This is a genomic window from Streptococcus sp. 27098_8_113 (genome assembly GCF_041432545.1).
GTDB lineage: Bacteria > Bacillota > Bacilli > Lactobacillales > Streptococcaceae > Streptococcus.
The window spans coordinates 1-57,671 of sequence record NZ_JAPVZU010000006.1; the positions used below are offsets into that span (position 1 = coordinate 1).

General features: G+C 41.9%; 60 protein-coding genes and 2 pseudogenes (1 of these 62 running past the window's edge). 48 read left to right on the forward strand and 14 right to left on the reverse strand.

All coding sequences use genetic code 11. From position 1 onward, the window contains the following. The 11 genes and pseudogenes from O3644_RS04660 to O3644_RS04710 form a co-directional block, all read left to right on the forward strand. Positions 1-1,592 (forward strand): annotated as a pseudogene (locus O3644_RS04660) (hypothetical protein); the annotation flags it as partial. Between the two features lie 11 nt (positions 1,593-1,603). After that, positions 1,604-1,966: a hypothetical protein gene (locus O3644_RS04665; RefSeq protein WP_371595177.1), complete on the forward strand. Its 363-nt coding sequence runs from the start codon at positions 1,604-1,606 to the stop codon at positions 1,964-1,966. A 115-nt stretch (positions 1,967-2,081) separates the two neighbouring features. Further along, positions 2,082-2,213 carry a hypothetical protein gene (locus O3644_RS04670; RefSeq protein WP_371595178.1) on the forward strand — a complete coding sequence of 44 codons (132 nt, stop codon included), beginning with the start codon at positions 2,082-2,084 and terminating at the stop codon, positions 2,211-2,213. Positions 2,214-2,317: 104 nt separating this feature from the next. Further along, entirely contained in the window at positions 2,318-2,644 is a 327-nt protein-coding gene (locus tag O3644_RS04675; protein ID WP_371595179.1) for a 50S ribosomal protein L7/L12, read from the forward strand. Further along, positions 2,641-2,841, forward strand: a complete 201-nt coding sequence (locus O3644_RS04680) for a hypothetical protein (RefSeq protein WP_371595229.1) — start codon at positions 2,641-2,643, stop codon at positions 2,839-2,841. Before O3644_RS04675 ends, O3644_RS04680 begins: the two co-directional genes overlap by 4 nt. A 151-nt stretch (positions 2,842-2,992) precedes the next feature. Beyond that, a complete protein-coding gene (locus O3644_RS04685; protein WP_371595180.1) occupies positions 2,993-3,688 on the forward strand; it encodes a hypothetical protein in 696 nt (231 codons plus the stop codon). Positions 3,689-3,793: 105 nt separating this feature from the next. Continuing rightward, a complete protein-coding gene (locus O3644_RS04690; protein ID WP_371595181.1) occupies positions 3,794-4,015 on the forward strand; it encodes a hypothetical protein in 222 nt (73 codons plus the stop codon). Between the two features lie 161 nt (positions 4,016-4,176). After that, positions 4,177-4,899, forward strand: a complete 723-nt coding sequence (locus O3644_RS04695; protein ID WP_371595182.1) for a hypothetical protein — start codon at positions 4,177-4,179, stop codon at positions 4,897-4,899. A gap of 231 nt (positions 4,900-5,130) precedes the next feature. Next, a complete protein-coding gene (locus O3644_RS04700; protein WP_371595183.1) occupies positions 5,131-5,343 on the forward strand; it encodes a hypothetical protein in 213 nt (70 codons plus the stop codon). Positions 5,344-5,510: 167 nt separating this feature from the next. After that, positions 5,511-7,265, forward strand: coding sequence for an aspartate--tRNA ligase (gene aspS, locus O3644_RS04705; RefSeq protein WP_371595184.1), 1,755 nt, complete (start codon positions 5,511-5,513; stop codon positions 7,263-7,265). After that, complete coding sequence (locus tag O3644_RS04710) at positions 7,252-8,187, forward strand: YitT family protein (protein WP_005591464.1); 936 nt, start codon at positions 7,252-7,254, stop codon at positions 8,185-8,187. Before aspS ends, O3644_RS04710 begins: the two co-directional genes overlap by 14 nt. 128 nt (positions 8,188-8,315) lie before the next feature. Here the strand turns inward: O3644_RS04710 and pulA are convergent, their stop codons facing one another. From pulA to O3644_RS04740, 6 genes are all read right to left on the reverse strand, one after another. Beyond that, complete coding sequence (gene pulA, locus O3644_RS04715) at positions 8,316-10,391, reverse strand: type I pullulanase (RefSeq protein ID WP_371595185.1); 2,076 nt, start codon at positions 10,389-10,391, stop codon at positions 8,316-8,318. A gap of 15 nt (positions 10,392-10,406) precedes the next feature. Further along, complete coding sequence (locus O3644_RS04720) at positions 10,407-11,390, reverse strand: LacI family DNA-binding transcriptional regulator (protein ID WP_045500145.1); 984 nt, start codon at positions 11,388-11,390, stop codon at positions 10,407-10,409. Positions 11,391-11,399: 9 nt separating this feature from the next. Next, positions 11,400-12,212 carry a DUF1189 family protein gene (locus tag O3644_RS04725; RefSeq protein WP_371595186.1) on the reverse strand — a complete coding sequence of 271 codons (813 nt, stop codon included), beginning with the start codon at positions 12,210-12,212 and terminating at the stop codon, positions 11,400-11,402. Positions 12,213-12,316: 104 nt separating this feature from the next. Continuing rightward, a complete protein-coding gene (locus O3644_RS04730) occupies positions 12,317-13,159 on the reverse strand; it encodes a sugar ABC transporter permease (RefSeq protein WP_005592080.1) in 843 nt (280 codons plus the stop codon). 1 nt (position 13,160) lies between these two features. Beyond that, positions 13,161-14,450 carry a carbohydrate ABC transporter permease gene (locus tag O3644_RS04735; RefSeq protein ID WP_048765602.1) on the reverse strand — a complete coding sequence of 430 codons (1,290 nt, stop codon included), beginning with the start codon at positions 14,448-14,450 and terminating at the stop codon, positions 13,161-13,163. A 145-nt stretch (positions 14,451-14,595) separates the two neighbouring features. Then, on the reverse strand, positions 14,596-15,855 hold the full coding sequence (locus O3644_RS04740) for an extracellular solute-binding protein (RefSeq protein WP_048765601.1): 1,260 nt from the start codon (positions 15,853-15,855) through the stop codon (positions 14,596-14,598). Between the two features lie 317 nt (positions 15,856-16,172). On the opposite strand from O3644_RS04740, the gene malQ reads away from it, so the two are divergent. The 4 genes from malQ to nrdI all read left to right on the forward strand — a co-directional run bounded on the left by malQ (position 16,173) and on the right by nrdI (position 21,243). Next, positions 16,173-17,690, forward strand: coding sequence for a 4-alpha-glucanotransferase (gene malQ, locus O3644_RS04745; protein WP_371595187.1), 1,518 nt, complete (start codon positions 16,173-16,175; stop codon positions 17,688-17,690). 39 nt (positions 17,691-17,729) lie between these two features. Then, positions 17,730-19,991, forward strand: coding sequence for a glycogen/starch/alpha-glucan family phosphorylase (gene glgP / locus O3644_RS04750; protein WP_371595188.1), 2,262 nt, complete (start codon positions 17,730-17,732; stop codon positions 19,989-19,991). A 193-nt stretch (positions 19,992-20,184) separates the two neighbouring features. After that, positions 20,185-20,703, forward strand: coding sequence for a lantibiotic ABC transporter permease (locus O3644_RS04755; RefSeq protein ID WP_371595189.1), 519 nt, complete (start codon positions 20,185-20,187; stop codon positions 20,701-20,703). A 63-nt stretch (positions 20,704-20,766) separates the two neighbouring features. Further along, positions 20,767-21,243, forward strand: coding sequence for a class Ib ribonucleoside-diphosphate reductase assembly flavoprotein NrdI (gene nrdI, locus O3644_RS04760; RefSeq protein WP_371595190.1), 477 nt, complete (start codon positions 20,767-20,769; stop codon positions 21,241-21,243). A 50-nt stretch (positions 21,244-21,293) separates the two neighbouring features. On the opposite strand, the gene O3644_RS04765 is transcribed toward nrdI, so the two are convergent. Both O3644_RS04765 and argS read right to left on the reverse strand, forming a co-directional pair. Then, complete coding sequence (locus O3644_RS04765) at positions 21,294-21,557, reverse strand: MarR family transcriptional regulator (RefSeq protein WP_371595191.1); 264 nt, start codon at positions 21,555-21,557, stop codon at positions 21,294-21,296. A gap of 51 nt (positions 21,558-21,608) precedes the next feature. Beyond that, positions 21,609-23,297, reverse strand: coding sequence for an arginine--tRNA ligase (gene argS, locus O3644_RS04770; protein ID WP_371595192.1), 1,689 nt, complete (start codon positions 23,295-23,297; stop codon positions 21,609-21,611). A 125-nt stretch (positions 23,298-23,422) separates the two neighbouring features. Between argS and argR the strand changes: the two genes are divergently transcribed. Continuing rightward, positions 23,423-23,863, forward strand: coding sequence for an arginine repressor (gene argR / locus O3644_RS04775; protein ID WP_371595193.1), 441 nt, complete (start codon positions 23,423-23,425; stop codon positions 23,861-23,863). A 72-nt stretch (positions 23,864-23,935) separates the two neighbouring features. Continuing rightward, positions 23,936-26,485, forward strand: a complete 2,550-nt coding sequence (gene mutS, locus O3644_RS04780; protein ID WP_371595194.1) for a DNA mismatch repair protein MutS — start codon at positions 23,936-23,938, stop codon at positions 26,483-26,485. A 191-nt stretch (positions 26,486-26,676) separates the two neighbouring features. Here the strand turns inward: mutS and O3644_RS04785 are convergent, their stop codons facing one another. Both O3644_RS04785 and O3644_RS04790 read right to left on the reverse strand, forming a co-directional pair. After that, positions 26,677-27,147: a DUF3021 family protein gene (locus O3644_RS04785; protein WP_371595195.1), complete on the reverse strand. Its 471-nt coding sequence runs from the start codon at positions 27,145-27,147 to the stop codon at positions 26,677-26,679. Continuing rightward, positions 27,144-27,584: a LytTR family DNA-binding domain-containing protein gene (locus O3644_RS04790; protein WP_371595196.1), complete on the reverse strand. Its 441-nt coding sequence runs from the start codon at positions 27,582-27,584 to the stop codon at positions 27,144-27,146. Before O3644_RS04790 ends, O3644_RS04785 begins: the two co-directional genes overlap by 4 nt. Positions 27,585-27,768: 184 nt before the next feature. Here O3644_RS04790 and mutL point away from each other — a divergent pair, with 184 nt between their 5' ends. Continuing rightward, positions 27,769-29,712, forward strand: coding sequence for a DNA mismatch repair endonuclease MutL (mutL, locus tag O3644_RS04795; protein ID WP_371595197.1), 1,944 nt, complete (start codon positions 27,769-27,771; stop codon positions 29,710-29,712). A 35-nt stretch (positions 29,713-29,747) separates the two neighbouring features. Here mutL and O3644_RS04800 read toward each other — a convergent pair whose 3' ends face one another. Together O3644_RS04800 and O3644_RS04805 are read right to left on the reverse strand one after the other, a co-directional pair. Continuing rightward, positions 29,748-30,269, reverse strand: a complete 522-nt coding sequence (locus tag O3644_RS04800) for an RDD family protein (protein WP_371595198.1) — start codon at positions 30,267-30,269, stop codon at positions 29,748-29,750. Further along, the gene (locus O3644_RS04805) at positions 30,253-30,759 is read right to left on the reverse strand and encodes a helix-turn-helix domain-containing protein (RefSeq protein ID WP_371595225.1); all 507 of its coding nucleotides are present in this window, start codon (positions 30,757-30,759) and stop codon (positions 30,253-30,255) included. The genes O3644_RS04800 and O3644_RS04805 overlap by 17 nt, the downstream gene beginning before the upstream one ends. Positions 30,760-30,928: 169 nt before the next feature. Here O3644_RS04805 and ruvA point away from each other — a divergent pair, with 169 nt between their 5' ends. From ruvA to O3644_RS04825, 4 genes and pseudogenes are all read left to right on the forward strand, one after another. Beyond that, positions 30,929-31,522, forward strand: coding sequence for a Holliday junction branch migration protein RuvA (gene ruvA, locus O3644_RS04810; RefSeq protein WP_371595199.1), 594 nt, complete (start codon positions 30,929-30,931; stop codon positions 31,520-31,522). A 9-nt stretch (positions 31,523-31,531) separates the two neighbouring features. Next, positions 31,532-32,086: a DNA-3-methyladenine glycosylase I gene (locus O3644_RS04815; protein WP_125373075.1), complete on the forward strand. Its 555-nt coding sequence runs from the start codon at positions 31,532-31,534 to the stop codon at positions 32,084-32,086. Between the two features lie 4 nt (positions 32,087-32,090). Continuing rightward, positions 32,091-32,744, forward strand: a complete 654-nt coding sequence (locus O3644_RS04820; protein ID WP_371595200.1) for a type II CAAX prenyl endopeptidase Rce1 family protein — start codon at positions 32,091-32,093, stop codon at positions 32,742-32,744. A gap of 121 nt (positions 32,745-32,865) precedes the next feature. Then, positions 32,866-32,967, forward strand: a pseudogene (locus O3644_RS04825) (DNA-3-methyladenine glycosylase I); the annotation flags it as partial. A 20-nt stretch (positions 32,968-32,987) separates the two neighbouring features. On the opposite strand, the gene O3644_RS04830 reads toward O3644_RS04825, so the two are convergent. Beyond that, the gene (locus O3644_RS04830; RefSeq protein WP_371595201.1) at positions 32,988-33,836 is read right to left on the reverse strand and encodes a helix-turn-helix domain-containing protein; all 849 of its coding nucleotides are present in this window, start codon (positions 33,834-33,836) and stop codon (positions 32,988-32,990) included. 230 nt (positions 33,837-34,066) lie between these two features. Here O3644_RS04830 and O3644_RS04835 point away from each other — a divergent pair, with 230 nt between their 5' ends. From O3644_RS04835 to O3644_RS04845, 3 genes are all read left to right on the forward strand, one after another. Further along, positions 34,067-34,441 (forward strand): hypothetical protein, encoded by a 375-nt coding sequence (locus tag O3644_RS04835; RefSeq protein WP_371595202.1) that lies wholly within the window; start codon positions 34,067-34,069, stop codon positions 34,439-34,441. Positions 34,442-34,868: 427 nt separating this feature from the next. Beyond that, positions 34,869-35,726, forward strand: a complete 858-nt coding sequence (locus O3644_RS04840) for a hypothetical protein (protein ID WP_371595203.1) — start codon at positions 34,869-34,871, stop codon at positions 35,724-35,726. Continuing rightward, complete coding sequence (locus O3644_RS04845; protein WP_371595204.1) at positions 35,719-36,378, forward strand: ABC transporter ATP-binding protein; 660 nt, start codon at positions 35,719-35,721, stop codon at positions 36,376-36,378. The genes O3644_RS04840 and O3644_RS04845 overlap by 8 nt, the downstream gene beginning before the upstream one ends. Before the next feature lie 223 nt (positions 36,379-36,601). Here the strand turns inward: O3644_RS04845 and O3644_RS04850 are convergent, their stop codons facing one another. Next, positions 36,602-37,012: a helix-turn-helix domain-containing protein gene (locus O3644_RS04850; RefSeq protein ID WP_371595205.1), complete on the reverse strand. Its 411-nt coding sequence runs from the start codon at positions 37,010-37,012 to the stop codon at positions 36,602-36,604. A 270-nt stretch (positions 37,013-37,282) separates the two neighbouring features. On the opposite strand from O3644_RS04850, the gene O3644_RS04855 reads away from it, so the two are divergent. The 23 genes from O3644_RS04855 to O3644_RS04965 all read left to right on the forward strand — a co-directional run. Next, a complete protein-coding gene (locus O3644_RS04855; protein ID WP_048763543.1) occupies positions 37,283-38,539 on the forward strand; it encodes a competence/damage-inducible protein A in 1,257 nt (418 codons plus the stop codon). Between the two features lie 57 nt (positions 38,540-38,596). Beyond that, positions 38,597-39,745: a recombinase RecA gene (recA, locus tag O3644_RS04860; protein ID WP_048763545.1), complete on the forward strand. Its 1,149-nt coding sequence runs from the start codon at positions 38,597-38,599 to the stop codon at positions 39,743-39,745. A gap of 85 nt (positions 39,746-39,830) precedes the next feature. Further along, positions 39,831-40,229, forward strand: a complete 399-nt coding sequence (gene spx / locus O3644_RS04865) for a transcriptional regulator Spx (RefSeq protein ID WP_015605950.1) — start codon at positions 39,831-39,833, stop codon at positions 40,227-40,229. Between the two features lie 108 nt (positions 40,230-40,337). Beyond that, positions 40,338-40,904, forward strand: a complete 567-nt coding sequence (locus tag O3644_RS04870; RefSeq protein ID WP_048763548.1) for an SP0191 family lipoprotein — start codon at positions 40,338-40,340, stop codon at positions 40,902-40,904. 43 nt (positions 40,905-40,947) lie between these two features. After that, positions 40,948-41,505 carry an SP0191 family lipoprotein gene (locus O3644_RS04875; RefSeq protein WP_048763550.1) on the forward strand — a complete coding sequence of 186 codons (558 nt, stop codon included), beginning with the start codon at positions 40,948-40,950 and terminating at the stop codon, positions 41,503-41,505. Positions 41,506-41,673: 168 nt separating this feature from the next. Further along, a complete protein-coding gene (locus tag O3644_RS04880) occupies positions 41,674-41,940 on the forward strand; it encodes an IreB family regulatory phosphoprotein (protein WP_005592119.1) in 267 nt (88 codons plus the stop codon). After that, positions 41,940-42,359 carry a Holliday junction resolvase RuvX gene (gene ruvX / locus O3644_RS04885; RefSeq protein ID WP_005591497.1) on the forward strand — a complete coding sequence of 140 codons (420 nt, stop codon included), beginning with the start codon at positions 41,940-41,942 and terminating at the stop codon, positions 42,357-42,359. Before O3644_RS04880 ends, ruvX begins: the two co-directional genes overlap by 1 nt. 20 nt (positions 42,360-42,379) lie before the next feature. After that, a complete protein-coding gene (locus O3644_RS04890) occupies positions 42,380-42,691 on the forward strand; it encodes a DUF1292 domain-containing protein (RefSeq protein WP_048763552.1) in 312 nt (103 codons plus the stop codon). A gap of 369 nt (positions 42,692-43,060) precedes the next feature. Further along, a complete protein-coding gene (locus O3644_RS04895) occupies positions 43,061-44,293 on the forward strand; it encodes a folylpolyglutamate synthase/dihydrofolate synthase family protein (protein WP_048765247.1) in 1,233 nt (410 codons plus the stop codon). A 60-nt stretch (positions 44,294-44,353) separates the two neighbouring features. Continuing rightward, entirely contained in the window at positions 44,354-44,851 is a 498-nt protein-coding gene (locus O3644_RS04900; protein ID WP_371595206.1) for an SP_0198 family lipoprotein, read from the forward strand. A gap of 181 nt (positions 44,852-45,032) precedes the next feature. Beyond that, entirely contained in the window at positions 45,033-46,568 is a 1,536-nt protein-coding gene (gene cls / locus O3644_RS04905) for a cardiolipin synthase (RefSeq protein ID WP_148887618.1), read from the forward strand. Positions 46,569-46,855: 287 nt separating this feature from the next. After that, entirely contained in the window at positions 46,856-47,002 is a 147-nt protein-coding gene (locus O3644_RS04910; protein WP_181951244.1) for a hypothetical protein, read from the forward strand. Between the two features lie 35 nt (positions 47,003-47,037). Continuing rightward, positions 47,038-48,594 (forward strand): heme transporter CcmD, encoded by a 1,557-nt coding sequence (locus O3644_RS04915; protein ID WP_371595207.1) that lies wholly within the window; start codon positions 47,038-47,040, stop codon positions 48,592-48,594. Positions 48,595-48,715: 121 nt separating this feature from the next. Further along, a complete protein-coding gene (gene nrdD, locus O3644_RS04920; RefSeq protein WP_371595226.1) occupies positions 48,716-50,911 on the forward strand; it encodes an anaerobic ribonucleoside-triphosphate reductase in 2,196 nt (731 codons plus the stop codon). Position 50,912: 1 nt separating this feature from the next. After that, positions 50,913-51,050 (forward strand): hypothetical protein, encoded by a 138-nt coding sequence (locus O3644_RS04925; RefSeq protein ID WP_005592063.1) that lies wholly within the window; start codon positions 50,913-50,915, stop codon positions 51,048-51,050. 55 nt (positions 51,051-51,105) lie between these two features. Next, positions 51,106-51,603, forward strand: a complete 498-nt coding sequence (locus tag O3644_RS04930) for a GNAT family N-acetyltransferase (RefSeq protein ID WP_371595208.1) — start codon at positions 51,106-51,108, stop codon at positions 51,601-51,603. Positions 51,604-51,612: 9 nt separating this feature from the next. Then, positions 51,613-52,158, forward strand: coding sequence for a GNAT family N-acetyltransferase (locus tag O3644_RS04935; RefSeq protein WP_371595209.1), 546 nt, complete (start codon positions 51,613-51,615; stop codon positions 52,156-52,158). Beyond that, positions 52,118-52,723, forward strand: a complete 606-nt coding sequence (gene nrdG / locus O3644_RS04940) for an anaerobic ribonucleoside-triphosphate reductase activating protein (protein ID WP_371595210.1) — start codon at positions 52,118-52,120, stop codon at positions 52,721-52,723. The genes O3644_RS04935 and nrdG overlap by 41 nt, the downstream gene beginning before the upstream one ends. Positions 52,724-53,054: 331 nt before the next feature. Beyond that, entirely contained in the window at positions 53,055-54,506 is a 1,452-nt protein-coding gene (locus O3644_RS04945) for an LCP family protein (protein WP_371595211.1), read from the forward strand. Positions 54,507-54,509: 3 nt separating this feature from the next. Further along, positions 54,510-55,241, forward strand: coding sequence for a capsular polysaccharide biosynthesis protein Cps4B (gene cps4B, locus O3644_RS04950; RefSeq protein ID WP_371595212.1), 732 nt, complete (start codon positions 54,510-54,512; stop codon positions 55,239-55,241). A 28-nt stretch (positions 55,242-55,269) separates the two neighbouring features. After that, the gene (locus O3644_RS04955; protein ID WP_371595213.1) at positions 55,270-55,965 is read left to right on the forward strand and encodes a Wzz/FepE/Etk N-terminal domain-containing protein; all 696 of its coding nucleotides are present in this window, start codon (positions 55,270-55,272) and stop codon (positions 55,963-55,965) included. 8 nt (positions 55,966-55,973) lie between these two features. Further along, positions 55,974-56,681 carry a tyrosine-protein kinase gene (locus tag O3644_RS04960; protein WP_371595214.1) on the forward strand — a complete coding sequence of 236 codons (708 nt, stop codon included), beginning with the start codon at positions 55,974-55,976 and terminating at the stop codon, positions 56,679-56,681. 9 nt (positions 56,682-56,690) lie between these two features. After that, positions 56,691-57,671 carry the 5' portion of a polysaccharide biosynthesis protein gene (locus O3644_RS04965; RefSeq protein WP_371595215.1) on the forward strand. It continues 828 nt past the right edge of the window, so only the first 981 of its 1,809 coding nucleotides appear in the window; the start codon lies at positions 56,691-56,693; its stop codon lies off the right edge, out of view.

Sequence of the window (57,671 nt, forward strand, 5' to 3'; positions counted from 1 at the left end):
CCTCCTTTGGAGGAGGTAGCTTTGCTTTGCCACAGGACTTATCGTGGGTAGGTGATATTGAACAAGGCTGGGCTGACCGAGAGATAGCAATGGAGAATAACTACCTGTCAGCGCTGGAGAAGGTGAATAATGGGGAATCTCTGACTGAAGCGGAGCTGACAGCGATAGAGCGATATGCGGCAGCCTATCCGGATCGTGTGGGTGATTCCGTTATACAGTATGTACAGCAAGCACGTCAGGTCAAGGCAGAGGAAATGAAAATCCGTAGCTTGATTGACAAGGTGGATAATGGAACTTTGTTAAATAATGAAGATAAAAATTTCATTGAGGATTTTAAAAAGAAGCATCCAGATGTTCAGTTACATATAAGTTTAGAGAAAGCAATTCAGGAAGAAAATCTATATGATAAACTCATAGTTAAGGATAAAAAAGGAGAGGAACTAAACAAAGAAGAATTAAATTTTTTAGAAGTTTTTTATAAAAACTATCCTTCCTTGTCTATTCCAAAGTCAATCTCCAAAAAATTAAAGGACAAGAAGTTCTATGATCAAATTGATAGGTATAATTTAGCTGAACTTGAAGAAAAGTATAAAGGTTTGATAAATGAATATTCAAGTTATAGGCAAACTGGTTACTTTTATCCTCAAAGGGAAGGTTTAACCCCTATTCAAATTGAATATATTTATTTTCGCCATCAATTTTTGACTAGCTTGGGGGATACTCCTCTTGATGAAAAACAGCGAAACAATAAGATGTTTGAGAACTTGAGGGACTCAGATAAGAAAGAGATAGATGAGTTATCGGCTGGAGAGTTGAGTTCTAGACATATAGAATTTATGAATAGCAGGATAGGGTTAGAATTGGATTATCTAATGATGTCTGATGCAGATAAGGCTAAGAAAGATTATAGTTACTATCGCTTTAACCAGTTGATGAAAGAACAGCCTATTGATTGGCGTGATCCAAATTATATAACAAAGCGCAATGCATATATTCTTGAAACAGGAAAAAATCCAAGTACTAATGAACCAGCTACAGAAGCTGAAATCATCACAGCAAAAAACTACGGATGGGTCAAAGCTATTCCAGATACGGTTGCTTGGACAGATATGATGGTTGGATCTTATGTGGGGCATCAAGTCTACAATGGGAAGCCGATTTATGGATTGGATACAGATTTATTAGGCAGAGCTAAAATTCCAAGTTCTGGAAATTCTTCAGTGGTGTCAAGGGTAGAATTCGAGAACAATTCAGTACCATCTGTAGGAAAAGCACAGAATGTAAATTTACAGTTTAATAGTGAGCAAAAATTAGTGAATCATTTTGATAAACACAGTGCAGAGGTTGCTCACGCATTGAAAAGAACGGATTACTCAATAGAACAATATTTAAAAGACGCAAATTTTGTAGTTGAAACGGGTACTTATGTACCAGAATTAAATGCATATGTAAAATTTATAGGATACGAAGGCAAAAATACTTTGTACGCCTTTGTCGGATTAGATCGAAATACTGGAAATATAACGACATATCATGTAAAAACTGTTGATTATCTTATCAAAAAGGCACCTAGTCTAGGATTTGAACGTTAAGGAGAAATTTAATGATTTTTGTAAAAAAAATAGAATGGATAGATATTGATACCAAAGAAGCGGATGTCACTTTATCGGATAATCAATATGAATTGGTTTGCTTTTCAGATGAATTTTTTGGAAAGGTTGGCGGAAAGTTTGATGACATGCTATATGCTATTGTTGATGGAGACATATATAAAAGCGAAGATAATCTATTTCTAGTAAAGCATCTGAATAATTTTGAATATTTTATAATTGCTAAAATATTTGATAAAACAAGAAATATCGCTCAGGTAGGAGAATTTTTGATTAATATAGGTGGAGGAATTCCAAATGATCTTGAGAATGGTGAATTTGTTGAATTTCATGTTAGAAGGATTGATATTTATTAATGCTCAGTGAAAGTCATACGAAAAATTGATTAACTCTATTGGAAAAGATTTCTGAAGACTAGCGAGAAACGCAGTAAACTATAAAAATTTAGGGTATCTGAGGGTATAGTTATTAATGAATAACACACAATTTAAAAAGATTGTTGGCGAAATTTTGAAATCGCAAGGTTTTGCTTATGAAAATAAATATTATACAAAGGTATTGCAGAATACGGATATGAGTTTGAAGATCGAATTGCCAGAATGATATGAAGAGAGCGAATTTTCGCTCTCTTTTTGGTCTCTTACAGTATGGTATAATTGAATTGGACAACACTTGGACTGTTATTATCAAAGAAAGGGATAGAGCTTATGTTAGATATTCGTATTGATGCCATTACTAACAAGTCTTTGACCTACCAGCTATTAAGAAAATATTCGACTTTGCCTTTTTCTCAACTAAAGTCAAGAATAGAAAATCATGATCCAGTGATGGAAGTCGATGATTTAAAGCTGGACGAACTTCGAAAGGCTAGGAAGTTAATTTATGATTTAAGCGACATAGGTACGGAGGTCACGATAAAGGACTCAACAGGCATCATCACCTTGGAAGTATTAGATAATATTATCTCTAGTTATGAAGGGATTACGGCTGATATAGAAGAGCTAGATACCCTTATGTTTGATGAAGAGGATTGATTGCTAAATTTCTATATTTTAACGAATTTATAACTTGGAAAATCAGTGCTTCCGAAGCTGGCAAGGTCAATTCTTTTAGCATGTTAGCTGATAAGGGATTTAAGATTCCTCCTGACAATGGCCTAGCCTTCCGAGCAGCTGTTCAGAAAGTCTTGCAACCTACAAATATGAGCTTGAAGATCGAATTACCAGAGTGATAAAGAAAGTGAATTTAGAGGAGACGAGCATCTTCTCTTTTTTGTTTGCGACAGACCTTATCCTCCCATCGGCGGTCAATGATCAATATTCAATATGGTATAATGGGACAAGGTAGATAGACGACTAGTCTGATGATAGGAGAATGGGTAATTGAAAGCTAAAAAAATTGGTGTTATCTTTCTAATTTTAATTGGTGTATGTAGCCTTGTTGTATTTGGTATTCGAGAGTTTGAAAAACAAGACTTATCTAAATATGAATATTGGATTGTAGATACAGAAATTACGGATTATGAATTTATTGAAAATGGGAAAATGATCACAGTTGATTGGCACAGTAAAAAGGAAGTCAATCAACAAGTAAGTGTTCTTGATAAAAAGCCTAAGTTTGGCTCTCCCGGGCGAATAGCTGGTAGTCGTTTCCTTGTTTCCTATGCGGCGCGATTCAAAGCAAAATCCGCTTGGAATGAAGTGCGAGATGATTTTCCTATTCTGGAACAAAATTATCCAGATAAGGGGGAATATTGGAAAATAAATGTCTACGACACTAAGGGTGAAAAGTTAGACAAGAAAGTGTTGGATGTATTTGAGATCACTAGAAATTATAATGAGAACTATTATCCTGCTTTTATATTAAATAAGTATTCGATAGACAGTATAGATGGTAAGGAATATCTAACGATTTCTTTACGGAAAAAAGAAGATACCATCACTGATGTCAGAGACGAATCCAAATTACTTAAGAGATTGATAGACTTAGAGACAGGAAAGATTGTAGATATTGACCCAAACAATCAAAAAAAGAGTTCGCCTAAAATTGGACTTGGTTCGATAGATTCCTTTTCATAGCTATTTGAAGATCATGATTTTTATGTTAGCGATAATGATATTCATTTTTGGAAGCTTGGAGATAATACAAAACACTGGCTCTTAAATAGAAAATACCCGAAATCTATGGAAATAATTTCTAAAAATCCTGAAACAAGCTATATATATAAACTTGCATCTGATGATGATTTGCAAACGTCCATAGATATGATAAAACTCGTTTTCCCAGAGGGTACGAATATCTTTAAGGATATCACCATTCCAGCGGCTAGTTCAAAAGATGGACAGGCGCATCTGGTTCAAAGCGAAGAAGAGTTTTTACAATATTATAAATCCAGTGCGGAATAACAATGGGACAAAAACGAATATTAGCAGAACATGTAAAAAATGTGAAGCATAGTTTTGGGGATATGGGTGGCAGAATAGAAGAGCTCTAGTCTGATAGGGTACTCTGAAACAGATACAGCTAAGGATGCCTTAATAAAAACAATAGGAAGGTGGTTTAGTTAGTGGCAAAGAAAAATAGAAAAAATAAAGCGAAGATTACTGATATAGAAAAAGAAAGATACCACGGCCCTTTGATTACAAATGGTGTCAGTTTAGGATACATTAAGATTTATCCATGGATTGCTTTGGCATTAACAGGTTTTCTGTATGTGGGTGGAACTTATGAAGACAATCTAGGCATCTTTAAAGGACTTTCTTTGTTTTGCGGTGTTGTGAATATATTAGGTATTATCATTTCTTTTATTCCCTATTTGGTAAACGCATGGAAGGCTTTAACATATTATTTGATAGCCCTTACAGTGTTAAGCTTAGTGATAAGTCTAAATTTTATTTGTTTACTAATGGTTATTTCAGACGGTAGTCCTATAGGAGCCAAGGAGATATATCAATCCCCTCTCACTCCATTTTATGTAATATTGATGATGTTCCTTTTTATCTTTGCCTGTGGCCTCTATGCTTGGTATTATCTCCCAAAGAATCAGGGGAAAGTCTGGGCTTTTAATCAAGTTAAAGAGGGAGATAGAAAGAAAACATGGTGGAATAATTTTGCTATAGCTTTTGCTGGGGCAACAATCATTCCCTCCCTCCTAACAGGCTATATTCAGATTGCTTTTGGTATTTTATTGGGAATTTTGTTGACTTTGAGCCTGCCAGCTGTCATGGTAGATGCGGTTTATGCAGCTCTTTATGTGAAAGAGCACCCTGATAGTGATGAATTAGATTAAAAATACAAATTTATTGACAACAGATTTGTGAGTCTTGGAATACACTATCCGACCTACGCATGGAGAATCATATTTTAAAAATGTACTCTCCTTGGAACATGAGAAAGAACCACCTTAGAACAAGATGTCGCAAGTGTTTTGTTTGACTATATTACTGCTTTTTATCTAATGAGACATTAAAAGTTGTTGTACTGTATAATATGCTATAATAGTCTATAGAAAGTCGAGGGAATGATGAAGAAAATATTATTAGTGGTTGTGGTGCAGGGAGTGGCCCTATTTGTGATAACGGGTCTGCTCTGTTATTTTATGCGAGGGGATTTTTTCTTCCGTGCTTTGGCGCCGATTTTTGGTCTGGCAGCTGGGGCCTTTCGCTTCTTGACAGCCATGGTGACAAAAACGCTGGCTCCCAGTCTTTATGAGGATGGGGAGAAAAAGGAATAGTCTATATAAAATTAGGAGGTCTGGGAATATTGATTCCAGACCTTTTTATAAAAGTGGGTACTTTAAATAAAGACTTTTAATTTTTTTCAGAAAAAGGACAGGTAGGGGGGCTTTCCTAGGCTCTTTGTGGTAAAATAGTAACAGAATTAAAATTTTGGAGAGTAAAGATGAAACGTTCAATGTATGCGGGACGTGTTCGGAGTGAGCATGTCGGTCAGGAAATTACTTTGAAAGGTTGGGTTGCCCGCCGTCGCGATTTGGGAGGCTTGATTTTTATTGATCTGCGTGACCGCGAAGGCATTATGCAGCTAGTTATTAATCCTGAGAGTGTTTCAGATGAGGTCATGAAGACAGCTGAGAGCCTGCGCAGCGAGTTTGTCATCGAAGTGACTGGTAAGGTAGCCGCGCGTGAGCAGGCCAATGACAAGCTGGCTACAGGAAGTGTAGAGCTTCACGTAGACAGTCTGACGATATTGAATACTGCTAAAACCACTCCTTTTGAGATTAAGGACGGGATTGAAGCCAATGACGATACGCGCTTGCGCTACCGTTATTTGGATTTGCGTCGCCCAGAAATGCTGGAAAATTTCAAGTTACGTGCCAAAGTGACTCATTCCATCCGCAATTATTTGGATGAGCTGGAGTTTATCGATGTAGAGACACCATTTTTGACCAAGTCAACGCCTGAAGGAGCGCGTGACTATTTGGTACCGAGCCGTGTCAACCAAGGTCATTTCTATGCCTTGCCTCAAAGCCCACAGATCACCAAGCAGCTGTTGATGAATGCTGGTTTTGACCGTTATTACCAGATTGTCAAGTGTTTCCGAGACGAGGACTTACGTGGAGACCGTCAACCAGAGTTTACACAGGTAGACTTGGAAACTTCTTTCCTATCTGAGCAAGAAATCCAAGGCATTACTGAAGGTTTGATTGCCCGTGTCATGAAGGAAACCAAGGGAATTGAAGTAACCTTGCCTTTCCCACGGATGAAATATGACGATGCCATGGCTCTTTATGGTAGCGACAAGCCAGATACTCGCTTTGACATGTTATTGCAGGACTTGACAGAGCTTGTCAAGGGTGTTGACTTCAAAGTCTTTTCTGAGGCACCAGCTGTCAAGGCAATTGTCGTTAAGAATGCGGCTGACAAATACTCGCGTAAAGATATTGATAAGCTGACAGAGCAAGCTAAGCAGCATGGAGCCAAGGGACTTGCGTGGGTTAAATTTACTGGTGGAGAACTAGCTGGTCCTATTGCTAAGTTCTTGACAGACCTGTCAAGTGAGTTGACAACTGCTTTACAATTAGAAGAAAACGACTTGGTGCTCTTTGTGGCAGATACCTTGGATGTTGCCAACGCAGCTCTGGGGGCTCTTCGTGTCCGTTTAGGCAAGGAATTAGGTTTGATTGACCCTGCTAAGTTTAACTACTTGTGGGTGGTAGATTGGCCAATGTTTGAGTGGTCTGAAGAAGAAGGCCGCTATATGAGTGCTCACCATCCGTTCACCCTGCCTCAAAAAGATTCTGAGCAGGAGCTGGAAGGAGATCTAAGCAAGGTTCGTGCGGTTGCCTATGATATCGTACTAAATGGCTATGAACTAGGTGGTGGTAGCCTACGGATCAACCAAAAAGATCTGCAGGAACGGATGTTTAAGGCTTTAGGCTTTTCAGCTGAAGAAGCGCAAGACCAGTTCGGTTTCCTTCTAGAAGCTATGGATTATGGTTTCCCACCACATGGAGGTCTGGCTTTGGGTCTGGATCGCTTCGTCATGCTCTTGGCCGGTGAAGAAAATATCCGTGAAGTCATTGCTTTTCCTAAGAATAATAAGGCTTCTGACCCAATGACGCAAGCACCAAGCTTGGTTGCTCCAGCACAATTAGAGGAATTAAGTTTACAAGTAGAATCACATGAAAAAGACTAGTTTGCGGAAACTTTTTCGCTATTATCTTCATCGCTTTGCCTATCATGTCAAGTTGCTAGAAGTTCTGAAAAGTATTTCGCGTGAAAAATATGATGAGAAATTTTCAGCCTCTCTGGTATATGGCTTTCTCTCAGCAGTAGCGGTCAATTTCTTCTTTCAGCCAGGCCATGTCTACTCAAGTGGTGCAACGGGCCTGGCGCAGATTGTCTCGGCTTTGAGTGGTCGCTTTATCGGCTTTACCATTCCAGTTTCCATTACTTTTTATGCGATCAATATTCCACTGATGATTTTGGCTTGGTATCAAATTGGGCATAAGTTTACTGTTTTTACTTTTATCACTGTTTCGATGAGCTCGCTTTTTATCCATTTTGTGCCAGAAGTGACATTGACGACCAATCCCATTATCAATGCCTTGTTCGGGGGAGTTGTCATGGGGACAGGGATCGGTTTTGCCCTCAAGTCAAGCATCTCGAGTGGAGGGACGGATATTGTTAGTCTGACCATTCGCAAGAAAACAGGTCGTAATGTAGGCAGTATCTCCCTGATTGTCAATGGGATTATTATGCTAATTGCTGGTCTGACCTTCGGTTGGGAATACGCTCTCTACTCAATGATTACCATCTTTGTATCCAGCCGTGTAACGGACGCTGTCTTTACCAAGCAAAAGCGGATGCAGGCCATGATTATCACCAGTCATCCTGAAGAAGTGATTAACAAGATTCACCACAAGCTCCACCGCGGTGCGACCATTATCAATGGGGCGGAGGGAACTTACAATCACGAGCAAAAGGCGGTGCTGATTACAGTCATTACGCGTGCTGAGTTTAGCGAATTTAAGTACATCATGAAGCAGACGGATCCGACCGCCTTTGTCTCCGTATCTGACAATGTACATATTTTAGGAAGATTTGTAGAAGAGTAGTCTCGATTATCGGCATCACTGTCGAATCTTACTCAAACTCAGTGCATACATTTATACATAAAAAAGGAACAGGTTCAGCTGGATGTTTTCCCATCCAAAATGAACCTGTTCCTTTTTATATTTTTACTTTATTTCAAAACCAAGACTTGCTTAGCAGGAACGGTATAAGAGTCTGCTAGCGGGGCGATTGGTTTTTTAGCGTTAATGTGCGGATACTGAAGGTGGATGCTTTGCTTCATTTTATTTTCATAAGTCGCTGCTTCAGTACCAAAGTTAATCAAAATGGTCAGCGCTTGTTTATCTTTTTGAATCTTATATTCAAGGAGGCTAGGGCTGAGCCATTTGACCTGACAAGCCTTTTGAATAGCAGAGCTAGTTGTCAGAGTCAAAAGCGGATGAACCTTTCTAAAGGCAATGAGTTGCTTCAAAAATTCAATGTCTTCGGTATAGTGAAGTGAGCGCAGCCAGTCTAGCTTGTTGACATCATCAGGCAGGTTGTAGGTGTTGTCAATCAGATTCTTGGTCCGATAAAATTCCTGCCCGCTGTGGAGGAAAGGAACTCCTTGCGCTAAGAGAACAATGTGCAGTGCTAGGCGAGAGTTAGCTAGGCGCTGACGGAGGTTGATATTTGGATTTTGAATATCAAAATAATCAAATACCGTTGCGTTGTCATGGCATTCTACATAGTTGATCGCCTGATGAGGCGCTAGGAAATGTTGCTCTCCTGTCAAGCCGACATTGGCTGTCAGGACATTTTCTAGCCAGCTGGTCGCATGCTCTTTGTCCAGTCGGCTACCTTGGACGATGGTTTGTTTGATCGTATCACGGAAATGATCGCTGAAGAATCCATACTCAGGTAGTTGTTCAGCGTTGAACTGATGAGCTAGAAGGTCGCTATCAAGACCAGTCGGCATCTGCCAACCTTCTCCGTAAAGGTAGATGTTGGGATGGATGGCTTTTAGTTCCTGAGCGATTTGCTTCATGGTGGTTATGTCGAGAATGCCCATCAGGTCAAAGCGGAAACCGTCAAAGCCGTAGAGGCTAACCCATTGCTGGACGGATTGTTGGATATAATGCCGCACCATAGCTTTTTCACTGGCCACGTCATTTCCGCAGAAGGTACCGTTTGTCCGTAGGCCTCGCTCATCTAGACGATAGAAGTAGCCTGGCACAATCTTTTCAAAAGCATAGGCATCTGCCTCATAGACGTGATTGTAGACGACATCCATGATAACGCTCATATCAGCCTGGTGATAAGCTGCAATCGCATCTTGTAGTTCAAAGATACGGCTATAGGGATCGTGTGGGTCGCTTGAGAAGCTACCTTCAGGAACATTATACTGAACGGGATCATAGCCCCAATTATAAACGAGTTCAGGATGTTTTTCGTCAACACTACCAAAGTCATAGACTGGCATAAGTTGAACGTGTGTAATGCCTAAATTCTGCAAGTATTTTAGACCAAAAGTATGACCGTGTACGCTTGGAGATTCGGATAGAGAAGCGAATTTACCAGGTTGTGAGAAACCAGCTTCCTTTTGCATGGAGAAATCACGCACGCTCATTTCATAGATAACGGCTTCTGTTGGTTTTACTTGGCTGGCAGCCCGACGAATAGGTCTGCTAATCTTTTTGCGGTCAATGACATAACTATTACCAGAGTTGGCATCTGAAGAGAGGGCGTAGGGGTCATGTACTTCTACCCATTTTCCGTTTACCTTATGGATATAGTAGTAGGCCTTGCCTTCTAAGTCTCCAAGGACCTGCGTATGCCAGACACCCCTATCTTGCCTTTGGAGGGGAATGGCCTGCTCTTCCAGATGCAGCAAGACTTTTTCTGAAATAGGGGCCCACAGTTTGAAATCTGTTGCCTGAGGGCTATAGCTGGCTCCCAAATCTCTTTCTCGGTAGCTAAATAATTCATCAAAAATTGGCTTTTGGACAATGTGACGATACTGGAGAATGGTGTGATTGCGATCCTGATCATAGACTGTGTAGGATTCAGTCAAATCAATCGGGTCATTGACTGAAAGGGTGTAGACAATCTGATGTTCTTGATTCTCAATTTTTTTGATAGTCAAAGGACTAGAACTGTGCTTGTCCTCTAGAGTGAAGTGGATAGAATAAGCGTCAAAGGATTTTTCCAATTCGATAGTGATGCTATTTTCATCATCTAAGTAGGCTTGGAAAATACGATAAACCATGAAATTTCTCCTTAACTAACGAGTAAGAATGCTGTGGGGGATAACCTGACGATAGCAAGTATGCTTGTCATCCTTATTATCTTTAATGATTTGGAGCAAGGTACGGAAAGATTCCCTCCCCAACTCGAGGGTGTTGATATTAATATAGGCATCCACATCAATGCGTGGCTTGATAGAGTCAAAAGTGATAATCGGGAAGCGGTAGTCAATGTCTTTGAGATAGTGGAGAGCCCCTTCGGCAACCATACTATCCGATGTCACAAAGGCTTCAATTTCCTGAATAGGCATCTTTTCCATAATCTTATAACTGCTATCTTCCAAGAGGAAACCGAAAGAAAACTTGACGATGTTTTCATCGAGAGGGATGCCTGCTTCTTCTAGGGCTTGTTTGTAGCCGGCAAAGCGGTCTTGGGATACGACAAGCTCTTTATTCCCAGCTAGAAAGGCAATTTTTTTATAACCTTGATCTAGGAAATATTTGGTTGCATCGTAGCCAGCCTTGATATTATCATTATCGACCAAAGAAACAAATGGTGACACTGCTTTCCCTAAAATCAAGAAAGGAAATTGGTTTTTAATCGCAAAGTCAACCAGCGGATCGTTTGGCTTAGAATAGAGAAAAATCAAACCATCGACGCGTTTTCCGAAAATCATTTGTTTAATATTTTCTAAACGACGCTCTTCGTCCTGTCCAGTGCTAATCTGAATGGCATAGTCATGTTCAGATGCGATGCGCGAAATCCCCCGCAAGACAGTTGGGAAGAATGGGTTTTGGTAAAAAAGATCCGAATCATCGGGCAGCACTAGGCCGATGACTTGGGTTGATTGACTGACCAGACTTCTAGCATTGAGATTTGGATGATAGTCCAGCTCTTTCATGGCAGCACGAACCCGTTTTTTAGTTTCATCGCTGATGGTTGACTTGTTTTGTACGACGCGTGTCACCGTTGAGGGAGACACACCCGCTAGTTTCGCTACTTCTTTAATCGTAACGCGCATAATAACCTCCTAATTTCTGAAATCCTCATCACGAAAATGTGTTTTGTAGAAAATAATCACCAAATAAAGAACAAACAAGATATTTTGAACGGTGATAATCGTAGGCAGGCTTTGCCCAAATAAGCCGCAGATAAGGCCGATAATCGTTGGTAATCCTAGGCAGTTGAGGATAAAGTGATAGCATTCTTTAAAGGTTTTAAAAGAAAATAGCCGTGACTTCTTGGTCAGATAGAGCAAGAAGGAAGCACCGAGTGCTAGAAAGGCAAAGTTGATGCTAAAGAGGAAACCTGCGGAGAGGACTAGAAAGAGGCTGATCACCAGGCGGTTTTGCTGGAACCAGTCTTTAGAAATGGCTTTGGTCAGGGCTTCTTTACTTTTTAGAGCCTTCTGGTCAATGGCTTGGTAGTGGATATTGGCCAGTTCTTTTCCTTCTTTAGTGATTTTGAGATTTTCTTTGTCGAAGTAAAGCGTCAGCTCCTTGCCTAATTTGAGCTCATCATGATGGCCAATAATGACAGTCCCAGCAGCATTGCGATGAATGCCTTCAGGATTTTCAGTGGTCAGCACATGGTCTTTCATCTGGGCATGATGGTCAAAGTCAATCATCACGTCTTCATCCAAAGTATCAAAAGCTTTGTCGACAAAAGTATCCAGAGCATAGCTCGTCAAAGACGCTGTCTGAATGGCCACGGGGATCAAAGACAGAGAAATCAAAAAGACGCTGGTAAAGATGAGCTGGAACCAGCTAAGCATCCGACGATTGGCGAAAGTTTTTCTAAAACCAATCAAGCTCGAAAAATAATTAAAAGGATAAGGTAACATAGCTGCCTCTTTCTAAAATTATAATCAGGTGGTGGCCAATAAAGAACTTATTGGCTGCCATATAACTATAATTGTCTTTAAATCAAAAACAGGGTGGGACAAGATTATCCCTTGTCTCCACCACTTGTTAAACCAGATACAAAATTCTTTTGCAGGAAGAAGAAGAGAATACAGATTGGAAGGGCAGTGAGAATCGCACCGGCAGCAAAGAAGGCAATTTTTTGATTCTTGACATCGCTGACGAAGGTACGAAGACCAACTGCAACCGTATAAAATTCTTTTTCACGAAGAAGGAAGCTAGAGAGGATATAGTCTCCGAAAGGTCCCATGAAGGCCCAGAGAGCTTGCACAGCAATCATTGGACGAACGAGAGGCAGGACAATCTGCCAGAAACGTCTGAAATGACCAGCACCGTCTAATTTAGCCGACTCATCCAGAGACATAGGAACGGTATCGAAGTATCCTTTCATCAACCAAGCATTCATTGGAATACCACCACCCACATAAAGGAAGATGAGGAACCAGCTTTGGTTAAGGGCATTGAGCATCAGCGCCATAACGAAGAAGGCAGTCAGAGCTGCAATAGTTGGCACCATTTGGATAATCAAGAAGAAAACCAAACTTTGCTTTCTTGCGATGAAATTGTAACGGCTGTATGCATAACCTGCAAGTACCACTATACTGGTTTGGACAATCATTGTCAAGACGGCAATGATAATGGTGTTAAAGTACCAAGTACCATATAGAGTCTCTGAAAAGAGACGAGAGAAGTTTTCCAGACTGAAGTTGATGTCTGTGTCTAACTTGAAGGCCACGACATTCCCCGTCTTGAAAGCAGACATGATCGTGATCAAGAGCGGGTAGAGAATGATAATAGAAAGCACTACAAGGTAGAGATAGGTCAAACTGTGGTTGATAAAACGTTTAAATTTAACAGAACTATTCATCTTATACATCCTCCATATCAAATGCGTGTAGTTTCTTGAAGGCAATCATAGAGATAGAGATGACGATGATGGAGATGATGAGGGTAACGGCCGCCGCCATTGAATATTGCGGTGCTGTACCTGTGGTCAAACGATAAATCCAAGAAATCAAGATATCAGTTGAGCCGGCTCCTCCACCGACACTACCAGGACCACCTGCATTGAAGAGGTAGATGATTGAGAAGTTATTAAAGTTAAAGGTGTATTGACTGATCAAAGTTGGTGCCGCAACTGCCAAGATCATTGGGAAAGTGATGTTGCGGAATTTCTGCCAAGCATTGGCTCCGTCGATGTAGGCTGCTTCGTAAAGGTCATTTGGAATAGACTGCAAGATACCTAAGGTCAGGACGTAGATATAAGGAAATCCAAGCCAACCTTGCATCATGATAAGGGCAATCTTAGTCCAAGTCGGATCAGTCTTCCACGGAATCAGGTGTCCATCCAAGAAAGGAAGAACCTTGCTGAGAAGCGGGATGACTTGAGTGTTGATGGCACCGATACTATCGTTGAACATATTTGAGAAAGTCAGGATAGTGATAAAGGCTGGAACTGCCCAAGGAAGCAGGAAGATAACACCGAAGATGCGTTTTCCTTTGATGAATGGTTGGTTGGCAATAATAGCAGTGAAAATACCGATTACGATTTGCAAAGTAGAGGCTGCCAGCGCCCAGATGATAGTCCAAGTCAAGACAGAACCAAAGGCCGCACGGAAGGTACTCAATTGCCAAATGTTAGCAAAGTTGGTAAAACCAACCCAATCCAAGAGTTTATTTGGTGGCAAGTGTTTGAAATCATAGTTGGTAAAGGCGATCAAGAGCGTTACCAATACGGGGAAAATGATAGCAAAGGTCATTGCCAGATAAGAAGGGATGATGAGTAAGTAAGGGAAGCCATTTTCATAGATTCCATCAAACATTTCCTTCAAGGTAGTATGAACAGGATAATCATTGTTCCACTGTTTAGCAACCGTCTGAGCATCCTTCAAGTTAAATCCATAGAAAATCAGGAAAAATACCACGAGGATGAGGTGGAAGGCACCGCGGATCAGCATGAAGAGTGAGTTGTCACCACGGACTTCACCAAGGGTGATGAGATTTTCAATTTCTGGTAGGGCAATAGCTACGAAATAAGCTAAAAATGCAACCGTAACCCCAAGAAAGATGTATCCTTTGGCTTTTTGATCATTATAGATTTGCCCCAACCCTGGAATGAGGGAGCGCAACATGGCTTGTTTGGGATCTTTTTTTGTCATTGTAGTCTCCTTAGATACGAGAAAGATTGAGGAATTGCAGTAAGTACAAGTCCTAATCCGAGTTTTTCTTATTAGAAGATAGAATAAAGCCTCATTCTATCAAACAAGGGGTAGGGAAAATTCCCACCCCTTTATTTAAACTTGCTTATTTGTTGCCGAATTTTTGATCGATAGTTTCTTTGATCAATTTAACAGCATCTTCAGCTGAAGTTTTAGCATCTTTCTTGCCGCTTACAGCATCGAAGAGCATGTTCTTAGCTGGATCCCAAACAGTACTCATTTCAGAGATGTTTGGCATTGGTTCTGCAGATTTGAACTGTTTAACAACCGCATCTGTCAATTCATCTTTCTTGCTTACAGCGTATTCACGTGCTTCTGTATTAGCAGGAACTTCGTTTGTTGCATCGTAAAGAGCTTTTTGTTGTGCAGTTGATGCAAGGAAGTTAACGAATTTTTGTGCGCCGTCAACGTTCTTAGAACCAGCAGGGATGACCCAAGCTTTACCACCACCAAAGGCTTTGTATTCTTTGCCGTTTGGAAGTGTTGGGATAGTTGCTACGCCGTAGTTTACTTTAGCTTCTTTAAGAGATGCAGCTTTCCAAGGGCCGTCGATGATTGCAGCAGTTTTTCCGCTTTGGAATTGAGTTTGGATCAAGTTAGAAGCGCCTTCTGTATCTTGCATACCTTTAGGCCATTTTTCATACCAAGTCTTAGCGTATTCAATTCCCTTGATAGAACCTTCGTTAGCCAAACCGATATCTTTAGGATCTGTACCGTCTTTACCGAAGACATAAGCACCATTTCCAGCAAGGAGACCGTAAGCATAGTAGAAGTTTGTCCAGTCAGCAAGGAAAGCAGAAGTTTTGCCATCTTCACCTTCGAAAGCGTACTTGCTGTCTTTAGCCAATTCTTCAAGTTCAGCAAATGTTGTAGGAGCTTTTTGGATCAGGTCTTTGTTATAGTACATTACCAAAGTCTCGATAACAGCAGGAGCACCGTAAGTAGTTCCGTCGATTGTTACCAAAGATTTAGTAGTATCGTCAGCTTTTGCATCTTTGCCCAACTCAACTTCTGAAAGTTGTCCGTCAGCACCTAGGCTTCCCACGCGGTCGTATGGTGCCATCATGACATCTGGAGATTTACCAGATTGGTTGTCAAGCGAAAGGTTATCAAGACCTGTAAGAGCATCACCAGTTTTGATAGTGACCTTTGTTCCGGTTTCTTTTTCATAAGCCTTCGCAGCTTCTTCCATGTAGCTCTTGTAGCCTTCGTCTACATATGCAGTGAGCTCATTGCTTGCAGCAGCTTCTTTTTTAGAAGATTTGCTACCGCAGGCTGTCAAAATAAAACCTGCTAAAGCAACAGTACCGAGAACAGCAACGCTCTTCAACATTTTGTTTTTCATGATTATTCCTCCTAAAGAATAAAAGTATAATACCATCTAAGAACACGCTTGCATAGCGCAAACGTTTTCTTGAACTTAAAATAATTTTAGCACAAAAGGTAAACGCTTGCAAGTGTTTTTAAGAAAATTTTAAAAATTTTTTAAGGAAAGAGTGTTAATTTAGACGATATAAAAGGAAAGAAATTTGAAATCTATGGTATAATAAATAAAAAAGTTTTTTAAAAAGCTTGCACTTGAAAAAAAAATAGGTTATAATTCAAGCAGCGCAAACGTTTTCGCTAAATAAAGTAGGAAACAAGCATGAAAAAATTTTTGAGGTGTTACATATGAAAGCGAGACAAAGTGGTGTATTGATGCACATTTCCTCTTTGCCAGGCAAGTACGGGATTGGTTCTTTTGGTCAGTCTGCTTATGATTTTGTGGATTTTTTAGTTAGAACGAAGCAACGTTATTGGCAAATCTTGCCTTTGGGAACGACTAGCTATGGGGACTCTCCTTACCAGTCTTTCTCAGCCTTTGCAGGGAATACTCACTTTATTGATTTGGATTTCTTGATTGATGAAGGCCTGTTGGCAGAAGAAGATCTAAAAGGCGTTGATTTTGGTGATGATCCAAAAGCTGTAGATTATGCAAAAGTATTTGAAGCACGTCGTCCTCTTTTGGAAAAAGCGGTTGCTCGTTTCCTTAAAGTTGGCGATCTTGACAAATTCCGTCACTTTGTTGCAGAAAATGCAGCTTGGTTGGAGCTTTTTGCGGAATACATGGCTGTTAAAGAGCATTTTGATCTGAAAGCTTGGACAGAATGGCCAGATGAAGCGATTCGTCGTCGCGAACCAGAAAGTTTGGCTAGCTATCGTGAGAAATTGGCGGACAAGCTGGAGTACCACCGTGTAACTCAATATCTCTTCTTTAAACAATGGTTGGAACTCAAGAAATATGCCAATGACCATCACATCGAAATCGTTGGTGACATGCCAATCTATGTAGCTGCTGACAGCGCAGATGTTTGGGCTCAGCCTCACTTCTTCAAGACAGATAAGCAAGGTCGCCCAGTTAAGGTTGCTGGCTGCCCACCAGATGAATTTTCAGAGACTGGCCAATTGTGGGGTAACCCAATTTATAATTGGGATGCCATGGATCAAGATGGCTATGCTTGGTGGATTGAGCGCCTGCGCGAAAGCTTCAAGATTTACGACATTGTTCGGATTGACCACTTCCGTGGCTTTGAGTCTTATTGGGAAGTGCCAGCTGAGTCTGATACAGCGGCTACTGGTCACTGGGTCAAAGGTCCAGGTTATAAGCTATTTGCCGCAGTGAAAGAAGCTTTAGGTGATTTGAACATTATTGCAGAAGACCTTGGATTCATGACGGATGAAGTCATTGAATTGCGTGAACGAACTGGCTTCCCAGGTATGAAGATTCTGCAATTCGCTTTCAATCCAGATGATGAGAGCATTGATAGCCCACACTTGGCGCCGCATAACTCTGTGATGTACACTGGTACTCACGACAATAATACTGTGTTGGGCTGGTATAAGGATGAGATCGATGATCCAACCCGTGGATACATGGCTCAGTACACCAACCGCAAAGAATACGAAACGGTGCCACATGCAATGCTTCGTACAATCTTTGCTTCCGTTAGCTACATGGCTATCGCAACGATGCAAGATTTGCTAGAGCTAGATGGCTCTGCCCGCATGAACCTGCCTTCTACAATTGGCGGCAACTGGGCATGGCGGATGACAGCTGAAGAGCTAAACCCTATCGTAGAAGGTCAGCTTTATCATTTGACTAAGGTCTATCGTCGTCTGAATACGGACTTGCTTTCATAAGACAATAAATTTCAATACTTTCTAATACTAGGAGAAATCATGTCAAACTTACAAACATATATCCAAAAAACTTATCAAAAGCAAATTGCTGATTGTAGCAATGAAGAGCTTTATTTGGCTCTCTTGAACTACACAAAATTAGCGAGCGCCCAAAAGCCAGTTAATACTGGTAAAAAGAAACTCTACTACATCTCTGCTGAGTTTCTGATTGGTAAACTCTTGTCAAACAACTTGATTAACCTTGGCCTTTACGACGATGTGAAAAAAGAACTTGCCGCTGCTGGTAAAGACTTGATCGAAGTTGAAGAAGTAGAATTGGAACCATCTCTTGGTAATGGTGGTTTGGGCCGTTTGGCAGCCTGCTTCTTGGACTCTATCGCAACCTTGGGTCTCAATGGTGACGGTGTTGGACTAAACTACCACTTTGGTCTTTTCCAACAAGTCCTTAAAAACAATGAACAAACAACTATTCCAAATTTCTGGTTGACTGAGCAAAACTGGTTGGTTCGCTCAAGCCGTAGCTACCAAGTGCCATTTGCACACTTCACCTTGACATCAACTCTTTACGATATTGATGTTCCTGGTTACAAGACAGCTACTAAAAACCGTTTGCGTTTGTTTGACTTGGATTCAGTTGATTCTTCCATCATCAAAGAGGGAATCGAATTTGACAAGACAGATATCGCTCACAACTTGACTCTTTTCCTTTATCCAGATGATAGCGACAAGCAAGGTGAATTGCTCCGTATCTTCCAACAATACTTCATGGTTTCAAACGGTGCGCAATTGATTATTGATGAAGCAATTGAAAAAGGCAGCAACTTGCATGACCTTGCAGACTATGCAGTTGTACAAATCAACGACACTCACCCATCACTGGTTATTCCTGAGTTGATCCGTCTTTTGACTGCGCGTGGTATCGAGCTTGATGAAGCGATCTCAATCGTACGTAGCATGACTGCCTACACAAACCACACTATCCTTGCTGAAGCCCTTGAAAAATGGCCTCTTGAATTCTTGCAAGAAGTGGTTCCTCACTTGGTACCAATCATCGAAGAATTGGATCGTCGTGTCAAAGCAGAATACAAAGATCCAGCTGTTCAAATCATTGACGAGAGCGGTCGTGTTCACATGGCACACATGGATATCCACTATGGATACAGCGTTAACGGGGTTGCAGCACTCCACACTGAAATCTTGAAGAACTCTGAGTTGAAAGCATTCTACGATATTTATCCAGAGAAATTCAACAACAAGACAAACGGTATCACATTCCGTCGTTGGCTCATGCACGCTAACCCACGTTTGTCTAGCTACTTAGATGAACTTCTTGGTCGCGATTGGCACCATGATGCTGCTAAGTTGGAAGGTCTACTTGACTTTGCTGGCAAGCAAGAAGTGAAAGAAAAGCTGGAAGGCATTAAGTCTCACAATAAGCGTAAATTGGCTCGTCACTTGAAGGAAGCTCAAGGTGTGGAAATCAATCCAGATTCTATCTTTGATATCCAAATCAAGCGTCTACACGAGTACAAACGCCAACAAATGAACGCTTTATATGTGATCCACAAATATTTGGACATCAAGGCTGGTAACATTCCTGCTCGCCCAATCACTGTTTTCTTTGGTGGTAAGGCAGCTCCTGCTTATACAATTGCCCAAGACATCATTCACTTGATCCTTTGCTTGTCAGAAATCATCGCAAATGACCCAGAAGTGGCACCACACTTGCAAGTGGTTATGATTGAGAACTATAACGTTACAGCATCAAGCTTCTTGATTGCAGCTGGTGATATTTCTGAGCAAATTTCACTTGCTTCTAAAGAAGCTTCAGGTACTGGTAACATGAAATTCATGCTCAACGGTGCTTTGACACTTGGTACTATGGACGGTGCTAACGTGGAAATCGCTGAGTTGGTTGGCAAAGACAATATCTACATCTTTGGTGAAGATTCAGAGACAGTTATCGACCTTTACGCAAAAGCAGCCTACAAATCAAGTGAATTTTACGCTCGTCCAGCTATCAAACCGTTGGTTGACTTTATCATCAGCGATGCTGTTCTTGCAGTAGGTAAGAAAGAACGCTTGGAACGTCTTTACAATGAATTGATCAACAAAGACTGGTTCATGACGCTTCTTGACTTGGAAGACTACATCAAAGTCAAAGAGCAAATGCTTGCTGACTACGAAGACCGCGACGCATGGTTGGATAAAGTGATCGTTAACATTGCAAAAGCTGGCTTCTTCTCAGCAGATCGTACAATCCAACAATACAATGACGAAGTATGGCATTTGGATAACTAATAAATTGAATAACTTAAAAAGCCTAGACAGTCCTGTCTTGGCTTTTCTCTTGTTAGAAGACTCGAGTAAGTAGCCTTGGAGGATAAGCTTTTCTGGTAGATAGAGCTTTTAAAATCGTAGCAGACCTTGTCTCTTGTCAGTCTTTTCTTTTGGGTGTATAATAAGAAAAAGTATTTCTTTACAGGAGGTTGTTATGAAAAAGAAACCAATTTATCTCTATGTCTTACTGGGGTTAGAAACAGTAGGCACTTTGTGGGGGCTTATTTCGAAGTTCTCCTCTTCAAATGATGCCGTGGAAACCTTGCTAAAAGGGGTTAATGAGCCAGCAAAATCTCAGTATGCAACTTACTTTAGTAAGAGCGCTGAACTGTCAGGTTCGCTAATAAATAATATTTTCTTTTATGTTAGCTTGCTTCTTTTGATTGCAGCTTGGTTCTTTGTTTTTAAGAAAGATATTTTCAAAGCAAATCTTATTTACATCGCGAACGTTCTTATTGGCTTGATTGGAACAGCGTACGGTTATGTGGTAGCAAAAGGGATTGCAACGTCTTCTTTTTCAGATCCATCCTTACTCTCATCTCAGATACTAGGCTTGAACTTTACTATTGGCTTCTCTGTTGTTGTTAGTCTTATCTTCCTTTCCATTGTTATCTTTAAGCTGATCAAGCAGCAAAAGGAAGCTGAGAGTGTAGAAGCGGTTGAAGAAGATTAAGATTTGGCAAATAACATTTACTGCTGATAAGCTAGATGAGCGGATAAATGTTATTTTTTTGGAATGGAGCAAATAAACATGAAAGTTTCCTTAGTTTATATTAGCTTGAGTGGCAATACAGAGAGTTTTGTCCGTCGTTTGAGCGACTATTTATTAGAGCAGCATCCGAGTTTAGAGATTGAGAAAATTCACATCAAAGACTTAGTGAAAGAGGGGCATCCGTTCTTTGAAATGGCCAATCCCTTCATCACTTTTCTACCGACCTATCTGGAAGGTGGTAATGGTGTGGATAATGGCGATGTCGAAATTCTCACGACGGATGTAGCCGATTTTATTGCCTATGGGCAAAATGCTAGCAAGTGCTTTGGAGTTATCGGAAGTGGCAACCGTAATTTTAATAATCAATACTGTCTGACCGCTAAACAGTACAGCCAACGTTTTGGCTTCCCCGTTTTAGCTGATTTTGAAATGCGTGGCATGTTGGGCGATATCAAAAAAGTAGCTGGCATTATCGAGGAATTGTACGGAATAAAAGCATAAGAAAAAAGCCGTTCAGTCAACAGTTGTTGACCGAGCGGCTTTTGTTTGTATTATTGGTTTGCTTGTTCGCCGGTGATAGTTTCGACCAGCTCTTTTGAATATAAAATTCCTAAACGGTAGTTTTTGTTAACGTAAGCTATAAGGTCATTTTGGTTTTCGCTAGTGGCCATTTTTTCTTGGAGTTCTTGTCGAAAATGATCACTTTTTAGGAGTTCCTGCTGCAGCAAAATCTGCAACTTTACCTTTTCTCTTTTGTTGTACAAAAAGAGAATGACCAAGCTAAGGGCAACTAAAATATAAGCAGTTTCATTCATAAAATATCTCTTCCTAAGAAAACCTCCCAAAACTGGAAGGTTTGTGTAGGGTTACATTTTTTCTGGTGCTTCTACACCAAGCATGCGGAGAGCTTCCTTCAGTACAACAGCAGTGGCGTAGCTAAGAGCTAGACGGCTGTCACGTTCCGGAGTTTCATCCAAGATGCGAGTGTGAGCATAGTATTTATTGAAGGCTTGAGCTAGGCTGATCGCGTATTTGGCAATCAGAGATGGCTCAAAGTTATCAGATGCACGTTTAACTACGCGAGCGAAGTCTTGGATCAGTTTGATAATTTCCCAGCTTTCAGCATCGTTGAGGTTGTAGTTGGCATCAAGACTTAGCTTGAAGTCTGCTTTGCGCAGGATAGACTGGATACGTGCATAGGCATATTGTACATACGGTCCAGTTTCACCCTCAAAGGAAACCATTGCTTCCAAATCAAAGTCGTAACCATTGCGGCGGTCAGTTTTAAGGTCGTAGAATTTAACGGCACCGACACCAACTGCATGGGCAACAGCTTCTTTGTTTTCCAGATTTGGATTTTTTTCTTCAATTTGAGCTTTGGCACGGCTGATTGCTTCTTGCAGAGTTGGTTCCAGAAGGATGATGTTTCCTTTACGTGTTGAAAGTTTTTGGCGATTCTTCGTAACCAGACCAAAGTCCACGTGGATCATATCATCGCTCCAGTCAAATCCCATCTTCTTAAGGACGGCCTTGAGCTGACGGAAGTGGTTTGATTGTTCTTGACCAACGACATAAACATTCTTGACGAAGTTGTAAGTGCGTGCACGGTACATAGCAGTGGCAATATCACGGGTGATGTAAAGCGTAGCACCGTCTGATTTTTTAATCATAGCTGGTGGGAGATTGACATCGTCCAAGTCCACAATGCTAGCGCCCTTTGATTCTTTCAGGAGACCCTTGTCTTCCAAAATCTTAACGGCTTCGTCCATCTTGTCATTGTAGAAGGCTTCTCCGTTTAAGCTATCAAATTCAACACCGAGCAATTCATAGATACGGTTAAATTCAACAAGACTTTCGTCACGGAACCATTGCCAGAGTTCTGTTGCTTCTGGATCGCCATCTTCCAGTTTCTTGAACCAAAGGCGACCTTCTTCATCCAAGGCTGGGTCGTTTTCGATTTCGGCATTGATGCGAACGTAGAGTTGCAAGAGTTCATCGATTGGGTTAGCTTCAACGGCTTCCTTGTTGCCCCATTTCTTGTAGGCAACCATGAGGAGGCCAAATTGCTTGCCCCAGTCACCCAAGTGGTTGATCTTGATGGTATTGTAGCCCATCTTGCGGAAGATATTGGACAAGGCATCTCCAATAACGGTTGAACGCAAGTGTCCGACAGAGAAAGGTTTTGCAATGTTAGGACTGGAAAGGTCGATGGTAATATTTTCGCCTTTACCTTCGTTCTGTTGACCATAGTCAGCGCCTTCCTTGATGACTTCTTTGATGACTTGATCAGAGATTTTAGCTTTGTTGAGGAAGAAGTTGACATAAGGTCCAGTTGCGACAACTTTCTCAAAGTGACTTGGGTCGATCTTTTCAGCAATATCCGCAGCGATAGCTTGAGGAGCCTTGCGTTCTACTTTTGCAAGTGAGAAAGCTGGGAAGGCAATGTCTCCAAGATCGGAACTTTTCGGTTGCTCTAGTAGGTTAGAGATAGCGTTTTGGTCCAAGCTGTCAATAACTTTGGCCAACTCGCTAGCGATTAATTGTTTATTATCCATATTTGCTCCTTTGGGTCTTTTGTTACTATTCTATCACATTTTATGAGGAATCTTCAATTTTTTTGGTATAAGATAGATTTTTTGATATAATTGAGAGTATAAATATTCAGTCAATGAGGTCGAGTATGAGAAAAAGCGAGCGTCATCAGCTTATTAAATGGATGATCAAGGAAGAAAAGTTAGGAACACAGAAGGATATTCAAAAAAGACTGGAAGATGAGGGGATATTTGTGACCCAAACAACCCTCTCGCGTGACCTAAGGGAGATTGGCTTGACCAAGCTGAAGAGAGACGGGCAAGTCTACTATGTGCTGGCTCATGAAGCAGAGGAGTTGGACCTGGCTGGATTTCTGGCCAGTCATGTTCAGGCTGTTTCTCGAGCGGAGTTTACGCTGGTTTTCCGTACAGGACTGGGCGAAGCGACGGTCTTGGCAAATGTGGTAGATGGTTCTCTGGATAGTCGGATTTTAGGAACTGTTGCAGGCGCCAATACTTTGCTCGTGATTTGCCGGGATCAGGAAGCGGCTAGAGAAATCGAGATGAGTGTCAAAGAAGGTATGGAATAGCCAAAAGCTTAGGATTGATGGAGAGGTTTGAGACGCAAGTCCTGACCTCGTTTGTTTTTAGAAAGGATAGAGATGGCAGTAGAAAAGTTATCGCCAGGCATGCAGCAGTATTTGGATATCAAGAAGGACTATCCAGATGCTTTCTTGCTCTTTCGGATGGGGGATTTCTATGAGTTGTTTTATGATGATGCGGTCAATGCCGCCCAGATTTTAGAGATTTCTCTCACCAGCCGCAATAAAAATGCTGAAAATCCCATTCCCATGGCTGGAGTCCCCTATCATTCGGCTCAGCAGTATATTGATGTTTTGGTCGAATCAGGCTATAAGGTAGCGATTGCGGAGCAGATGGAAGATCCCAAAGAAGCCAAGGGGGTTGTTAAGCGGGAGGTCGTTCAGGTTATCACACCGGGAACAGTGGTGGACTCTACTAAGCCCGACTCTGCGAATAACTTTCTGGTGGCTTTGGATCACTCGGATAGCCTCTATGGTCTAGCTTATATGGACTTGGTGACCGGTGAGTTTCAGGTGACTAGTTTAGAGGACTTTAGCTTGGTCTGCGGGGAAATCCGTAATTTGAAGGCAAGGGAAGTGGTGCTGGGCTATGCCTTGCCAGAAGCTGAGGAGCAGGTTTTGGCTGGACAGATGAACCTCTTATTGTCCTATGTGCAGACAGCTTTGGACGATGTCCAGCTGCTGGGAGAGGAACTGTCTCCGATGGAGCGTCAGGCAGCGGGGAAATTGCTGGAGTATGTGCACCGGACCCAGATGAGGGAGCTCAGCCATTTGAAGAAGGCTCAGCATTATGAAATCAAGGACTTTCTGCAAATGGACTATGCCACCAAGGCGAGTCTGGATTTGACAGAAAATGCTCGCTCGGGTAAGAAGCACGGCAGTCTTTATTGGCTGATGGACGAGACCAAGACAGCCATGGGAGGCCGTATGCTGCGCTCTTGGATCCAGCGGCCGCTCATTGATGAAGCGCGAATTAGCCAGCGGCAGAATGTCGTCGAGGTTTTTCTGGATCATTTCTTTGAGCGGAGTGATTTGACAGAGAGCCTCAAGGGAGTCTATGATATCGAGCGGTTGGCTAGTCGGGTGTCTTTTGGCAAGACCAATCCCAAGGATCTGCTGCAGCTGGCAGCTACATTGGGCAGTGTGCCTCAGATTAAGGCTATCCTGCAAGGAATCGGCAGCCCGCATCTAGCTCGTTTGATTGAGGGCTTGGATCCTATTCCAGAGTTGGCAGGCTTGATTAGCTCGGCCATTTCGCCGGATGCACCTCATATCATCACCGAGGGCAATATTATTCGGACAGGTTTTGATGAAACCTTGGATCAGTATCGGCTTGTGCTGAGGGAGGGGACCGGATGGATTGCAGAGCTGGAAGTCAAAGAACGTGCTAACAGCGGCATCAGCAATCTGAAGATTGATTACAACAAAAAAGATGGTTATTATTTCCATGTGACCAATTCCCAGCTGGCTCATGTGCCTAGTCATTTCTTCCGCAAGGCGACCCTGAAAAATTCGGAGCGTTTCGGAACGGAAGAGCTGGCTCGGATTGAGGGAGAGATGCTGGAGGCGCGTGAAAAATCTGCTAATCTGGAATACGAGATTTTCATGCGCATTCGCGAGGAAGCTGGCAAATACATCCAGCGCTTGCAAGCCTTGGCACAAACGCTAGCAGCTGTAGATGTCCTGCAGAGCTTTGCTGCGGTGGCTGAACAGCAGCACTTGGTGCGCCCTGTCTTTACTGGGGAGCGCTGTCTGCAGATTGAAAAAGGCCGCCATCCTGTTGTCGAAAAGGTCATGGGAGCTCAAAGCTACATTCCAAATAGTATTCTGCTGGACCAGGAAACGGACATCCAGCTGATTACTGGGCCGAATATGAGCGGGAAATCGACCTATATGCGCCAATTGGCTATCATCGTCATTATGGCACAGATGGGCTCTTATGTGCCCGCCCAGTCTGCCAGTCTGCCGCTATTCGATGCGATTTTCACTCGCATCGGTGCAGCAGATGATCTGGTGTCCGGCCAGTCCACCTTTATGGTGGAGATGATGGAGGCCAATCGGGCCATTCGACAAGCCAGCGAGCGTTCGCTCATTCTCTTTGATGAGCTGGGGCGCGGGACGGCGACTTACGATGGGATGGCGCTGGCTCAGGCTATTATTGAGCATATTCATCATTATACTGGGGCCAAGACCCTCTTTGCCACCCACTATCATGAGCTGACAGCTTTAGAGGACAGCTTGGAGCATTTGGAAAATGTCCATGTGGCAACCTTGGAAAAGGACGGACAGGTGACTTTCCTGCATAAGATTGAGCCAGGTCCGGCTGACAAGTCCTACGGAATTCATGTAGCGAAAATTGCCGGTCTTCCTGAGAAATTGCTGGAGCGGGCGGATAGCATTTTGAGCCATTTGGAGAGTCAGGATATAGGACTAGGCTCAGAGCTTCCTGCTGCATCCAGACCGAAGCAGTCACAAGTGGCGGAGCAGCTGTCTCTTTTTGCAGAAGGGCTGGAAAATCCAGTCCTGACTGAACTCCGAGACCTGGACATCTACAATATGACTCCCCTGGAAGTCATGGCAGCGGTGGCCGAGCTCAAGAAGAAGTTGTAAAAACAAAGAGGCTGGGACAAAAGTCCTAGCCTCTCAATTGTCTTTGGATTGTCGAGCAAGACGCAGTGGTTGAGTGGGCTCTACTACGCTGATTTCATCAGCTTTTACAGCCCTACTCAACTGTGCGGAGGTGGGACGACGAAATCGAATTCTAACGAATTACCGATTTCTGTCCCACTCTCTTTTTATTCTCACGATTTGCTAGATAAGCCGCTATTGATTTTTTGAATGTTGCGGTAGGTGCGGTAGTAGATGACGCCTGAAATGACCAGATAAATGAGGGTGAATTCCCCGACGGCAGTCAGTGTCAGGCTGAGTATTTTTTCTCTTGGGAAAAATCCAGCTAGATTAGCCAAAAGTGCAAAGGTCAGAATCATCACACCATAGTGGCTAATGACGGAGCGCAGGATGCTCCAGTCTCTTTGTAAGAAGCTTCCACTCCATCTGAAAATAGCTCCCATGATAAACCAGATAAGCATGCAGTAGAGCATGATGAGAGAGACATGGACATGCTGGCTCAAAAAGAAGTGGCCGATAGGTGAGCGAGGGTGAAGCGGTAGATAAGCTGGATTGTAAAAATAAGAAATGATCATGGAGAAGAAGAGACCGATGAAAATCCCTCCAATCCCTCCGAAAAAGAGTTTTTTAAGACGAGTTTTCATAATTGCAACCTTTCTTTGATGGATTTAAGATAGCGGCGGGACGAGTATGTCTGATCGCCGTTTTTCAGAAATATTTGAATCAGACCATTTGGAATCAGCTTGAGATGGCTGATTTGCCGGCTGTTGATAATCTCTGACTGAGAAATCTGCAGGAAATATTCCGGTAGGACCTGCAGCAACTGATAAAGAGCTTGTTGAGCTCGATAGCCGTCTTTTGCTGTTCGAACCTGAACCTGACGATTTTCTGTATAGACTCGATGAATTTCCTTAGCATCCAGCAAATAGATTTCGTCCTCTTTCTTGACATGAATCTTGTCTTCTTTGCCTAGATGTTGAGCAAAGTGGACCAATTCCTGAATGCTTTCTGTCATGAGGCGAGCCTCAATGCTGACGGTGTCTTCGGTGACTTGAGAATCGATTCTTAGCTTAACTTTCATAACTTCCTCCTTTCACCTTTATTAAACCGCAACTTGGCAGCGAAAACAAGCCCTTTTGACCATGTGGCAGCTATTTGTGTCTATTTGGTTTGTCTTGTGAGCAGAGTGGTTGAGAAAAGGCTGTCCTCTGCTAGAAAGGGCCCAATGTGTTATAATAGATAGCAGAACAAATACGGAGAAAAAGATGTCAAAAATTATCGAACTTCCAGAAATTCTAGCCAATCAGATTGCGGCCGGTGAGGTCATTGAGCGGCCTAGCAGCGTGGTCAAGGAGCTGGTGGAAAATTCAATTGATGCGGGTGCAAGCCAGGTTACCATCGAAATCGAGGAGGCCGGGCTCAAGAGCATTCAGGTGACGGATAATGGTGAAGGCATAGACCACGAAGATGTCCCTCTGGCTCTTCGACGCCATGCTACCAGTAAAATCAAGAAGCAGGCAGATCTCTTTCGGATCCGGACGCTGGGTTTCCGAGGCGAGGCCATTCCTTCCATTGCTTCTGTCTCTCGTTTTACCATTGAGACAGCGACGGAAGCCGGCCAGCACGGGACTCTACTGGTTGCCCAGGGTGGCGAGATCGAAGAGCATGAGCCTACCAGCAGTCCGGTGGGAACGAAAATCAAGGTAGAAGATCTCTTCTTTAATACTCCAGCCCGGCTCAAGTATATGAAGAGCCAGCAGGCTGAGCTATCCCACATCGTTGATGTGATTAATCGGCTTAGTCTGGCCCACCCGGAAGTGGCTTTTACCCTTATCAGTGACGGCCGCGAAATGACACGGACTGCCGGCAGTGGTAATCTGCGTCAGGCTATTGCAGGCATCTATGGTCTGGCAACAGCCAAGAAAATGGTGGAAATTTCTGCTTCAGATTTGGACTTTGAGGTGAGCGGCTATGTCAGCTTGCCTGAGCTGACTCGTGCCAATCGGAATTATATTACAATCCTCATCAACGGCCGCTATATAAAGAATTTCCTACTTAATCGTGCTATTTTGGACGGCTACGGCAGCAAGCTTATGGTCGGCCGCTTTCCACTAGCGGTCATCAATATTCAGATTGATCCCTATCTAGCTGATGTCAATGTCCATCCGACCAAGCAAGAGGTGCGCATTTCTAAAGAGCGCGAACTCATGACCTTGATTTCGCAAGCCATTGCGGCTAGTCTCAAGGAACAAGACCTTATCCCAGATGCTTTGGAAAATCTGGCCAAATCAACTGTTAAGCGTGCGACTAAGCCCGAACAGACCAGTCTTCCGCTGAAAGAAAATCGCCTCTACTACGATAAAGAGCAGAATGACTTCTTCCTCAAGCCACAGGTGACAGAGCAGCAGTTATCTTTCGAAGAAACAGCGGAGCCTGTTCATGAAGCGACAGATGAAAAAGCAGAACCGCAACCGACTTCGGTCAAATTTGCAGAGAGAAAGCCAGTTAGCTATGACCAGCTAGACCATCCAGAGCTAGACCAGGCCAGTCTGGAGCGGGCTGTGGATAAGTTGGAACAGGAAGAGAAATCAAGCTTCCCAGAGTTAGAATATTTCGGCCAGATGCATGGTACCTATCTCTTCGCTCAGGGCAAGGGTGGTCTTTACATTATTGATCAGCATGCTGCTCAAGAGCGGGTCAAGTATGAGTATTATCGGGAGAAGATTGGGGATGTGGATAATAGCCAGCAGCAGCTCTTGGTGCCCTATATCTTTGAATTTCCAGCGGACGATATGCTGCGAATCAAGCAGCGGATGGAGTTGTTAGAAGATGCTGGCATCTTTTTAGAAGAGTACGGAGCCAATCAGTTTATCCTCCGTGAGCATCCAATTTGGTTCAAGGAAGAGGAGATTGAGGCAGGCATCTATGAGATGTGTGATATGCTTCTCCTGACCAAGGAAGTTTCCATCAAGAAATATCGAGCAGAGCTGGCCATTATGATGAGCTGCAAACGCTCTATCAAGGCCAATCACAGTCTGGATGACTACTCTGCGCGCGACTTGCTCTTTCAGCTGTCCCAGTGTGACAATCCTTACAACTGCCCTCACGGCCGACCGGTCTTGGTCAATTTCACCAAGTCGGATATGGAAAAAATGTTCCGCCGCATTCAGGAAAATCATACTAGCCTGCGGGAGTTGGGGAAATACTAAACTTTATAGAAGATCAAACAGCCCTAGTCATAGAACTAGAGCTGTTTTTGATGTTTGAGCTGAACTTGCGTTCCAGCAAGTAAATCAGCTAGATGGCGTTTGTCCTTGCGAAGCAGTCCCATCAGCAGAAAGGTCAAGAAGAGAATCCCTGCTGAAGTTGACAAGAAAATTGACAGGGCATCTGCTTGATAAGCACTACGGATAGCTCCCATATGTCCCAGCTGCCAAGGGAAAAACTTGATAGCAGAGCGCAAAAGGCTGTGAGCAAAGCTCCTATGCTTGTAAACCAACTGTAAACCTGCCCAACGCTTGCCAAAACTGCCTTTTCTATAGTCTAGCCAAGCAAAGATGATAGTTAGAGGCAGGACGGAGGTAGAAAAAGCCAGAAGCTGGCTCTGGAATTCAGTGAATGTAGGAATGCCCCTTAGAACCAGATTGTAAAAGCCCATAGCTAGTAAAAAAAGAGCAATGAGGTAGCCTGAGATGAAGAGCCAGTCACCAAAGAGTTCTTTCAGACGAGTTTTGACTGGTATGGGATTGTCAGTTTTTAGCTTCATCTTGAGCACCTTCTTTCTGAGCGTCCCCATCAAAGCCGATAACCTTGTCCAGATACTTTTCCTTCATCTTTAGCGCCTTGTTAATAGCCATTGCGGATGCGACTAGGAGGAAAAAAGTTAACCAGACCAGGCCAGTGAATTTTGCTGGGAAGCTAGAACCTGCAGAAAAGAGATAAATAGCCAAGGCTGATACAAGAATATACAAAATATGCCAGAAGCCATAAGATTTTACTTGCTTATAGTAGCGGTCTTTTTCGTCTTCTGAGAGGACGGGTTTTATTTCCGGCTTGTTACTTTCTTCTAAAAGCAGATAATCCGTCGTCACCTGGAAAATCTTGCTCAGCTCTACAATTTTTTCCAGCTCTGGCAGCGCTTGGTCAGACTCCCACTTGGAAATGCTTTGACGAGAGACATTGATTTGTTCAGCTAGTTTTTCTTGTGACCAGCCTTTTTCTTTTCTTAGTTCAAATAATTTATCAGCGAGTTTCATCATCGCAGCCTCCTTTTCTTTGCTAACTCTATCCTAACAGCTTTTCCTTATCTTGAGAATACAGCTTCTTGTACATTTTGTCAACCAATGGTTGCACTTCTGTTTGCAGTTTCCAGACAGAAAATATGATATACTAGATAGGCAAAATGATACAAAAAGAAGGAAGATTATGTACGAATATTTTAAAGGAATCATCAGTAAAATAACAGCCAAGTACATTGTATTGGAAGTCAACTCGATCGGCTATATTCTTCATGTGGCCAACCCCTATGCTTACTCAGGTCATCTCCATCAGGAAGCCAAGGTCTATGCCCACCAGGTGGTGAGAGAAGACGCGGAGCTCCTGTACGGTTTTGCGACCGAGGAGGAGAAGCAGCTCTTTCTCAGCTTGATTTCAGTCTCAGGTATTGGCCCAGTGTCTGCCCTAGCTATTATTGCGGCGGATGATAATGCTGGCTTAGTGCAAGCTATTGAGCAAAAAAATATCACCTATCTGACCAAGTTTCCTAAGATTGGCAAGAAGACGGCCCAGCAGATGGTGCTGGACTTAGAAGGAAAAGTGGCAGTAGCTGGTGACGAACTTCCTGTCAAGGCTGCAGTGCAAGCTAGCAATGAAAATCAAGAGCTGGAAGAAGCCATGGAAGCCATGTTGGCTTTGGGTTACAAAGCTGCTGAGCTCAAGAAAATCAAGAAATTCTTTGAAGGAACGACGGATACAGCTGAAAACTATATCAAGTCTGCTCTCAAGATGTTAGTGAAATAGGAGAAAGTTATGACTAAACGCTGCGGCTGGGTAAAAATGAACAACCCCTTGTATGTGGCCTATCATGATGAGGAGTGGGGCAAGCCCCTCCATGATGATCAGAAATTATTTGAATTGCTTTGCATGGAGACCTATCAGGCTGGACTTTCTTGGGAGACCATTCTCAATAAACGCCAAGCCTTCCGAGAAGCTTTTCATTTCTATGATGCCCAGAAAATTGTCCAGATGACGGATGCAGACTTGGATGCTCTTTTGGATAATCCTAATATCGTCCGCAATAAGATGAAGATCTATGCAACTAGGGATAATGCCCAAGCTTTTCTGGCTGTTCAAAAGCAGTTTGGCTCTTTTAATGACTATATCTGGTCCTTTGTCGATTTCAAAATGATTGACAATCAAATTACGAACTACAAGGAAGCACCTACTAAGACAGAGCTGTCAGAAACTATGTCCAAGGCGCTGAAAAAGCAAGGCTTCAAATTTGTCGGTCCAGTTTGTGTCTATTCATTCTTAGAAGCAGCTGGCCTTATCAATGACCATGAAAATGATTGTGATTGGAAGTAGAACAATGAAAAAAAGAAAATTTCTCCTTATTTTTATCACCCTCTATACGATCTTATTCCTAGGTAGAGGCTTGCAGTTGATTGGGATAAATTGGTTGATTTACCCAGTTTATTTCCTTTTATTTATCTTGGGAATCTTAGCTTATCGTGAAGAATTAAAGGAGCAGCTAGCCTTGATTCTGACCAAGAAGAAGGAATTTCTAAAAACGATTTCCTTGTATATGGTCTTTGTTTTCCTCCTGTCCATTGCCTGCAACTTGCTTTCAGCTCTGATTAAACACAGTCTAGGCTTGCCACTGCAGGGACAGAATGAAGCCAATATTCAAGGTGCCTTGTTGAAAAATCCCTTTCTAATCTTGGTGGTCGGCTGCTTTATCGGGCCAATCGTTGAAGAGTTTTTCTTCCGTCGCTTTTTCCTAGGCAGCTTCTTGGAAAAATTCCCTAACTGGCTTGGTATTGTGTTAACGACTTTTCTATTTGCTACCCTTCATATGCACAGCTGGGCCTTGTCAGAGTGGGTGACAGCCATTGCCTATGTTGCCGGAGGTCTTCTTCTCTCGCTCCTGTATCTGAGAAAGGACAAAAATATCTGGTATCCAATTGCTCTTCATTGTTGTAACAATATCATTGCTTTTATTATTTCATTTATTTTAAGATAGAAAGATGAAAGTAATGTATAATCAGCTAATTTATCTTTAGAGAGTAGGGAGCATGTAAATCATTTAAAATAGTGATTCCTTTTGTTTAATAAGAGACTGTAAAAGTATTTTGACACCTTGTCAAAGATTTCAATTTATCGGTTCCGTTTGTGTCTATTCCTTCCTAGAAGCAGCTGACCTTATCAATGATCATGAAAATGATTGTGACTTCAATTTACATAAAATACCGTTTGAGAAAGATTCTCAACGGTATTTTTCAATTTCTTCTTTTAGAGATTTTACTAGCTCTTTTTCATCGGCAAGTTGTAGTAGAGCAATCCCTTTTTTTATTAATTCGTTATCATTTTTGCAAATTCCAAGTCGAATCTGTGAAAGCCCGAGAGAATCATAACGTTTTTCTTTTTTTGACAAATCGTAAATGTATTTAGTAATTTCAGCGCATTCTCTCTTTAATCCATTATAAAGATAGATGGTAGAAAGGTTGACTAAGAGTCCGATATGTAGATTATTCCCATAGCGAAATGATTGGTATTTTTTTATGCTATTTAAAATCTTTTGGGTAAATTGTTTGATATTTTCTATAGGGAAGAAATAAAGGATAGTAGAAAGAAGTCGAAAGTCACTTTCATACCAAGTGTCCTGTTTCTCTAAATACGCCCAAATTTTATTGGTAGTAGCATTAATTTCTTTTGTCTCAGCAATTCCATTTTGTCTCAGATGAATAGTAATATTGATGATATCTAAAGCATGTTTAATCGGAATATCGGAATGTTTATATAGATATGCCTCGCATTCTCTCTTCAATTGTAACAAGCTTTTCGTCCCTACAATAGACTCACCTTGGTTATACAGAGAATTTAAAATTTTCTGCCGTTGACTAGGTTGATAATAATCACAAATATATTTAAATTCTTCTAGTGTCATATCTATCTGGCGAAGTAAAAAAATCATGGTATCGAACTTTGGCACGACTTGCCCGCTTTCAATTCGTGCCAAAGTTGAGCGAGCTAAAAAATCTCCACAAATTTCTTCTTGAGTCAACCCTTTTGATTTCCTAATTTCTTTATAGATTTTTCCATAATCCCAACGCATAAGACCCCTCTTTGAAAATGTTACTAAAAGCTACGTTTTGAGAAAGCGTTTTAAAATAGTATATCATTAAATAAAAGGGAGGGCAAATATGAAAAAAATAATGTACAATTTAATTTTACTGTCAGTAGCGTTAATAGCTACTACAAGTGTGTTTCCATGGTGGTGGCCATGGGGGTAAAGTGAATAGCATAGGAAAGGAGTGAGTCCAATGGACTAAATAATTTAAATTGTTGGATTATGATATTGTAAAAGAAGAGAGGTTGCATAGTATGAAAAGGAAACTTAGTAAAACAATAATTACTATATTTACACTCTTATTAACTCTCGTAATAGGGGAGATAGCAATTGCTGCCACACATGGTAACTATTCAAACGGTGTAAGAAGTACAGAACATTATCAACTATACTATCATGGTGAAGCTTGGACTACTAGAAATGGGAATACTACTTGGATTCGTTATTATAGGAATAATACTTATTTAGGTGGTGCTGTTGCAATGAAGGATTCTTGGAGACCTGCTAGTGACAGGGTATATGAAGCTGTAACTGTTTGGGATTCAATGAATCCATGGGCAGCAAAAACAATTTACAGATATAAACTTTAATACGATAATGAATAGGAGAGATGATGAGACTATTTAACAATCAATATTGGCATCAAATTGCAGTACTAGATAGTTTGACGGTTTTCATTATTTCTCTTTTTGTTTACAGTCAGAAAGGATATTTTTGGATTCCTTTATTTTTTACTTTTTTTAATGTTATTATGTTAATTGTTATAAATAAAAAGTATCAGAAACAATTTATCATTTATCATATTTTAGGTAAGTCACATACAAATTTTGTTGATCAGTATTTAAAATGGCATTTCTACAATTTGTTGATTAGTTATCTTATTAGTACCGTAATGTATCTTATTTTGCATCTAGCTAAGGATATAGATATAAGATTAATATTGATTTTTTTGTTATGGGTACTAATTATGTTTACCATCAATATTTGGATTTATGCTATATCTATAGGAAGAATTCTATGAAAAATATCTATTTTCTTATTTTAAAAAAACGCTGGTTCTTATTTACTATTCTATTTCTACTCGTTTTTCTAACAAATAGTGTTCTTTGGAATGAAAGCACACAATTGATTCGCAGATATCCAGCTATTGAAAGGTTAAAGATAGAGGCAGATAAAGGGAGCTATGAGTCGCTTTATATTCCAGAAGCTGACGAAACAGGGGCTCTTATTTCCATCAGTATGGAGGAGAGAAATGAATTATATCATACACTTTTGACTGCTTTAAGAGATGGCAGAGCAATTTATAGAAATAAAATTGCTTATATTGAAAAAGGTGAAAAACTTCAATTACTTACAGCAATAAAACTTAAAGATGTATTCTCAAAAGAAGAGTTAAGCGAACATTTTTTAAATGATATATTGTTTCAGAAATCTAGAGATAATAAGGAATTGTTTAAAAAAATAATAGCAATTAATCAAGCATTCAGTATAAGAACAATGAAAGAGTCTTATCAAGTTGAGAAAGATTATTATATGAATAATTTTTATTTTGCTGTAGCTTTTTCATGTTTATTGCTTACATTTGCATTTTTTATATTATATTGGTTGCTTTCAGCATCAATAAAGATTTGTCAAGGAGAGTTAAGACTATTACGGGTGATTGGTGCAGGGGAAAGATGGCTAAGAGGACGTTTTCTAATTTTATTTTCGATTCCGATTGTGATGGCTTTTATAGGAATGGTGCTTTTTATATTTGCTATTGGATTAAACTTTATTTGGGCGGACTGGATCTATTTACTTGTCTTTAACTTACTCTTTATTATTTCAGCTCATGTTAATATATCCAGGCATACGAAAGGAGTTTTCAATGCTTAAACTAGAGAAAATTTGCAAAAAATATGACAATAAGAATATTTTCCGTAAAGTAAATTTTCGGGCTTCAACAGGAGAAATTGTCCTGCTTACAGGAGAATCTGGTATTGGGAAGACGACTTTTTTGGAAATAATTGCAGGACTAAGAAAAATAGATTCAGGAAAATACTATTATGATAATCAAGAGATTTTATGTAATGATGATGATATAATGAGTGATTTTCGTAATAAAAATATTGGGTATATTCTACAAGACTTTGCATTAGTGGACGACTACACGGTTTTAGAAAACATAATCTTGCCAGTATTATATAGTAGATTTTTTAGCAAAGAGGAAGCTATTTTAAGAGCTAAATCTTTTGCATTAAAATTTTATTTAGAGAAAGAATTGGATAAGAAAGTAAGATTTATTTCAGGTGGACAAAAACAAAGAGTTGCGATTATTCGAAGCTTAATATTAAATCCAGAAATAATACTCGCAGATGAACCTACAACCAACTTAGATAAAAACAATTTTCGATTGGTATTAGAAATGTTTCAAGAGTTAAAAAAACAAGAAAAAATTATCATTATCGCAACTCACGATGATCGTATCAAAAAAATTGCAGATAGGTCATATAAAATTGTAAATCAAGAAATTATAGAAAGTCCGTAGATGAGATATATTTGTAAGGATGGAATAGAATTATTGGAGCTTTTTAGTTGTTTTGGAAAGTTGATTTATTTCAACTTTTTTATTTTATAAAAATCAAAAATAGCTAAAATTTTCTTAGTGATACGTCAATAGATTATCATAAAAAGCATAAAATCAATATTAAAAAAACAACGTTCTAAGTTTTAAATGCTTTTCAGAACTTATTTTCTCGCAACTTTAAGTCTTATGTATCTTTCTGCATCCAAATCTTTTCCTTGATAAAGATGCGCAGTTCGTAGAAGAGCATAAAGAGGGTGGAGATGAGGAAGCCGGCCATAAAGATATGGTGCAAGTAAGCAAAGACACCAATATAAACCAAGATGGAAAAAAGGTAGAGGATGACCAAATAGTGCCATTTCTTGGCCTTGCTGTCTTCGATGACCTTTTTCTCCAAACGCTCGTCCTCCTTGATGAGCTGATCTAGACTGAGATCAAACTCGCGGCTAATGGCGATGAGATTCCCAATATCAGGGATTCCTTTTCCACTTTCCCAGCGGGTAATGGCAGAGCGGGAAACCTTGAGCCTTTCTGCTAAGGCTTCCTGAGTGAGTTGATGATGTTGACGAATGTCTTTGAGAACTTGAGAGATTTTCATGATGATTCCCTTTCTAACGAAATGAATAAATCACTTTTTACATCCTTTTCATGTTTATTATAAAAAGAAAAGTCTCCTTTGCCAATAGCATCTGCCTAACAATCCAGTTATTCTCCATAACAAACAGATTTTCGAAAGTTATCCACAGGATGTTGACAACTTTGTCAATCAAGTTGACAGCTCTTTTTATTTCCTGAAAAGAAAATCAACTTTTTTGCCCTTTTTTGTGATAAAATAAAGCCAATTCCGAATAGTAATGTAGGAGGTTCTATGAAAGCAGAAATTATTGCTGTGGGCACCGAGATTCTGACAGGTCAGATTGTCAATACCAATGCCCAATTTTTATCTGAAAAGCTAGCGAGTTTGGGGATTGATGTCTATTTTCAGACAGCAGTAGGGGACAATGAAAACCGTCTTCTCTCTGTCCTAGAAATTGCCAAAAAGCGCAGTGATTTAATTATCCTGACAGGGGGGCTGGGGCCAACAGAGGATGATTTGACCAAGCAGACCTTGGCTAAGTTTGTAGGTCGAGGTTTGAGCTTCGACCCAGCGGCTGTGGAAAAGTTGGACCGTTTTTTTGCCAGTCGACCAGATTATGCTCGAACGCCCAACAATGAGCGTCAGGCCCAGCTGGTTACAGGCTCGACTCCGCTACCAAATGCGACAGGCCTGGCCGTTGGCGGCTTACTAGAAGTTGATGGAGCGACCTATGTGGTCCTGCCAGGCCCGCCTAGTGAGCTCAAGCCTATGGTTAATAACGAGCTGGTTCCCCTCTTATCCACAGGCCAGAAATTGTATTCACGGGTGCTGCGCTTCTTCGGTATTGGCGAGAGTCAGTTGGTGACTATTTTGGCTCAGATGATTGATCAACAAAGTGATCCGACCATTGCACCTTATGCAAAGACGGGCGAAGTGACTTTGCGATTGTCCACTAAGGCTCTGAGTCAGGCAGAAGCGGATGCTAAGTTTGAGGCTGTGGAAAAGTCTATTTTGGCGCATCAGAGTTTTGAGGGACAGCCTTTATCTGAGATTTTCTATGGTTACGGGGACGACAATTCGCTTGCTCAAGTGGCCTTTGACTTGCTCAAGAGTCAAGCCAAGACAATTTCAGCGGCGGAGAGTCTGACAGCTGGTCTTTTTCAAGCAACTTTGGCAGATTTTGCTGGAGCCTCTTCTATTTTTTCAGGTGGCTTTGTCACCTACAGCATGGAGGAAAAGAATCGGATGCTGGATATTCCATTGGGAGATCTGGAGCAGCACGGTGTCGTTTCTGCTTTTACGGCTGGGAAAATGGCAGAGCAGGCTAGAAAGCTGACTGAAAGTGACCTAGCTGTCAGTCTGACAGGTGTGGCAGGCCCGGATTCGCTGGAAGGCCATCCAGCTGGGACAGTTTTTATCGGCTTAGCGAGTGAATTAGGAACGGAAATGATTGAGGTCAATATTGCTGGTCGCAGCCGAGGTGATGTGCGGAAGATCGCCGTCATGCACGCCTTCAACCTCGTACGAAAAACTTTATTAAAGGACTGATTTTTGGTATAATAAAAAGATGGCCAAAAGACATTTTAGAAAAAATAGGAGAAATAAATGGCAAAAAAACAGAAAAATTTGGATGAAATCACAAAGAAATTTGGAGATGAACGCCAAAAAGCTTTGGATAACGCTCTGAAGAATATTGAAAAAGACTTCGGTAAGGGAGCTATTATGCGTCTGGGCGAGCGGGCGGAACAAAAAGTTCAAGTCATGAGTTCAGGCTCTCTGGCTCTGGATATCGCCCTTGGTGCGGGTGGTTATCCTAAGGGGCGGATTATTGAGATTTACGGTCCAGAGTCTTCCGGCAAGACAACCGTTGCTCTTCACGCAGTGGCTCAAGCTCAAAAAGAAGGCGGCATCGCAGCCTTTATCGATGCAGAGCACGCTTTGGATCCGTCATACGCTGCAGCTTTGGGCGTAAACATTGATGAATTGCTGCTGTCACAACCAGACTCAGGGGAGCAGGGTCTTGAAATTGCAGGAAAATTGATTGACTCTGGTGCAGTTGATTTGGTCGTTATCGACTCAGTTGCAGCCCTGGTGCCACGTGCAGAAATCGATGGCGATATCGGTGACAGCCACGTCGGCTTGCAGGCTCGGATGATGAGTCAGGCCATGCGCAAATTGTCTGCTTCTATCAACAAAACCAAGACGATTGCCATCTTTATCAACCAACTTCGTGAAAAAGTTGGTGTTATGTTTGGTAATCCTGAAACAACACCAGGTGGACGTGCTTTGAAGTTCTACGCTTCTGTTCGTTTGGATGTCCGTGGCAATACCCAAATTAAGGGTACGGGTGATGCGAAAGATACCAATGTCGGTAAGGAAACCAAAATCAAGGTTGTGAAAAACAAGGTGGCTCCACCATTCAAGGAAGCCTTTGTGGAAATCATGTACGGAGAAGGTATTTCTAAGACAGGCGAGCTGATTAAGATTGCAACTGACTTGGATATCATCAAAAAAGCGGGTGCTTGGTACTCCTACAATGATGAAAAAATCGGCCAAGGTTCTGAAAATGCGAAGAAATACTTGGCTGATCATCCAGAAGTCTTTGATGAAATCGACCGTCAAGTCCGTGTACGTTACGGCTTGATTGAAGATGATGAGCCAGCAGAAGCAGTGAAGGGTAAGGCTGAGGCTCCTCTTGAAAAATTGGAAGAAGTGACTCTTGATCTAGACGATGCCTTTGATATTGAGGAATAATTTTTCAAAATAGGTCGCAAGACCGATGGTTTTTGTGGTATAATATACTACGATAGTAGTATCGTGTAGCGAAAGGAGTACTTGCATGATCACAATTTATACGGTTTCAAGTTGTACTAGCTGCAAAAAAGCAAAGACCTGGCTAAACGCCCATCAATTGACTTACAAGGAGCAAAACCTCGGTAAGGAAGGAATTACCAAAGAAGAAATTCTTGATATTTTAGCAAAAACTGAAAATGGCATTGCCAGCATTGTATCTTCAAAAAACCGTTATGCAAAAGGACTCGGTGTTGATATTGAAGATTTGAGTGTAAACGAAGTCATTGACATCATTATGGAAACACCACGGATTCTGAAAAGTCCGATTTTGGTGGATGACAAGCGTCTCCAAGTTGGTTACAAGGAAGACGATATCCGTGCCTTCTTGCCTCGTGCAGTGCGCAATGTTGAGAATGCAGAAGCTCGCTTACGGGCAGCTCTATAATTTAGATAAAGAAAGGCGCCTTTTAGGCTGCCTTTTTTCTGTATCATTACCTAAAAATGATTGACAAGCGGTTAAACTATGATACAATATCTCTGAGGAGGACGGAACGTGAAGAAATTTTTACTAATTTTTGGCTTAGCAGCTGTGATATTGACTGGCTGCGCTCATAAGAAAGCGGACAAGCCAAAGGGGAAAAAAGAGGAAATTACAACTAATCTTCCCATTATCAGTCAGGCTGAAAAGCAGGAAGTTATCACCAAAAAACTAGTTTTCCCCAAAGATGAGCAAGGAATTCAATCTAGTCAAATTATCACTTATCAAGGGAAACGTTTTATCAAGGTGATTATGGAGAGAATTACTCCAACGGATGATAGTATCAAAAATGCGATTAAAGAAGTGGGCCTGGAGGAGACTCAGCGACTTTTGGATGAATCAATGCAAAAGGATACGGACTATACTCAAGCAAAAACTGTTGCTGGTTTCACCGGAACCGTTCAGATTCTTAATGAAAATGAACTAAAAATCACGTCAACTTACGATTTTGACAATTTGGATATTGAAAAGGCACTCACTTTAAATTATTTTAAAAATAGCAATCTAAAAGAAATGACAAAGATGTCACCTGAAGAATATATCAATAATTTATTGATGAACGGGGCTGAGGAGCAACAGTAAGGAAGCTTCTTGTCAATCATAGAAAACCAAAAAGGAGAAAGAAATGAAAAAATCAGTAGTACTTTTAATGGCTAGTTTGGCGGTGTTGACAGCTTGTGGACAGCAATCACATAGTGGAAAAGTTGGTAGCAATCAGTCTGTTCAAAGCAAGGCAAAAGATAAATCGGTTACCAAGTCTTATCAGTTAAATCAAAAGGTACAAGGGCTTGATCAAACGATGACCTTGACAGTTACCTACGCGGGCAAGAAGTATGAAAAAGTGAATATTGCTATTTCACAAAATTTGCCAGAAGAAGCTAAGTCTGCCTTAGCTGGTCAAGACTTGTCCTCTCTGCAAGAAGAGGTGAGCAAGAGCTTCAAGCAAAGTTCAGGAGTGGATAAACTTGAACAAGTAAAAGGTATTCAAGTGAATGTTAAAGTAACCGAAAAAGGCACTGTTGATATTGATTTTATTATCGATCCGACAAATCTTGATTATGATGCGGCTTCTAAAGTACCGACCTATGGGCCAATCTTTAGCCAAATGAAGTCTCAGACTCCAGAAGAATTTATCAAGTCCTTCCAAGATGAAGGGGGCAAGGAAATTAGCAATCCGTCCTAATATTTTTGATGAAAACTAGTCTTTGAAGAAGGGCTAGTTTTTTGATGGGAAGGATCAGTAAATAGTTGAAAAAATGTCGAAAAAGTAGAAAATTTACATGGATTAAGTTTGTGAAACTGCTGTAATTATGCTATAATGATGGTATTCTTAGAGAAAGAGGGTGTAATTGTGGGATTTACAGACGAAACTGTACGTTTTAATCTTGATGATTCAAACAAAAAAGAAATTAGCGAGACTTTGACCGATGTCTACAAGTCACTCAATGATAAGGGCTATAATCCAATCAATCAAATCGTAGGTTACGTGCTGAGTGGAGATCCTGCTTATGTGCCTCGTTATAATAATGCTCGAAATCAGATTCGTAAATATGAACGCGATGAAATCGTAGAGGAACTGGTGCGTTATTATCTGAAAGGGCAAGGCATTGACCTCTGATGAGAATTATGGGACTAGATGTTGGCTCGAAAACAGTGGGCGTTGCAATTAGCGATCCACTTGGCTTCACCGCTCAGGGACTTGAAATCATTCAGATTGATGAAGAAAAAGAGCAGTTCGGTTTTGAGCGTTTGACGGAGCTTGTCGAGCAATATAAGGTGGACAAGTTTGTGCTTGGCCTCCCTAAAAATATGAACAATACCAGCGGTCCACGAGTGGAAGCGAGTAAGGCTTATGGCGAGAAGATTGCCCAGCTTTTCCAAATTCCGGTCGAGTATCAGGACGAGCGTCTGACGACAGTGGCTGCTGAGCGCATGCTGATTGAACAGGCAGATGTCAGCCGCAGCAAGCGCAAAAAAGTGATTGATAAATTGGCGGCTCAGCTGATTTTACAGAATTATCTAGATAGAAACTTTTAGAAAGAATTGAGGAAATTATTATGGCACACGATCATAACCATGACCACGAACAGGAAAAACCTGAGTTGATTACCTTGGTAGATGAGCAAGGAAACGAGAATTTGTTTGAAATTCTTTTGACCATTGATGGCAAAGAAGAGTTTGGAAAAAATTACGTACTCTTGGTACCGGTCAATGCTGAAGAAGATGAGAACGGCGAAGTTGAAATCCAAGCTTACTCATTTACAGAAAATGAAGACGGAACAGAAGGCGAATTGGAACCAATCCCAGAAGACTCTGATGCAGAGTGGGATATGATTGAAGAAGTCTTCAACAGCTTTATGGAGGAGTAAAAAGGTCCGGGGGACCTTTTTAGCCCGAGCTTAGAAACCAGAAAGCGAGGAAGGTCTGGGAGACCTTTTTAGCCCGAGCTTGAAAACTAGAGAGCGAGGAAGGTCTGGGAGACCTTTTTAGCCCGAGCTTGAAAACTAGAGAGCGAGGAAGGTCTGGGAGACCTTTTTAGCCCGAGCTTGAAAACTAGAGAGCGAGGAAGGTCCGGGGGACCTTTTTAGCCCGAACCTAGAAACTAGAAAATCAACCAGTTTGAGAACTTATCTCAGCTTGGCCACAGCTGGTTTCTTTACAAAGAATAGAAAAGAGAGAAGCGAGTGGCGATTCACATTTGAAGTCTGCTTCGCTTCTCTTTTTATGTAGGAAAAGTGATGAATGAAATTGAAAAATGGTTGAACGGTCGTATTGGTATAAACTTTCGTTCAGGTCTGGAGCGGATGCAGAGAGCAGTAGATTTGCTGGGGAATCCTGAAGGGGCTTACCCCGTCATTCATGTAACGGGAACGAACGGCAAGGGCTCTACCATTGCTTTTATGCGGAATCTATTTGCCGATCAAGGGAAAAAGGTAGCTAGCTTTACATCGCCGCATATGATCAGCGTTCATGACCGTATTTGTATCAATGGTCTGCCGATTTCGGATGCTGATTTTGTCCGCTTAGGGCGGCAGATTCAGGAGATGGAGAGAGAATTGGTCAAGACGCACGACCAGCTATCCTATTTTGAAATCTTGACCTTGCTGGCCTTTCTTTATTTCAGAGAGGAGCAGGTTGATCTGGCTCTCATCGAGGTGGGGATTGGTGGACTGTTGGATACGACCAATGTCTTGGATGGGCAAGTTGCAGTGGTGACCTCAGTGGGCTTGGATCATCAGGAGACGCTGGGGCAGACGCTTACAGCGATTGCAGAGCAGAAGGCTGGTATTTTCAAAAAAGGTCGTTCCGCAGTCATTGGCCCCTTGTCGGAGGAGGCTCGTCGGGTCTGTGAGCAGCGGGCAGCAAGCTTGGACTTGGATTTGTACGAATACGGTCGAGATTTTTGGTTTTCTGATCGTTCTTTTAAGAATAAAGACCTGCTTTTATCGCATTTGGTTTTGGGATTACAAGGTGCTTACCAAGAAGAAAATGCAGCGCTGGCTTTGCAGGCCTTTCTGCTTTTTATGAAGCAAATGAGATGGGAAATTGATTTTTCTCTGCTTCCTTCTTCTTTGCAGAAGACCCATTGGGCGGGGCGGCTAGAGGAAATTAGCCCGAATATCTATCTGGATGGTGCTCATAATTTACCAGCTTTGGCGCGTCTGGTCGAGTTTATCAAGGGGCAGAAGGGCAAGACATGCAGCCTGCTGTTTGGAGCTTTGAAGCGCAAGAATTATAGCGGTATGCTGGCCTATTTGCAGGAGAACTTGCCAGAGGTTCAGGTGACGGTGACTAGCTTTGACTACGGAGAATCTGTGGGGCAGGCAGAAGCTGCGGACTTTGAATATGTGGCTGATTATAGAGCCTTTATTGAGAATTTCAAACAAGAGCAGACGGCCGACCAAGTTCTTTTCGTAACGGGCTCACTCTATTTCATTGCAGAGGTTCGAGCCTACCTCCAGAGTGTATAAGTTGACCATAGAAAGCCTTGTTTGGTAAAATAGAAGTGGAACAAAGAAAGGAGAAACAAAATGAAGGTTTCAAAAAAATTAGTTCTTTCAGCCCTTACGGCTATGACCGCTTTTGTATTGGTAGCTTGTGGCAATTCTGGTCAAAATCCATCCAATCAAGCTGCTCAATCTCAAGCGAGTTCCTCTGTTTCTCAGTCATCTGAGACAGTGTCATCAAATAGCAAGGCAAGTAGCAATACAAACAGTAGCGCAAATACTAGTAGTTCAGAGACTTCTACCTCCAGTCAAACGGCTACCAGTGACTTAGACGGGACCTATAAGGCCACTCATGAAGGCGATGCCTTAACCCTAGAAGTTTCTGGAAATAAAGGAACCCTGACCAAAGTCGAACGCGACGGTGAGCAGGAAATTGAACAGGTGCAGGTTGATCCAACTAATCAAACCATGATCGTTGGAGATGACGTTAAGCGTTATCGTGTAGAGGGAAAACAACTGACTCTGGAAGATTTATCGCAGGAAAACGATGATGATGACACAATCGTCTTCACCAAGCAATAATTTTCAAAAAGGAATATCCTACAAAAGGCTGGACAGATGCTCCAGCTTATTGTGTGTTTGGATAATGGAGTGCTAGGGCTTTCTTTAATCTTGGACTAGAGACTGTTTTCTTTTAAAAAGTTTTGAAATTGCTGCTAATTATTGTTATACTAGATAAAATGTGAGATGAGGGAGGATTAGGATGAATCTGGGCAAGTTTCGTTTGCTGATGTCTAAGTATGGTTTCAGCATCATTATCATGTTACTAGAATTATTTCTTGTTTTTGCGGCCTTTTTCTATTTTAGTCAGTTGGTTCCTAATTGGTTGTCAGCCCTTGTCATTGTTTCTTTATACATCGGGACTATTTTGACGATTGTCAATCGGAATATGCCTCCTGAAAGCAAGGTGACCTGGCTCTTGTTCGCAGTTGTACCTGTCTTTGGTTTTCTGCTTTATCTGATGTTTGGGGAGCGACGCCTTTCCAAAAAAGAAATCCAGCAGCTGGAAAAAATGGACTCAATGAAGTTTCGAGAGGACAACAGCTATGACCTGCGAGTCGAACTCAAGCAGGAAAATAAATCAGCCTTTGGCATTGTCAAGTCTTTGCTGAGTATGGATCACAATGCTGATGTCTACGATGGCACGACTTCGCAATATTTCCCTCTTGGAGAAGAGATGTTTGAAGCTATGCTGGATGATTTGCGTTCGGCCAAGAAATTCATTTTTCTTGAATTTTATATCATTGATCCAGGTTTGATGTGGAATCGTATCCTTCAGATTTTAGTAGATAAAGTCCAGCAGGGAGTTGAAGTCAAGCTGCTTTACGATGATATTGGCTGTATGGCGACTCTCCCAGGAGATTACACGAAAAGGTTGCGCAAGATGGGAATTGATGCCCATAAGTTTAATAAGGTGATTCCACGGATGACGGTGGCCTATAATAATCGTGATCACCGCAAGATTTTGGTGGTCGATGGGCAAGTCGGCTATACAGGTGGTATCAATCTGGCAGACGAGTACATTAATCATATCGTGCGTTTCGGACATTGGAAAGATGGCGGTGTCCGTCTGGAAGGGCGAGCAGTAAAGGCCTTGACACGTCTTTTCTTGATGAATTGGTACATCAATCGCGGGGAAATTACAGACTTTGACCGTTATCACTTTGATAGCCAGCGAGTGGAAGGCAAAGGGCTTTATATTCCGTATGGTAGTGGCCCTAAGCCGATTTATAAGGAACAGGTGGGCAAGGCTGTCTACCAGAATATTATCAATCAAGCCATCGATTATGTCTATATTACGACCCCTTATTTGATTATTGACTATGATTTGACAGAGGATATCAAAAATGCAGCCATGAGAGGGGTGGATATTCGCATTGTGACGCCATTTATTCCTGATAAGAAGCTGATTCAGATAGTCACTCGTGGTGCTTATCCAGACTTGCTGGAGGCTGGTGTTAAGATTTATGAGTACACTCCTGGTTTTATCCACAGTAAGAACGTTATTTCGGATGATGAGTTAGCCGTGGTCGGAACTATTAATTTTGACTACCGTAGTCTGGTGCATCATTATGAAAATGCCGTCCTTATGTATCAAACAGAATCGATTGCGGATATTAAGCAGGATTTTGAAGACTTGTTTGATGTTTCCAAAGAAATCTCCCTTGAAACCCTTCAGAATAGCTGGTACCAGCGTTTACTAAAGGAAATCATGCAATTATTTGCTCCGCTACTTTAAAGAGAGTGGGATAGAAATCGGTAATTCGTTAGAATTCGATTTCGTCGTCCCACCTCCGCACAGTTGAGTAGGGCTGTAAAAGCTGATGAAATCAGCGCAGTAGAGCCCACTCAACCACTGCGTCTTGCTTGACAATCCAAAGACAATTGAGAGGCTAGGACTTTTGTTCCAGCCTCTTTTTTTCTGTTTTTTGCTGAGACATTAGCTACGCATCATGCATTCTTGTGATTAGTACCTTTATTTTACGAATAGTAAATAGAGGACAGAGAATCAAAGGAGGATTATAGATGGAAATAGCAAAAATAATTTATCGGCTTCCTTGTCCAGAAAAACGGCCAATTTACCTGAGATTTCGCGATTTGGAGCGTTTGGCAAAGAAGAGCCAGAAAAAGAAAGGGAGCCAAGATAAGGCTGACAGAAAGAGTGCTTTTTGATATACTATAGAGTATGGAAATCAAGGAGAACTTTTATGAACGATAGAAATCAGCAGGAAAACGTGGAAATTTTAGTATCTATGTCCGCAGAAACCTGGCAAAATACGAGTGAGAGACGGCGGCTAGAGAAAATAATCGAGCCAGTTCCTTCCTTACAACTATTTTTTTGGAGTATTTTGGTCAGTTTGACCAGTGTCATCAATCCTCTACTAACCAACTTAGCCACCAATTTGCAATCGCAAAATCTATATGCTGGCTGGGCCTTGACTCAGGGAGAAGTTGCCTATGCAAATATTTATGGAACTAGCGGTCTCCTCTACTATTTGGTAAGCTGGTTGGGGAATTTGTTCCTTGGTCCGGTAGTGTTTCTACTCTTTCAAATAGTGGCTTTGACCTTGGCAGGAATATATCTCTTCCAGACAATTTCACAAATAACGGTTAGAAGTGGTCTAGCTCGCCAGATTACAGTCCTGTTCTATTTGTTTGTGCTGACACTGGGATTTGGTGGAACTTATTCTATTATTTTTGCTTTTCCATTTATCTTTCGGAGTTTGTACCATCTTGTGAAATACTTACAAGGGCGTGTCCGCGATGAGTCTTTTATTCGTTTTGGAATGGTTGGAGCCTTGGCTTTTCTAATCGAGCCAGCTTTTAGTCTGCTCTTTTACTCATTGACGACGCTGTTTTTGCTTCTGTACAATATCGCTGACAAGCGAAAAGCGCGTGGTTTTTATCAATTGTTAGCAGGTCTATTAGGTTTTTCTTTAGTCTTTTATCCACTGGGCTACTATACAGTTTTGAATGGTTCTTTTGGTGTAGCGATTAGCCAAGCTACTTATGTTCTAGAGGCTTTTCGTCTTAATGGCAGCTATATATTAGATCATTTGCTCTATTATGGTTTGCTTTTCCTAGGATTAGGTTTTGCGACAGCGCTGATGACGGCTTTTGCTTTCAAAGAAGAACCAACTGCTGCGCGTGGTATGCGCTTTATTGGGCTACTAGGCCTCCCTATTAGCTTTGTTGGAGTTTTAGGTCTGCCAGAGAAGGGCGCTTATCAATTGTTGACAACTCTGCCTTTTGCCCTACTATTATTAGCCTTGTGGCTAGATACAGGTGGAGACAGGGATGGTCATGAAAGACGTCACCGTAAGCCTACCAAGGCTTCTAGCTGGAATCGTTATTTGGGTAAGCAACTCTTTCTACCTTTGCTTGCGATGCTTTACCTCCTAGCTTATCCGTTTGTAAATGAGTATATTCTATCCAACGGAGTTTCAGCAGAGAGAAATCTGGCTGCCCAACATATCCGTGAAAATAGCACTGCCAAGGATAGTATTTATGCTTGGGATAATACAGCAAGTCTCTATCAACAAGCGCAACGTTTATCAGCCGTTTCTCTACTGAGTCCTTCGCTTTATACAGGAACGGAGGAAAATCGCATTTTCTTGCGTAATGCTTTAAACGAAGCGAGTCCAAAGTTTATCTTAGTCAATAAAGATGTGAAACTCTTTTCGGATGTGAAAAAGAAAATTTCTCAAGATTATGAAGAAGTGAACCTAAAACTCAATCATTTCAAGCTTTATCAAATCAAGTGATTGAATCAATATGTTGTGTGTAAAATAAAAAAATAACAATTTTACCACAACATATTGATTTTTTATTTTGGAGTGATATAATGTTTGGTAGATGATTAATTGAGAAGAGGAAGTGTTTGTGATGATTTTAAGAGAAGCAAAATTTGATACAGCGCCTACCATCTACGTTGAGAAGCGAGACGGCCGGAGAGTAGCTTTTGATGTGACTAAGATCTATAAGGCTATGGTACGAGCGGCTCAGGACCTTGGTCCCATGACGCCTATGCTGGAAGCTAAGCTCGAAACCATTACAGACCGTGTTGTGGCAGAAATCAGCAGCCGCTTCGCTAAGTATGTCAAAATCTATGAGATTCAGAACATCGTTGAGCATGAGCTTTTGAATGCCAAGGAATACGCCATTGCGGAGAACTACATCACTTACCGCACCCAACGGGATTTTGAGCGCTCAAAAGCGACTGATATCAACTTTACCATTGACAAGCTCCTCAACAAAGATCGTACGGTAGTCAATGAGAATGCTAATAAGGACAGCGATGTTTTCAATACCCAACGGGATTTGACAGCTGGGATTGTCGGTAAATCCATTGGGCTTAAGATGCTGCCGCCTCATGTGGCTAATGCCCACCAGAAGGGGGACATCCACTACCATGATTTGGACTACAGCCCTTATACACCGATGACGAACTGCTGTCTGATTGACTTTGACGGCATGCTGAAAAATGGCTTCAAGATTGGAAATGCAGAAGTAGAGAGTCCCAAGTCTATTCAGACTGCGACAGCGCAAATCTCGCAAATCATTGCCAATGTAGCTTCCAGCCAGTACGGCGGTTGTTCGGCCGACCGAATTGATGAAGTCTTGGCGCCCTATGCTGAGCTTAATTATCAAAAGCATCTCAAGGATGCAGAGCAGTGGGTTTTGCTGGATAAACAGGAAGAGTACGCCTGGGCGAAGACCAAGAAGGATATCTACGATGCCATGCAGTCGTTGGAGTATGAGATCAATACGCTCTTTACCTCTAACGGTCAGACTCCTTTTACTTCGCTGGGCTTTGGTCTGGGAACTAATCGTTTTGAGCGGGAAATTCAGAAAGCTATTCTCAATATCCGTATCAAGGGACTGGGAAGCGAGCACCGCACAGCGATTTTCCCTAAGCTGATTTTCACCCTTAAGCGTGGGCTTAATCTTGAGCCAGGAACGCCTAACTACGACATCAAAGAACTGGCTCTGGAGTGTGCCACTAAGCGTATGTATCCAGATGTCCTTTCCTATGACAAAATTATCGACTTGACTGGATCCTTCAAGGTGCCGATGGGCTGCCGTTCTTTCCTACAAGGCTGGAAGGATGAAAATGGTCAGGAAGTCAACTCCGGCCGTATGAATCTGGGTGTCGTGACTGTCAATCTACCGCGGATTGCGCTTGAATCCGAGGGGGATTTGGATAAATTCTGGGAAATCTTTAACGAGCGGATGAATATCGCTGAAGATGCTTTAGTTTATCGAGTGGAGCGGACCAAGGAAGCCAGTCCAGCCAATGCACCGATTCTTTATCAGTATGGGGCTTTTGGCAAACGCTTGGGCAAGTATGATCAGGTTGACCAGCTCTTTACTCACCGTCGGGCAACGGTTTCCCTAGGCTATATCGGCCTCTATGAAGTGGCAGCAGTCTTTTACGGCGGTAATTGGGAGACCAATCCAGAAGCCAAGGATTTTACAGTTGCTATTGTCAAAGATATGAAGCGTCGGGTGGAAGAGTGGTCCGAGCAGTATGACTATCATTTCTCTGTTTACTCGACGCCATCTGAAAGTCTGACTGACCGCTTCTGCCGTTTGGATACAGAGAAGTTCGGCATCGTTCCAGATATCACTGACAAGGAGTACTACACCAACTCCTTCCACTACGATGTGCGTAAGAATCCAACGCCTTTTGAAAAGTTGGACTTTGAGAAGATTTATCCTGAAGTGGGAGCCTCAGGCGGCTTTATCCATTACTGTGAATATCCTGTGCTGCAGCAAAATCCCAAGGCACTGGAAGCAGTCTGGGACTATGCCTATGATCGGGTTGGCTATCTGGGAACTAATACGCCGATTGACCGTTGTTACAAGTGTAACTTTGAGGGAGATTTCACGCCGACCGAGCGGGGCTTCACCTGTCCAAACTGCGGCAACAGCGATCCCAAGACGGTCGATGTGGTCAAGCGGACCTGCGGTTACTTAGGAAATCCGCAAGCTCGTCCAATGGTCAACGGCCGCCACAAGGAAATATCAGCTCGGGTCAAGCACATGAATGGCTCGACTATTAAGTATGAGGGAGATTAAGATGGGAAAGTATCAATTGGACGACAAAGGAAAGGCTCAGGTGCAGCGTTTCCATGAAAAACATTCGCGGGGAGGCAATGGCAAAAAAGAGCGATTAGCCAAACTGCGTCAGCAATTTTTAGAAAAAAACAAGAAATAATAGAAGTCAGAGTGGGGCGCAAGGCGGTCTCACTCTCTTCGTATCAGGAGGATCTATGGAGCTGAGACGACCGAAACTAGAAGACAAGGAAAAAATTTTAGAGATGCTGGCTGACTTTGAAGCAGCTGGTAGCCGGCAGGATGGCTTCTTTGGCGGAGCGGATTTTGTTTATGAGGACTGGCTGGAGACGATTCAGCTAGCTGAAGCAGGGCTAGGCTTGCCGCAAGGTTTTGTGCCTTACGTCCAACTGGTTTCTTTTGCTGCAGATGGTCAGGCTGTGGGCTTTCTCAATCTGCGTTTGCGGCTCAATGACCATTTACTCCAAGAAGGCGGGCATATCGGTTACAGTATTCGTCCGTCTGCGCGTGGGAAAGGATTGGCCAAGGAGCAGCTGCGACAAGGCTTGCAAGTTGCCAAAGGTAAAAATATCAAACGTGCTTTAGTGACTTGCGATAGTGACAATGCTGCCAGTCGAGGAGTGATTCTGGCTAATGGCGGGGCTTTAGAGGATATTCGAGCTGGTAAAGAGCGCTATTGGATTGATTTAGATTGAGGATAGTTTATGAAGTTACGACGACCAACTTTGGAAGATAAAGACGCGATTTTAGAGATGATTGCGGAGTTTGATGCTGCAAAATCCTACATGCACGGCGGCATGGGCTCTACTTGGAAACGAGCAAAGGATTATGAGGATTGGCTGAAAATTGTAGAACGGAAGGAAGATGTGGCAAACTTGCCAGCAGGTTGGGTTCCTGCCATCCAATTTTTATCCTTTGATGAGACCGGCTTGCCTCTGGGCTTTTTAGCTCTGCGCCTGTCCTTAAATGACAAATTATTTGTGGAGGGTGGTCATATTGGCTATTCTATTCGACCTAGCAAACGTAGAAAGGGATTGGCCAAGTTACAGCTAGAGCTAGGAATAGCAGAGGCTCGCAAGCAAGGACTGGAACGAGTGCTGATTACCTGCGATGAAGACAACGAAGCCAGCCGCCGCACCATTCTCTCGGCTGGCGGTGTTTACGAAAATACAATCGACAGAAGTCAGCGCTACTGGATAGATTTGGAGGATGACGATGAACAATCCCAAACCTCAAGAATGGAAAAGTGAGGAGCTGAGTAAGGGGCGAATCATTGACTATAAGGCCTTTAACTTTGTGGATGGCGAAGGCGTCCGCAACTCCCTCTATGTCAGTGGCTGTATGTTTCACTGTGAGGGCTGCTATAATGCAGCAACTTGGTCTTTCAACGCTGGCATTCCTTATACGCAAGAGTTGGAGGAGCAGATTATGAAAGACTTGGAGGAGCCTTATGTGCAGGGGCTGACCCTCCTAGGCGGCGAGCCATTTCTCAACACAGGCATTCTCCTGCCCTTGGTCAAGCGGATTCGGAGAGAGCTGCCGGACAAGGATATTTGGTCCTGGACGGGCTACACCTGGGAGGAGATGATGCTGGAAACGGAGGACAAGCTGGAGCTGCTGAGTCTGATTGACATCTTGGTGGACGGCCGTTTTGATATTACCAAGAAGAATCTCATGTTGCAGTTTCGTGGCTCTTCTAATCAGCGTATCATTGATGTCCAGAAGTCTCTTCAGTCAGGACAGGTAGTCATCTGGGACAAGCTCAATGATGGCCTCCAGACCTATGAGCAAGTTGATCGAGACGGCTTACTATAATCGTCAAGTCAGAGCAAAACTTTCAGTATAAAAATAGGACGTTTGGTTCAATTTTGTCCACAATTTTTCAAATATGCTTACTATATGCCAGCAGCTCTCTGAATTTCATGAGCGGAGCTCTATCTTATCTACCAGAATAAGGTGGTGTCAATGCCTTGATATCGCTTTATTTTTCTATGTTTTGGCTTGAATTCGATTTCAAAGTTGAAGTCGTTGACAAAAGAATAGGATTTTTTTACAATTATGTAATATTCTTAAGAAATTCTTAAAAAAGCTATGTTTTTATGCTATAATAGGCTAGAGTAATTTCGCACAGAAAGTAGTAAGGTGAATGTATCAGAGAGCAAAAAAGTCTAAAAAGAAAAGCGATCGATTAAAAATAGTTAATAGCACCCTCTTGGGTGTTTATACTTTGTTAGCGGCCTTCTTGATTTTCACAATTTTCCGCTATCATTTTCTAGCTTTTCGCTATGTGAATATCTTAGTGACAGCCCTCATCTTAGCAGTGGCGGTTCTATCAGGAATCCTGATTTTCAAGGGTAAGGCAGGCAAGACCACTAGTGCTATCCTAATAGTAGCCCTGCTTGTGGGGTCTGTGTCTATGTATGCTGTAAAGGGTTTAGTCGACTTGTCGGCTGGCGTTAACTCCACTTCTAACTACTCTGAGTATGAGATGAGTATCGTGGTGCCGGCAGATAGTGATGTTAAGGACCTCAAGCAGTTGACAAATGTCTTAGCACCATCAGGCAATGACCAAGACAATGTCCAAGCATTGATGAAAAATATCAGTCAAACACAAGGGCATGAGCTGACAGTGGACACAGCATCTTCTTATCTCGCTGCCTATAAGTCGTTGACTTCTGGTGAGGCCAAGGCTATGGTTCTGAATAGCGTCTTTGAAGATACGATTCGTGGTGAAGATCCTGACTATGCTTCAAAAATTAAAAAAATCTATACTTATAAGATAAGCAAGAAGGTTGATACAGCTATTGGCAAGCAAGATCCAAATGCAGAAGTCTTCAATATCTATGTCAGTGGAATTGACACTTATGGACCGATTTCTTCTGTGTCACGCTCAGATGTCAACATTATCATGACAGTCAACCGTAAGACCAAGAAAGTCTTGCTGACGACGACACCACGGGATGCCTATGTTCCAATTGCGGACGGTGGCCTTAATCAGCCAGATAAGCTGACCCACGCGGGTATTTACGGCGTGGACGCTTCAGTTCACACCTTGGAAAATCTCTATGGCATTGATTTGAATTACTACGTGCGCCTGAATTTCACTTCCTTCCTCAAGTTGATTGACTTGCTGGGCGGGATTGATATTGAGAACGACCAAGAGTTTACTGCAGGAAATACTCATTATCCTATTGGTAATATTTCATTAAATTCTGAACAAGCGTTGACTTTCGTTCGTGAACGTTATTCTCTAAATGGCGGAGATAATGATCGTGGTAAGAACCAAGAAAAGGTCATTGCAGCAGTCATTAAAAAGCTGACTTCGACAGATGCATTGAAGAACTACAACGCCATTCTTTCAGGATTGCAGGATTCTGTCCAGACCGATATGAGCTTGGAAACGATGATGAATCTGATCAATACTCAGTTAGAGTCAGGCGGAAGTTACAATGTAACTTCTCAAGCCTTGACTGGAACTGGAAATACAGGTCTGCCTTCCTATGCCATGCCAGAAGCCAATCTCTACATGATGGAAATTGATCAAAATAGCTTGGCAGCAGCCAAAGCAGCGATCCAAGAAGTGATGGAAGGGAAGTAAAGCATGATTGATATTCACTCACATATCATTTTTGATGTGGATGACGGCCCTAAGACATTAGAGGATAGCCGACGTCTACTAGAAGAAAGCTATCGTCAGGGCGTTCGTACCATTATTTCCACTTCTCATCGCCGAAAGGGCATGTTTGAAACGCCCGAAGAAAAGATTGCAGCAAACTTTAAGCAAGTGCAGGAGTTAGCCAAGGAAGTTGCTGACGACTTGACCGTGCTATATGGAGCTGAGATTTACTATACTAGCGATATCTTACAAAAGCTGGAAGAGGGGACATTTCCCAGTCTAGGCGACACCAAGTATGTCTTGATCGAGTTTAGTATGAATACACCCTATAAGGATATTCACTCAGCCTTGGGCAATGTTATCCGCCTCGGTATGACTCCGGTGGTGGCCCATATCGAGCGCTATCACTGTCTGGAAAATGATGAAGATAAGGTCAGCGAATTGATCAATATGGGCTGCTATATGCAAGTCAATAGTTCAAATGTTTTGAAACCCAAGCTCTTTGGTGATCGTTACAAATTTATGAAAAAGCGTGTTCAGTTCTTTTTAGAACGGGACTTAGTTCATTTCGTTGCCAGCGACATGCACAATCTCGATGACAGACCGCCTTATATGCAAAAGGCCTATCAGATTGTCGCGAAAAAATACGGCGCTGAGCGTGCGGAAGAACTCTTTAAGACAAACCAAGAAATCTTATTAAGTAACGAGTTTATTTAATCAATCAAACTCTGGAGAAAGTAAATACATGAATCAAGAAAATCAAATGATCGAAATCGATGTGTTGTCTCTGTTGAAGACAATTTGGAAACGGAAATTTTTAATTATCTTAACTGCCTTATTGACAGGTATTTTAGCCCTAGGTTATAGCGTTTTTATTGCTAAGCCTGCTTATAAGAGCACGACGCGTATCTACGTTGTCAATCGTCAGCAGGGCGAAAATCCTACCTTGACAAACCAAGACTTGCAGGCTGGTTCTTATCTGGTAAAGGACTACAAGGAAATCATCCTGTCACAAGATGTTTTGGCATCCGTCATTTCAGAATTGAAACTGTCAGGTTCGCCATCTGATTTGGCATCTAAGGTAACTGTGACCGTACCGACAGATACTCGGATTGTGTCTATTACGGTTACGCATGCGGATCCGGCAGAAGCAAGCCGTATTGCCAATACTTTGCGCGAAGTTGCTGCTGAGAAGATCATCGCTGTTACCAAGGTATCCGACGTTACAACGCTGGAAGAAGCAGAAAAGCCAAAAACACCGTCTTCTCCAAACATCCGTCGCAATACCATCATTGGAGTGCTTGCGGGTGGTGTCTTGATGGTCATTGTAGTAGTGATTGTTGAGATCCTTGATGACCGTGTCAAGAAGCCAGAAGATATTGAAGAAGTCTTAGGAATGACTTTACTTGGTGTCGTTCCAGATATGAATAAGGTAGGTTAGGAGATACAATGCCAATACTAGAGTTAGCAAGAAAGAAGAAAATGTCTATTTCACGGGTAGAGGAGTACTATAATGCTCTTCGGACCAATATCCAACTTAGCGGCGAGAACATCAGAGTAATTGCTGTAAGTTCTACTTTCCCGGGTGAAGGAAAGACAACAACTTCAACCAATCTCGCTCTGACCTTTGCTAAAGCGGGTCACAAGACACTTTTGATTGATGCAGATATTCGGAATTCTAAAATGTTAGGTGGAGTCTTTAAGAGTGATGGAAAAGTCACTGGTTTGACAGAATATCTGTCTGGGACTACAGATCTATCTCAAGGATTGTGCGAAACGGATGAGCCAAATCTTTTCGTTGTCTCTTCGGGGCAAATCTCCCCTAACCCAACTGCACTTCTTCAGAGTGACCGATTTGCAACGATGATGAGCGTCTTGCGCCGTCATTATGATTATATTATCGTAGATACACCGCCAATTGGTGTGGTGGTCGACGCAACCTTGATTGCCAAAGTCTGCGACGCTAGTCTGTTGGTTGTAGCACCAAAGGAAGTCAAGCGTAAAATGGTTCAAAAATCTAAAACGCACTTGGAACAATCCTCTACACCTTTTCTTGGCGTAGTCTTAAATAAATACGATGTGCAAGCAGATACATACGGTTTCTATGGCTCCTATGGCTCCTATGGGGGTCAACTAAAAGAAGAATCGAATAAATAAAGGGATATTATGGAATTAACACGATCACAAAAAAGAATTATTCTGATGATAGCAGATGCTGTTTTAATATATTTTAGTGGTTTTGTGGCATACTTATTTTTATCTGAATATATTTTGCTGTCAGATTTGAGTTTTGTACAAACCTTAACAATGACAGTTATACTCTATTTTTTAATTGGAATCAAAACGAAACTCTTCTCGATTATTAATCGTTATACGGACTATAAAACTCTTAGTACGATCAGTCTAACCTTGGTCAGTGCTTACTTTGTTATTTTCTTAGTAGAACTTGCGCTATCCTTGCATACAAGCTATCGCTTTTTATTACTTAGTTGCATGTTCTCTATTTTATTTACTATGTCCATGCGTCTTTGCTGGAGAATGTGGTTTAGTTTTAAAAACGGAACAACCTATACAGAGGTTGAAGAAAGCAAAGTAAGTAGAACGCTGGTGGTCGGAGCAGGGGATGGTGGAAGCCTATTTATTAAAACGGCTTTAAAAGAGTCACCTGAATTAAAGATTGTGGCTGTCGTAGATAGTGATACAAGTAAGCAGGGCTCGTTTTTGCACGGTGTCAAAGTTGTTGGTACGGATAATCAAATCCCTGAGATTGTAGCAAACTATGAGATAAGTCAGATTGTCCTAGCAATTCCTTCTCTTAAACCAGATGAGTATGAACGGCTTTTCTCTCTTTGTAAAAAAACAGGCGCTAAAGTTAGTGCTATGCCGAAATATGAAGAAGTGGTTACAGGAAAGTTAAAAGTACATAAATTACGAGAAATTGATATTGCTGATTTATTGGGAAGAAAAGAAGTTAGACTTGATCAAACGAGTTTGCAATCCAATATTGATGGTAAGACAATTTTGGTAACAGGAGCAGGAGGCTCAATTGGCTCAGAGCTTTGCCGCCAAATTGCTCGTTTTTCTCCTGCAAGATTACTACTTTTAGGTCATGGAGAAAATTCTATCTATTTAATTCATAAAGAATTA

Bases quoted from the DNA above. Each gene is read 5' to 3' on its own strand.
- O3644_RS04665 (WP_371595177.1), top strand. From the start codon at position 1,604: ATGATTTTTGTAAAAAAAATAGAATGGATAGATATTGATACCAAAGAA.
- O3644_RS04670 (WP_371595178.1), top strand. From the start codon at position 2,082: ATGAATAACACACAATTTAAAAAGATTGTTGGCGAAATTTTGAAATCG.
- O3644_RS04675 (WP_371595179.1), top strand. From the start codon at position 2,318: ATGTTAGATATTCGTATTGATGCCATTACTAACAAGTCTTTGACCTAC.
- O3644_RS04690 (WP_371595181.1), top strand. From the start codon at position 3,794: ATGGAAATAATTTCTAAAAATCCTGAAACAAGCTATATATATAAACTT.
- O3644_RS04700 (WP_371595183.1), top strand. From the start codon at position 5,131: ATGATGAAGAAAATATTATTAGTGGTTGTGGTGCAGGGAGTGGCCCTA.
- aspS (WP_371595184.1), top strand. From the start codon at position 5,511: ATGAAACGTTCAATGTATGCGGGACGTGTTCGGAGTGAGCATGTCGGT.
- O3644_RS04710 (WP_005591464.1), top strand. From the start codon at position 7,252: ATGAAAAAGACTAGTTTGCGGAAACTTTTTCGCTATTATCTTCATCGC.
- pulA (WP_371595185.1), bottom strand. From the start codon at position 10,391: ATGGTTTATCGTATTTTCCAAGCCTACTTAGATGATGAAAATAGCATC.
- O3644_RS04720 (WP_045500145.1), bottom strand. From the start codon at position 11,390: ATGCGCGTTACGATTAAAGAAGTAGCGAAACTAGCGGGTGTGTCTCCC.
- O3644_RS04725 (WP_371595186.1), bottom strand. From the start codon at position 12,212: ATGTTACCTTATCCTTTTAATTATTTTTCGAGCTTGATTGGTTTTAGA.
- O3644_RS04730 (WP_005592080.1), bottom strand. From the start codon at position 13,159: ATGAATAGTTCTGTTAAATTTAAACGTTTTATCAACCACAGTTTGACC.
- O3644_RS04735 (WP_048765602.1), bottom strand. From the start codon at position 14,450: ATGACAAAAAAAGATCCCAAACAAGCCATGTTGCGCTCCCTCATTCCA.
- O3644_RS04740 (WP_048765601.1), bottom strand. From the start codon at position 15,855: ATGAAAAACAAAATGTTGAAGAGCGTTGCTGTTCTCGGTACTGTTGCT.
- glgP (WP_371595188.1), top strand. From the start codon at position 17,730: ATGTCAAACTTACAAACATATATCCAAAAAACTTATCAAAAGCAAATT.
- O3644_RS04755 (WP_371595189.1), top strand. From the start codon at position 20,185: ATGAAAAAGAAACCAATTTATCTCTATGTCTTACTGGGGTTAGAAACA.
- nrdI (WP_371595190.1), top strand. From the start codon at position 20,767: ATGGAGCAAATAAACATGAAAGTTTCCTTAGTTTATATTAGCTTGAGT.
- O3644_RS04765 (WP_371595191.1), bottom strand. From the start codon at position 21,557: ATGAATGAAACTGCTTATATTTTAGTTGCCCTTAGCTTGGTCATTCTC.
- argS (WP_371595192.1), bottom strand. From the start codon at position 23,297: ATGGATAATAAACAATTAATCGCTAGCGAGTTGGCCAAAGTTATTGAC.
- argR (WP_371595193.1), top strand. From the start codon at position 23,423: ATGAGAAAAAGCGAGCGTCATCAGCTTATTAAATGGATGATCAAGGAA.
- mutS (WP_371595194.1), top strand. From the start codon at position 23,936: ATGGCAGTAGAAAAGTTATCGCCAGGCATGCAGCAGTATTTGGATATC.
- O3644_RS04785 (WP_371595195.1), bottom strand. From the start codon at position 27,147: ATGAAAACTCGTCTTAAAAAACTCTTTTTCGGAGGGATTGGAGGGATT.
- O3644_RS04790 (WP_371595196.1), bottom strand. From the start codon at position 27,584: ATGAAAGTTAAGCTAAGAATCGATTCTCAAGTCACCGAAGACACCGTC.
- mutL (WP_371595197.1), top strand. From the start codon at position 27,769: ATGTCAAAAATTATCGAACTTCCAGAAATTCTAGCCAATCAGATTGCG.
- O3644_RS04800 (WP_371595198.1), bottom strand. From the start codon at position 30,269: ATGAAGCTAAAAACTGACAATCCCATACCAGTCAAAACTCGTCTGAAA.
- O3644_RS04805 (WP_371595225.1), bottom strand. From the start codon at position 30,759: ATGAAACTCGCTGATAAATTATTTGAACTAAGAAAAGAAAAAGGCTGG.
- ruvA (WP_371595199.1), top strand. From the start codon at position 30,929: ATGTACGAATATTTTAAAGGAATCATCAGTAAAATAACAGCCAAGTAC.
- O3644_RS04815 (WP_125373075.1), top strand. From the start codon at position 31,532: ATGACTAAACGCTGCGGCTGGGTAAAAATGAACAACCCCTTGTATGTG.
- O3644_RS04820 (WP_371595200.1), top strand. From the start codon at position 32,091: ATGAAAAAAAGAAAATTTCTCCTTATTTTTATCACCCTCTATACGATC.
- O3644_RS04830 (WP_371595201.1), bottom strand. From the start codon at position 33,836: ATGCGTTGGGATTATGGAAAAATCTATAAAGAAATTAGGAAATCAAAA.
- O3644_RS04840 (WP_371595203.1), top strand. From the start codon at position 34,869: ATGAAAAATATCTATTTTCTTATTTTAAAAAAACGCTGGTTCTTATTT.
- O3644_RS04845 (WP_371595204.1), top strand. From the start codon at position 35,719: ATGCTTAAACTAGAGAAAATTTGCAAAAAATATGACAATAAGAATATT.
- O3644_RS04850 (WP_371595205.1), bottom strand. From the start codon at position 37,012: ATGAAAATCTCTCAAGTTCTCAAAGACATTCGTCAACATCATCAACTC.
- O3644_RS04855 (WP_048763543.1), top strand. From the start codon at position 37,283: ATGAAAGCAGAAATTATTGCTGTGGGCACCGAGATTCTGACAGGTCAG.
- recA (WP_048763545.1), top strand. From the start codon at position 38,597: ATGGCAAAAAAACAGAAAAATTTGGATGAAATCACAAAGAAATTTGGA.
- spx (WP_015605950.1), top strand. From the start codon at position 39,831: ATGATCACAATTTATACGGTTTCAAGTTGTACTAGCTGCAAAAAAGCA.
- O3644_RS04875 (WP_048763550.1), top strand. From the start codon at position 40,948: ATGAAAAAATCAGTAGTACTTTTAATGGCTAGTTTGGCGGTGTTGACA.
- ruvX (WP_005591497.1), top strand. From the start codon at position 41,940: ATGAGAATTATGGGACTAGATGTTGGCTCGAAAACAGTGGGCGTTGCA.
- O3644_RS04890 (WP_048763552.1), top strand. From the start codon at position 42,380: ATGGCACACGATCATAACCATGACCACGAACAGGAAAAACCTGAGTTG.
- O3644_RS04895 (WP_048765247.1), top strand. From the start codon at position 43,061: ATGAATGAAATTGAAAAATGGTTGAACGGTCGTATTGGTATAAACTTT.
- O3644_RS04900 (WP_371595206.1), top strand. From the start codon at position 44,354: ATGAAGGTTTCAAAAAAATTAGTTCTTTCAGCCCTTACGGCTATGACC.
- cls (WP_148887618.1), top strand. From the start codon at position 45,033: ATGAATCTGGGCAAGTTTCGTTTGCTGATGTCTAAGTATGGTTTCAGC.
- O3644_RS04910 (WP_181951244.1), top strand. From the start codon at position 46,856: ATGGAAATAGCAAAAATAATTTATCGGCTTCCTTGTCCAGAAAAACGG.
- O3644_RS04915 (WP_371595207.1), top strand. From the start codon at position 47,038: ATGAACGATAGAAATCAGCAGGAAAACGTGGAAATTTTAGTATCTATG.
- nrdD (WP_371595226.1), top strand. From the start codon at position 48,716: ATGATTTTAAGAGAAGCAAAATTTGATACAGCGCCTACCATCTACGTT.
- O3644_RS04925 (WP_005592063.1), top strand. From the start codon at position 50,913: ATGGGAAAGTATCAATTGGACGACAAAGGAAAGGCTCAGGTGCAGCGT.
- O3644_RS04930 (WP_371595208.1), top strand. From the start codon at position 51,106: ATGGAGCTGAGACGACCGAAACTAGAAGACAAGGAAAAAATTTTAGAG.
- O3644_RS04935 (WP_371595209.1), top strand. From the start codon at position 51,613: ATGAAGTTACGACGACCAACTTTGGAAGATAAAGACGCGATTTTAGAG.
- nrdG (WP_371595210.1), top strand. From the start codon at position 52,118: ATGACGATGAACAATCCCAAACCTCAAGAATGGAAAAGTGAGGAGCTG.
- O3644_RS04945 (WP_371595211.1), top strand. From the start codon at position 53,055: ATGTATCAGAGAGCAAAAAAGTCTAAAAAGAAAAGCGATCGATTAAAA.
- cps4B (WP_371595212.1), top strand. From the start codon at position 54,510: ATGATTGATATTCACTCACATATCATTTTTGATGTGGATGACGGCCCT.
- O3644_RS04955 (WP_371595213.1), top strand. From the start codon at position 55,270: ATGAATCAAGAAAATCAAATGATCGAAATCGATGTGTTGTCTCTGTTG.
- O3644_RS04960 (WP_371595214.1), top strand. From the start codon at position 55,974: ATGCCAATACTAGAGTTAGCAAGAAAGAAGAAAATGTCTATTTCACGG.